Source organism: Umezawaea endophytica, from assembly GCF_025061645.1.
GTDB classification, from domain to species: domain Bacteria; phylum Actinomycetota; class Actinomycetes; order Mycobacteriales; family Pseudonocardiaceae; genus Umezawaea; species Umezawaea endophytica.
The window spans coordinates 492,358-549,582 of sequence record NZ_JANYMP010000002.1 but is presented as its reverse complement, the minus strand read 5'-3'; the positions used below and the strand labels follow the sequence as shown (position 1 = coordinate 549,582).

Sequence of the window (57,225 nt, the reverse complement as noted above, 5' to 3'; positions counted from 1 at the left end):
CACGCGTGGCTGGGCGACCACGTCGTCTCCGGCAACGCCGTCGTGCCCGGCACCGCCCTGGTGGAACTCGCGATCCGCGCCGGTGACGAACTCGGCTGCGGCCACCTCGAAGAGCTGCTGCTCCAAGCACCGCTCGTGCTGCCCCAGCAGGGCGCGGTGACGCTGTGCGTCTCGGTCGCGGAACCGGACGCCTCCGAGCGGCGCGCGATCACCGTGTACTCCCGCCAGGACACCGACGAGTGGACGACGCACGCGATCGGCGTGCTGACCGACGAGCGCGTGCCCGCCGGGTTCGACCTCGCCACCTGGCCACCGCCGGGCGCCGAGACCGTCGAGCTGGGTTCGGTCTACGAGGACCTCGCCGAGTCGGGTCTGGTCTACGGCCCGGTGTTCCGGGGCCTCAAGGCCGCGTGGCGCGACGGCGACGACCTCTACGCCGAGGTCGGCCTCCCCGACGCCGAACACCGCCCCGCGTCCCAGTTCGGCGTGCACCCGGCGCTGCTGGACTCGGTGCTGCACGCGCTCGGGCTCGGCGCGGAGAAGCAGGAGACCGGCTCGCTCCCGTTCTCCTGGAACGGCGTCAGCCTCTACGCCGCGGGCGCGACCACGTTGCGCGCCAGGATCTCCCCCGCCGGGCAGGGCGTGTCGATCAGCGTCGCCGACGGCGGCGGCGCACCCGTGGCGCGCGTCGACTCGCTGGTGCTGCGGCAGATCGGCGGCATCAAGTCCGGCGGCGCCAAGTCCGACTCGCTGTTCCGCGTCGACTGGACCGCGTTGTCGTTGGAGGGCCAGGAGAACGCCGCCCGGCCCGTGGTGCTGCACGCCCCCGACGGCGACCCCCGCGAGGTCACGGCCCGCGTGCTGGCCGACCTCCAGGAACACCTGGCGGGCGACGACGTGCTCGTCGTGGTCACCAGCGGCGCCGTCGCGGTGCTGCCCGGCGAGGACGTGCCGAACCTCGCGCACGCCGCCGCGTCCGGGCTCGTGCGGGCGGCCCAGTCCGAGCACCTGGACCGGATCTTCCTGGTGGACACCGACTCCCCCGACCAGCTCGACGCGGCCGCCCTGGTCGCCGCCGGTGAGGGCGAGGTCGCGATCCGCGGCGGCAAGGCGTTCGCGCCGCGCCTGGTGCGGGCGTTCGCGGGCACCGTGCCCGCGTTCGAGGGCGACGGCCCGTGGCGGATGGACTTCACCGAGCAGGGCACGGTCGACAACCTCGTCACGATCCCCTGGCCCGAGGTCACGCGCGACCTGGAGCCGCACGAGGTGCGGATCGGTGTGCGCGCGGCGGGCGTGAACTTCCGCGACGTGATGAACGCGCTGGGCATGTACCCCGGCGACGCGGGCCTGATGGGCCTGGAAGCCGCCGGTGTCGTGCTGGCCGTCGGGTCCGGTGTGGACGGTCTCGCGCCGGGCGACCGGGTGATGGGCATGATGGACGCGGCCTTCGGGCCGGTCGCCGTCGCCGACCACCGGATGGTGTGCCCGATGCCCGCGGGGTGGACGTTCACCGAGGCGGCCGGTGTGCCGCTGGTGTTCCTGACCGCGTTGTACGGCCTCGGCGACCTGGCCGGTCTCGGCGCGGGCGAGTCGGTGCTGATCCACGCCGCCGCCGGTGGTGTCGGCATGGCCGCCACGCAGGTGGCCCGCCAGTTGGGCGCGGAGGTCTACGGCACCGCGTCCACCGGCAAGTGGCACGTGCTGCGCGCCGCCGGGATCCCCGACGACCACATCGCCTCTTCCCGCACCACGGAGTTCGAGCGGCAGTTCACCACCGCCACCGGCGGTCGTGGTGTCGACGTCGTCCTGGACGCGCTCTCGGGCGAGTTCGTGGACGCCTCGCTGCGCCTGGTCGGGCTGGACGGCGGCGGCCGGTTCGTGGAGATGGGCAAGACCGACGTCCGCGAGGTCGACGAGGTCGCCGCCCAGTACCCCGGCGTCCGCTACCGCGCGTTCGACCTGATCGAGGCCGGACCGGACCGCATCAAGGAGATGCTCCACCAGCTCTACGACTGGTTCTCCGCGGGCAGCCTGCGCCCGCTGCCGGTCACCGCCTGGGACCTGCACCGCGCGCCCGAGGCGTTCCGCTACCTGGGGCAGGCCAAGCACATCGGCAAGGTCGTGCTGACCATCCCGGCGAAGCTCGACGGCACCGTGCTGATCACCGGCGGCACCGGCGGGCTCGGCGCGGAACTGGCCAGGCACCTGGTCGGCCAAGGCGTTCGGCACCTGGTCCTCACCTCCCGCCGCGGCCCGGACGCCCCTGGCGCGGCCGAACTCGTGGCCGAACTGGACGCCCAGGTCGACGTCGTCGCCTGCGACGTGTCCGACCGCGCCTCGCTGGAAGCGCTGCTGGCGGGCATCCCGACCCTGTCCGGCGTCGTGCACACGGCCGGTGTCCTGGCCGACGGCATCGTGGAATCCCTGACGCCGGACCGGATCGACACCGTGTTCGCGCCGAAGGTCGACGCCGCGTGGCACCTGCACGAGCTGACCCGCGACCGCGACCTGGCGATGTTCGTCCTGTTCTCCTCCTCCGCGGGCCTGCTTGGCTCACCGGGGCAGGCCAACTACGCCGCCGCGAACACCTACCTCAACGGCCTCGCCGCCCACCGCCGCTCGCTGGGCCTGCCGGGCATCGCGCTGACGTGGGGGCTCTGGGACCAGAGCGCGGGCATGGGCGCGGGCCTGTCGAAGGTCGACCTCGCCCGCATGGCCCGCGCCGGGATGCCCGCGCTGGCGATGGCGGAGGGCATGGCGCTGTTCGACTCCGCGCTGGTGCTGGACGAGCCGGTCACCGTGCCGATCAAGCTCGACCTCGGTTCCCTGCGGTCCGCCAAGAACGACCTGCACCCGTTGCTGCGCGGCCTGGTCCGCGTGCCGGTGCGCCGGGCCGCTGCGGGCAGTGGCGCGGAATCCTCGCAGTGGAGCCAGAAGCTCGGTTCGCTGAGCCCCGCCGAGCAGGACGAACTGCTGCTGGACATGGTCCGCGGCCAGGTCGCCGTCGTGCTCGGCTTCTCCTCCGCGCAGCAGGTCCAGCCGGGCCGGGGTCTGGTCGACATGGGCCTGGACTCCCTGTCCGCCGTGGAACTCCGCAACACCCTGAGCAGCGCCACCGGACTCCGGCTGCCCGCCACCGTCGTCTTCGACTACCCGACGCCGCAGGCGCTCGCGGGCCACCTCCGCACCGAACTCGTCGACGCGGCGGGCAGCGGTCCGGCTCAGGCCGTGGCGGCGACCGTCGGCTCCGACGAGCCCATCGCGATCGTGTCGATGGCGTGCCGCCTGCCCGGCGGCGTCCGGTCGCCGGAAGACCTGTGGGACCTCGTGTCCACGGGTCGCGACGCCATCGCGCCGCTGCCGGTGGACCGCGGCTGGGCCGTGGAGGACTTCGACTTCGACGTCGCGGGCGGCGGTTTCGTCGACCACGCCACGGACTTCGACCCGGCGTTCTTCGGCATCTCCCCCCGTGAAGCCCTCGCGATGGACCCGCAGCAGCGGCTGCTGCTGGAAACCACGTGGGAGACCTTCGAACGCGCCGGGCTCGACCCGGCCGCGCTGCGCGGCAGCCAGGCCGGTGTCTTCATCGGCGGCAGCGCCACGGACTACGGCAGCGGCGGCGTCACCGTCCCCGACGAGCTGGCGGGCCTGCTGCTCACCGGCAGCACGCCCAGCGTCATGTCCGGCCGCATCGCCTACACGTTCGGCCTCGAAGGCCCGGCGATGACCGTCGACACGGCGTGCTCGTCGTCGTTGGTGGCGCTGCACCTGGCCGCTCAGGCGCTGCGGCGCGGTGAGTGCGACCTCGCCCTCGCGGGCGGCGTGATGGTCCTGTCCACCCCCGCCCTCTTCGAGGAGTTCGCCAAGCAGAGCGGTCTGTCGGCCGACGGCCGCTGCAAGGCGTTCGCCGCGGGCGCCGACGGCACCGGCTGGGCCGAGGGCGTCGGGATGCTCCTGGTCGAACGCCTGTCGGACGCGCGGCGCAACGGGCACGACGTGCTCGCCGTGGTGCGGGGTTCGGCGGTCAACCAGGACGGCGCGTCCAGCACGCTGACCGCCCCCAACGGCCCGTCCCAGCAGCGCGTCATCCGCCAGGCCCTCGCCAACTCCGGCCTCTCGCCCGCCGACGTCGACGTGATCGAGGCGCACGGCACCGGCACGAAGCTCGGCGACCCGATCGAGGCGCAGGCCGTGCTCGCGACCTACGGCCAGGACCGCGAGAACCCCGTCCTGCTCGGCTCGCTCAAGTCCAACATCGGCCACGCCCAGTCCGCCGCGGGTGTCGCGGGCGTGATCAAGATGGTCCAGGCGATCCGGCACGGCATCGCGCCCAAGACCCTGCACGTGGACGAGCCCTCCCCGCACGTCGACTGGGCTTCCGGCGCGGTCGAGCTGCTCACCGACGCGCGGGCGTGGCCCGAAACCGGCAACCCGCGTCGTGCGGGTGTGTCCGCGTTCGGCATCGGCGGCACCAACGCGCACCTGATCCTGGAGCAGGCGCCCGAAGCCGCGACCAGCGGCTTCGGCAGCTCTGGTCCTTCCCGGCCCGTCGGTGGGGCTGCGCAGCGCAAGCCGTTGCCGCTGGTGCCGGTCGTGCTGTCCGCCAGGTCGCCGGAATCGTTGCGGGCACAGGCGGACCGCGTCGCGGCGCTGCCGCCGACCGACCTGACCGACCTGGGCTTCTCGTTGGCCACCACCCGGTCGCTGTTCGAGCACCGGGCCGTGGTCGTCGCCGAGACCCACGAAGACCTCGTCCGCGAACTCGCCACGATCGACGCGGGCTCGGCGTCCGGCGGCAGGCTGGCGGTGCTGTTCACCGGCCAGGGCAGCCAGCGGATCGGGATGGGCCAGGAACTCCACGCCGCCTACCCGGTGTTCGCGCAGGCGTTCGACGCGGTGTGCGACCAGTTCGATCCCCGCGTCCGCGAGGCCTTCACCAACGCCGACCTGCTCAACCAGACCGAGTTCACCCAGCCCGCCCTGTTCGCGCTCGAGGTCGCGCTCTACCGACTCGTCGAATCCTGGGGCGTCACACCGGAGTTCCTCGCTGGCCACTCGATCGGCGAACTCGCCGCCGCCCACGTCGCCGGGGTCCTGTCCCTGGAAGACGCCGCGACCCTGGTCGCCGCGCGCGGCAAGCTCATGCAGGCCCTCCCGACCGGCGGCGCGATGATCGCCTTGCAGGCCACAGAGGACGAGGTACTGCCCCACCTGACCGACCGCGTGTCCATCGCCGCCGTCAACGGCCCCACGTCCGTCGTCGTCTCCGGCGACGAGGACGCGGTCACCGCCGTGATCAGCCGGTTCGGCGACCGCAAGTCCAAGCGCCTCACCGTCTCCCACGCGTTCCACTCACCGCGCATGGACGACATGCTCGACGAGTTCCAGGTGGTGGCGAAGGGCCTCGACTACGCGGCCCCGCGCGTCCCGATCGTCTCGACGCTGACCGGGAAGCTCGTCACCGCCGAGGAGATCACCTCGCCCGAGTACTGGGTCCGCCACGTCCGCGAGGCCGTCCGCTTCGCCGACGCGGTCACCACCCTCGAAGCCGAGGGCGTCGGCACGTTCCTCGAACTGGGCCCGGACGGTGTGCTCACCGCGATGGGCGCGGACAGCGTCCAGCAGGCCGTGCTGGTCACGGCCCTGCGCGCGGACCGGTCGGAACCGCGCACGCTGCTCAAGGCCTTGGGCAAGGTCCACGCCCGCGGCGTGGACGTGGACTGGGCCGGGATGTTCGCGGACACCGGCGCCCAGCGCGTCGCCCTGCCGACGTACGCGTTCCAGCACGACCGCTTCTGGCTCGACGCCGCACCGAGGTCGAGCGCGAGCGCCGCGGCGGACGCCGAGTTCTGGGCCGCCGTCGAGCAGGAGGACCTGGCCTCGCTGGCGGGTCTCGACCTGTCCGGCGACCTGCCGCTGCGGGACGTCCTGCCCGCGCTGTCCACGTGGCGGCGCGGCAGCCGCGAGCGCTCGGCGGTGGACGGCTGGCGCTACCGCGCCCGCTGGCAGCCCGTCGACCCCGGCTCCACCACCGCGTCCGGCCGCTGGCTGGTCGTCGCGGACCTGCACGAGGCCGCCCTCCTCGCGGGTCTGGCCGCCCACGGCCTCGACGTCGTCCCGGTCGACGCCTACTCCGACCGCGGCGCGCTGGCGAAGTCCATCGCCGACGCCGGTCCGGCCGACGGCGTCCTGGCGCTGGCCCGCGACCCCGAGGCGACCCTCGTGCTCGTCCAAGCCCTCGGCGACGCGGGCCTCGACGCACCGCTGTGGTGCCTGACCCGCGGCGCGGTGTCGACCGGCAACGACCACGTCGACCCCCTCAAGGCCGCCGTGTGGGGCCTGGGCCGGGTCGTCGCACTGGAACACCCCGAGCGCTGGGGTGGGCTGGTCGACCTGCCGTCCACGATGGACGGTGAAGGCCTGCACCGGCTCCTCACCGTGCTGGCGGGCCGCGAGGACCAGGTGGCCATCCGCGCGGGCGGGGTCTTCGGCCGCAGGCTGGCCCACGCCCCGGCCCGTGCGAACGCCCGGCCGTGGACGCCCGGTGGCACCGCGCTCATCACCGGCGGCACCGGCGCGCTCGGCGGTCACGTCGCCCGCTGGCTCGCCGCGGCGGGCGTCGACCACCTGGTCCTCACCTCCCGCAGGGGCCCCGAGGCGCCCGGCGCGGCCGGGTTGACCGCCGAACTGGAAGCGCTCGGCGCCCGCGTCACGGTCGCCGCGTGCGACACGACCAACCGCGCCGCCGTGGCCGCGCTGGTCGCCGAACACCCGCCGACCTCCGTGTTCCACGCGGCGGGCACCGAACTGGTCCGCCCCATCCACGAGCACGACACCGACGAGTTCGACGCCGTGCTGGCCGCCAAGGTCACCGGTGCCCGCCACCTCGACGAGCTGGTGGGCGACGTGGACGCGTTCGTCCTGTTCTCCTCCATCTCGGCCACCTGGGGCAGCGGAGCCCAGGCCGCCTACTCCGCGGCGAACGCCGCGCTGGACGGCCTGGCGGAAGCCCGGTCGGCCCGCGGCGCGGCAGCCCTGTCGGTCGCCTGGGGCCCGTGGGCCGGTGGCGGCATGGCCGACGCCGAGGCCACGGAAGCCCTGCGCCTGCGCGGTGTCGTGGCCCTGCCGTCCGCGCAGGCGCTGACGGCGCTGGGAGAAGCGCTGGCCCAGCACGACACCACCGTCACGGTCGCCGACGTCGACTGGCAGAGGTTCGCGGCCGTGTTCACCGCCGCCCGGCCCAGTCCGCTGATCGCCGACCTGCCGGAGGTCGCGCAGGCCCCGCGGGCCGCCACCCCGGACCGCTCGACCCTGGTGGGCGAACTGGCGGCGCTGACCCCGATGGAGCAGGACCGCCACCTGATGGACCTGGTCCGCTCGCGGGTGGCCGCCGTGCTCGGCCACAGCGGGATCGAGGCGGTGCAACCGGATCGCGCGTTCGGCGACCTGGGCTTCGACTCGCTGAGCGCCGTGGAGCTGCGCGACACCCTCGGCTCCTCCACGGGTCTGGCCCTGCCCGCGACGCTCATCTTCGACTACCCCACGTCGACCGCGCTGGTCGAGTTCCTGCGCACCGCGCTGGAACTGGACGACCAGGTCCACGTCCCGGTGCTGGACGAACTGGCCCAGTTGGAGAACGCGGTGGCCAGGACCGACCTCGACGGCGACACCCGCGCCGCCGTGGTCGGGCGCCTCCAGTCCCTGCTGACCCGCTGCGCGCCGTCGGGCGGCGGGACCAGCATCGTCGACCAGATCGACGCGGCCGACGACGACGAGATGTTCGCCCTCATCGACCAGGAGTTCGGGGCCTAGGAGCGGGGTTCCCAGCGGAAGTAGCGGATGGCGAGGCCGGACCCGATCGCGACCCACGCGACGAGTGCGGCCAGCGCCATGCCCACGTTGTCCGTCGGCCCGCCCCAGGCGGCCTTGATCAGCTCGGCGACCTGGCCGCCGGGCACCAGCAGCACGCGGTAGTCGACGGTGTCGGTCACCAGCGCCCAGATCGCGCCGCCGAACAGGGCGAAGAAGAACGGGGCGGTGGTGATCTGGGCGAGTTCGGGGGTCGAAGTGATGCCGCTGGTGGCGACACCGACCGCGCAGCACATCGCGGTGCCGCCGACGACCGCGAGCGCCAGCAGCAGCGGGCGTTCCGGCAGCGGCGCGCCCGCGATCTTACTCATCCCCATCAGCACCACGGCCTGCACGAGGCCGAGCACGACCGTCGGCACGAGCAGGCCCGCGACCACCACCTGGTCGGAGGCCTCGCCGGTGCGCAAGCGCTTGAGGTAGAGGTCCTGGCGGCGGCTGACGAGCGACGTCGTGACGGTCATGTAGACGGTGAACCCGAGCATCATCACCAGTTGCAGGACGATGATGAACGTCCAGCCGGACGGGCCGTTCACCATCAGCAGCGCGCCGATCAGCAGCGGCATCGCCAACGCCAGCGAGGCGGCGGTCTTGTTGCGCAGCAACAGGGTCAGCTCGGTGCGGCTCAGTGCGAGGATCATCGGGACATCACTTTCTCGTCGGCCCGGACGGCGTGGAACACGTCTTCGAGCGAGGCGTGGTTGGCCCGCAGGCCGGTCAGGACCCGGCCGTCGCCGCGTGCCCAGTCGAGCAGTTCGCCGAGGTCGCGCTGGAGTTCGCCGGTGCGCACCTCGACGCGGCCGGACGGCTCGTGCACGACGTCACCGCGCAGCATCGGGAGCACCCCGACGTCGAACCCGGCGGGCACGTCGAAGCCGATGCGCGCGGGCTGCCGCGCCAGCACGTCCGACACCCGGCCCGACACGGCGATCCGGCCCGCGTGCATGATCGCGATCCGCTCGGCGAGCGACTCGGCCTCCTCCAGGTAGTGCGTGGTCAGCACGACCGTCGTCCCCTCGGCCAGCAGGCCGCGCACGACCTCCCAGACGCGCAGCCGGGACTCCGGGTCGAGCCCGGTCGTCGGCTCGTCGAGGAACAGCACCTCGGGCTTGCCGAGCGTGGCGAGCAGCAGGTCGAGCCTGCGCCGTTCACCGCCGGAGAGCTGCTTGATCCGCACGTCCCGGCGGTGCGCGAGGTCCAGCGCCTCGATGGCCGAGGCGGCGTCGGACGCGCGGCTGCTGGTGGCCTGCCAGAACGCGACCATCTCCGCGACCGTCAGGTCACCGGGGAAACCGCTGTCCTGCAACATGATCCCGATCCGCGGCCGGACCACCCCGCGGTCGGTCAGCGGGTCGGAACCGAGCACCCGCACGGTCCCCTGTGTCGCCTTCCGCAGCCCCTCGACGGCTTCCATCGTGGTCGTCTTGCCCGCGCCGTTCGTGCCCAGCAGCCCGAACAGCTCTCCCTGGGCGACTTCGAAGTCGACCCCTCGCACGGCTTCGAAGTCGCCGTAGGAGCACCGCAGCCCCTCGACCTGGATCACCGGATTCGTCATGTCCACAATGGTGGTCGCGCGCCCGGCGCGGGCGTAGTGCCGGAGAACACCGGTTCCGGTGACAAATGTCAGCAGACGCGGGCGGCCCGGTGTCCGTAGGTTCGTGCTGTGAGCAACCCGATGGGTCGACTGCGCCAGTACACCTGGTTCTCGTTGGCCATGGGTCCGGCGCTGCTGACGTTGGGCGGGACGCTGGACCTGGCCACCAGCGGCTACGGCGCCGTCAGGACGACCGGGTTGGCGTTGGCGCTGGCCGTGGTCGTCGTGCAGCACTCCAGGTACCTGTCGCTGGCCATGCGCGGCGGTTCGGGGAGCGTCCGGTGGCCGGAGCACGCCGCGACGTTCGCGGTCGCGCTCGGCTCGTGGGCCGTCGTGTCGACCCAGCACCCGGTGAGCGGCCTGTGGGCGTTCGTGCCCGGCGCCGTGATCGCGCACGTCGCCCTGCTGACGCCGATGGCCGCGCGCGTCGCCATCGGGGTCGGCGGCACCGCCGCGATCGTCACGGTCGGCGCCTGGGGCAACGCGGAGACCGGCGCGGACGACGTGATCGGGGTGGTCGCCCTCGTCGCCACGCTCGCGTTCGTCGAGCTGACGACGATGTGGTTCTGGCGGCTGGTCCAGGAACTCGACCGGGCCCGCGACACCGCGCGGGCGCTGGCCGTGGCCGAGGAGCGGCTGCGGTTCGCCGCCGACCTGCACGACATCCAGGGCCACAACCTCCAGGCCATCGCGCTCAAGGGGGAGCTGACCGAGCGGCTGGTCGGCCGGGACGACGAGACCGCGCGCAAGCTGGCGGCCGAGATCGCGGACCTGGCGCGGACGGCGTTGGCGGAGACCCGCGAGGTCGTGCAGGGCTACCGGCGGGCGGACCTGGGCACGGAGATCACCAACGCCGTCGGCATCCTGGAGGCGGTCGGCATCACGACGACGGTCGTCGGCGACGCGGGCGAGGTGCCGGAGCAGCTCCAGCAGTTGTTCGGCGCGCTCGTCCGGGAGGGCACGACGAACGTGTTGCGGCACAGCAAGGCCGAGCGGTGCACGGTGCTGATCTCCGTGCGAGGGGAGGAAGTGCGGGTGCGCCTCCAGAACGACGGCGTGGCGGGCGTCCCGGAGGAGCAGGCGGGATCGGGACTGGCCGGTCTGCGCGAGCGGTTCGCGGCGGCGGGTGGCCGGGTCGACGCGGGCCCTACCGCGGAGGACGGGTACGAGCTCTCCGGTAGTGCCGGGGTGCGCGCGTGATCCGCGTGGTGCTGGCCGACGACGAGGACCTGATCCGCGGCGCGCTGGCGGCGTTGCTGGAACTGGAGGACGACATCACGGTCGTCGCGGAGGTCAGCGACGGCGACGCGGCGGTGCGGGCCGTGCGCGAGCACCGACCGGACATCGCGGTGTTCGACCTGGAGATGCCGGGCCGTGACGGGGTGCGTGCGGCGGAGGCCGTTCGGGACGTGCCGGACCTCGTGGTCGTCCTCGTCACCCGGCACGCCCGGCCGGGCGTGTTGAAGCGCGCGCTGGCCGCGGGGGTGCGTGGATTCGTGCCGAAGACCACACCGGCGTCCCGACTGGCGTCGATCCTGCGGGACGTGCGGGCGGGCAGCCGGTACGTGGACTCGGACATCGCGGCGGCCGCGTTGACCGAGGGTGCTTGCCCGCTCACGGCGCGCGAACTCGAAGTGCTGCGCCACGCGCTGCGCGGCGGCCCGGTGGCGGGCATCGCACGCGAGTCGAACCTGGCCGCCGGAACGGTGCGGAACTACCTGTCCTCGGCCATGACCAAGCTCAACGTGAGCACCAGGCACGAAGCGGCACGCCTGGCGTGGGAGGAAGGCTGGATCTGACGGGGCCCGTTTCGAGGATCAGGCCCCGTCAGGTCTCTCACCAGCTAAGAACGCTTGCCTTCCATGGCTTCCAACCCGAGCATCTCCAGCAGGCGCTGGCAGTCGTCGGCGTTGTCGGCGTGATCGGCCACCGTGCGGGCGGCCTTGCCGTTCTGGATCACCGTCTGGATCTTCTCGTCGGCGCGTGCCTCGGCCAACCGGTCGCGCTCACGCACAGGTCCGATTCGTCGTTCCGTGATCAAAGGTGCTCCTCATCCGGTTCCGGAATCGCCGCGGGGGATGACGCGATTCCGGTTTGGCGCCCGCCCCGCACCGGTAAAGGCGCAGGTCGGTACCCACCGAGACTACGCCGTCCAGGTTGCGTTGGGGATACATCTGGTCGGATCGATACCTGAAGAAGACCCGAACGCCCGTCACTGAGCGTCGAGGTCGAGGTTCCGCAACTGGCCGCGGGAGGTCACGCCGAGCTTCGGGAACACGCGGTAGAGGTGCGAGCCGACGGTGCGCGGGCTCAGGTGCAGGCGCTCCCCGATCTCGCGGTTGCTGTAGCCGACGGCGGCGAGCTGGGCGACCTGCAACTCCTGAGGGGTAAGCGTTCCGGCGTCGCGCTGGAACGATCCACCCGCCGCGCGCAGTTCACCCTCCGCCCGCCGGGTCCACGCGGTGGCGCCGAGGCCGCCGTACAGCTCGGCCGCGGCCCGCAGGTGGACCCGCGCGTCGACCCCGCGCCGCTCGCGCCGCAGCCATTCCCCGTACAGCAGGTGTGTTCTGGCGCGGACGAACGGCCGGTCGCGGCCATCCTCTGTGGACAGTGCCCCCAGGTGGTGCGGTTCCGGGTCGTCGGAGAGCAGCGCGTGGCACTGGTGCAGCCGTTCCCGCGTCCACACCCGGTCACCGGCCCACTTCTCGAACCACTCCACGTGCCGCAGCGCCAGGTCGCGCTCGCCGACGCGCACCGCGGCCTCGACGACGTCGGTCAGCGCGCCGACCGTCATCAGCGGCTGGACGTCCAGTTCGGCCAGCAGGGCGAACGCCCCGGCGTCGTCGCCGTCCCCCAGCGCGAGCAGGCCGAGCGCCGCCCGCACCATCCCCGCCGCAGCGTGCTGCCGCAGCGGCACCGCGATGGCGAGCGCGCGTTCGGCGTACTCCTTGCACGCCACGGCGTCACCGCGCGCGGCGGCGAACCGGGCCAGCACGGCGAGCAGGTTCGCGGTCCACCCGCGCTGCCCTGCCTCGTGGGAGAACCGGACGCCCTCCTCGGCGTGCGCGACCCCTTCGGGCCACAACCCGAGCCGGTAGGCGATGTCGGCCTGGTAGTACAGCAGTTCCGAGATCGCGCCGGTCGCGGCCACGGCCCGCAGCCTGGCCCCCGCGGCCTCGGCGAGCTTGCGGGCCTCACGCTGGTCGGAGCCGAGCCAGGCGATGACCGTGGCCCACATCCACGTGCGCTCACCACCGTCCGGCTGGTGCTCGGCCAGGTCACCCGGCAGCTCCCACAGCTCCTGCGACGTGATCACGCCGTCCAGGAGCGCCCGTGCCGCCCGGAGCGTGGCGGGTGAGCAGTCGAGGTCGAGGATCCGCTCGGTGGCCGTCCGCGCGCCGATCATGTCGCTCGCGAGGAAGGCGCCGGACGAGGCCAGCGTGAACGTCCACGCCGCTTCCTCCGGGTCGTCGTCGGCCAGCAGCTCGCCGCACCTCATCAGGTGCCCGAAGGCCACCGCCGGGTCGCCGCTGTACAGCTCGACGGTGCCGTTGAGCTGCGCCAGCGTGACCGCGGGAACGCGGTCCACCATCACCTCGCCGACCAGCGCCCTCGCGACGTCCGGCTGACCCGAGTCCAGCGCGACGAACGCCGCCGTCACCAGCCTGCGCCGCCGCCCGTCCACCGTCTCGCTCAACCGCGCCGCCCGGCGCAGCACCGCCACCGCGGCGGCTTCCCCGCCCCGGCGGCGAGCCTCGTCCGCACCGCGTTCCACCGCCTCGGCCAGCCGCTCGTCCGGCCCGGTCGCGGCGACGGCCCGGTGCCAGGTGGCCCGGTCCGTGCTCGACCCGAGCTGGTCCGCGATGGCCAGGTGCGCGGCCCGACGGCGGTGGAACGTCGCGTCGGCGTACACGGCCGACCGCACCAGCGGGTGGCGGAACCGCAACTCCGTCCCCACCACGGTGAGCAACCCGGACTCCTCCGCGGCGCCGAGCGCGTCGTCGGCCACGCCGAGGCGCCGCGCGGCGCCCAGCACCGTGTCCAACCGCCCGGTGTCCTCGGCCGCCGCGACCAGCAGCAGCGACCGCGCCGACGGCGGCAGCGCCAGCACCCGCCGCAGGAACGCCTTGCGCACCCGCGTTCCCACCGGGACGGTCCCCGTCAGCGCGAAGTCCGCGACCACCGGGCCCAGGTCGTCGTGCTCCGCGAGTTCCACCAGCGCCAACGGGTTCCCGCCGGTCGCGGAGAGCACGGCGTCACCCGGCCACTCCTGCCCGCGGTCCTCCAGCAGCCGGGCCGCGTCGGGCTTCGCCAGCCCCTCCAACACCACCTGGGGCAGGTCCGATGTGTCCACAGTGGAATCGCGGACCGCGAGCAGCACCGCGACGGGCTCGTCGACGAGGCGTCGGCACGCGAACAGCAGCGCACCGGCGGACGCCCGGTCGAGCCACTGGAGGTCGTCCACGACCAGCAGCAGCGGCCCCTCGGCGGCCACGGCGGCGATCAGGGCCACCAGCGCGGCCGACACGACGAACTCGGACGCGCCCCCGTCCGCGATCCCCAACGCCCCGCGCAGCGCGTCGGCCTGCGCCGGGGGCAGCCCGTCGACGTGCCGCAGGACCGGCCGCACCAACTGGTGCAGCCCGCTGAACGCCTGTGCGACCTCCGACTCCACGCCCGCGCAGCTCAGCACCAGCGCGCCGGGCGCGCCCGCGACCGCGTGGCGCAGCAGCGTGCTCTTCCCGATCCCCGCCTCACCGCGCAGCACCAGCACCCCGCCGCGCCCCTCCGCCGCGCCCGCCAGCAGCGCGGCGACGACGTCCTGCTCGGCCTGACGCCCGTGGATCACCCGACGACTCTAGTACCGACCTCAGTCGGTTTGACCGAAGCGCCGGGGCCGCTCGGCCGGGGAGGCTGACCGCACACCGAGGGGGAATCGAAATGAGCACCACCGTGGCCTTCTGGCGCCGTCCGTGGATCGCGCCACTGCTGTTCGTGACCGTGGCCTTCCTGGCCTTCTCCGTCCCGCGCTACCTGACCCTTGACCCGACGCGGTCCCTGCTGCCCATCCGGGAGAACGCGCCGCTGCACTACCCGGCACTGGTGCTGCACATCTTCCTGGGCTCGGTCGCCCTGCTGGCGAGCTGCTTCCAGGTCTGGCCCTGGTTCCGCTCCAGGTACCCGTCGATCCACCGCCTGCTCGGCCGCGCCTACGTCTCCACGGCCCTGCCCGCCGCCGTCCTGGCCATCCCGGTCTCCATCTACGGCCACACCGGTTTCGTCGGCTCCGCGGGCAACCTGCTGCTGTCGACGGTCTGGTTCGCGACGACCGTCGCGGGTTTCCGGATGGCCAGGCAGCGGCGCTTCCAGGAGCACCGCAGGTGGATGATCCGCAGTTTCGCGCTGGGCATGTCGATCGTGGTCAACCGCCTGTGGGGCGTGCTGATGATCGCCGTGGTCGTCCCGCTGATCACCTCGACGGACGCCGAGGCGGAAGCGCTGATGATGCCCGCGTTCACCGCGACCGTGTGGCTGAGCTGGGTGGTCAACCTGCTCCTGGCCGAGTGGTGGATCGAACGCACGAGCAGGCGCCGCCCGACCGCCGCCCCGAGGCGCGACGACCGGACCAGCGGGACGCCTAGCCTCCAGCCACCCGAGCCCGCTCAGCGATCCAGTTAGCGATCTGCGTGCGGGAGCTGAACCCCAACTTCTGGAGGATCCGCTCGACGTGGCCCTCCGCGGTCCGTCGAGCGATCACCAGCCGCACCGCGATGTCCTTGTTCGACAGCCCGCCCGCCACCAGGTCGGCGACCTCCTGCTCGCGCCGCGTCAACGGCGTCGGCGCTTCCTCCACCACCGCGAGGACGGGCTCCTCCAACGCGAACCGCACCGCCTCCGCGAGCCCGAACGCCATCCCCCGCCGCAGCGCCCGCCCGAACGCCCGGTCGCCCAGCACGTCGATGGCCGCCCGCTCGCAGTCCCCGTGCGGCGCGCCGAAGTGCCGCGACCCGAACATCGGGTACCCCACGGACTGCCAGATCCGGTGCGCGGCCCCGAGCAGGGTCGCCGCCCGCTCGGCCGCACCGCGCCCGGCGGCGCTCCAGGCCAGCACCTCGATCGCCAGCACCATCCCGAGCAGGTCGTCGAACGTCCGCTTCACCCGCAGGCACTCGCGCGCCAACGCCTCCGACCGGTCCCAGTCGCCCCGGACGAACGCGCACATGGCCAGCACCCACGTCGCGTACGCGGTGGCCCACTGCTCGCCGTACCGCTCCCCCAGGTCCCGCGCCTCCTCGCACAGCGAGGCCGCCAGCTCGAAGTCGGCGCGGAACACCGCCACGATGCCGAGTTCGACCCGCGCCAGCAGCACGTTGCTGTCGAACAGCCCCAGCCTCCGGTAGCTGGCCAACGCCTCCTCGAACAGCCCGGCCGCGCGGTCGAGGTCGTCGCCGACCAACATCGTGCACGCCAACCGGTGGGTCGAGTACGCGAGCGCGGACTCGTCACCGGCCTCCTCCGCGTACTCCCGGCACTCCTCCAGCATCGACACCGCCGCGTCGAGGTCGCCCTGCAAGGTCGCGAGGTACCCGCCCACCCACAGCACCTTCGCGCGGCGGCGGCCGGGTCCGGTGTCGAGCGCCAGCACCCGGTCGACCCACCTCCGGCCCTCGCCGAGCGCGCCGCACCCCGCCCAGTAGAACCACAGCGTGCCGACGAGGTGCAGCCCGGCCAGGTGCTCCTCCGGCGAGCCGAGGCAGTGGTCCAGCGCGACGCGCAGGTTGGCGTGGTCCAGGCGGGTGCGGTCCTGCACGTCGGGCTGGTCGGGGCCGAACCACTCGCGCTCACCGCGTTCGGCGAGCGCGACGAAGTGGTCGCGGTGCTTGCGCCGCAACGACTCCTCCTCGTCGACGGCCCGCAGCCGGTCGCGGCCGAACTGGCGGAGCGGCTCCAGCAGCCGGAACCGCACCCCGTCGACGCCCTGCTCGACGATCAGCACGGACTTGTCGGCGAGCGCGCCGAGCACCTCGAGGTCGCCGTCGCACACGTCCTCGGCGGCTTCGAGGCCGAAGCTCCCGGAGAACACCGACACCCGCCGCCACAGGCTCTGCTCCTGCTCGGTGCACAGGGCGTAGCTCCACTCAACGGCGGCGCTCAGCGTCTGGTGCCGCGGCAGCCCGCCGCGCCTGCCCGCGGCGAGCACGCGGTAGGTGTCGTGCAGCCCGTCGCGCAGGTGCTCCAGCGGCAGCAGCCGCAGCAGGACGGCGGCCAGTTCGATGGCCAGCGGGATGCCGCCGAGCAGGTGGCAGATCTCCGCGACCAGCAGCTCGTTGTCGGGGGTCAGCGCGAAGTCGGGGACCACGGCGGCGGCGCGGTCGGCGAACAGGTCGAGCGCCGCGTACCGCGTCCCCCGCTCGGGGCGCTGGGGGTCGGGCAGCGCCAGCGGCGCCACCCGCCACAGGTGCTCGCCCTCGACGTCGAGCCGCTCCCGGCTCGTCACGAGCAGGCGGAGGCCGGGAGCCGCGCGCAGCAGCGTGCCCGCGAGGTCGGCGACGGCGTCCAGGAGGTGTTCGCACCCGTCGAGGACGAGCAGCGCCTGCCGGTCCCGCAGGTGCGCGACGAGCACGGCGGTTTGGTCCCGGCCGGTGCCGTCGCGGGCTCCCAGCGCCTCGACGACCGTGTGCGCGAGCAGGTCCGCGTCGACGATGTGGGCGAGCTCGACGAACCACACGCCGTCGGCGAAGGCCCGGCGCAGGTCCGCGGCGACGCGCAGGGAGAGCCTCGTCTTGCCCACCCCGGCGACGCCGGTCAGGGTGACCAGCCTCGCCTTCGCCAGCAGCCGCTTGACCTCGGCCGAGTCCTGCTTTCGACCGGTGAGACCCGTGGTGCTGGCGGGGAGGGTGCCGACGTGGCCGGACGAGACGGAAGCTCCCACGCCGGCACCATATGGTCGGGCCGACAACCGGTCAATCCGGTGTTCCGGTGGGGCTGGACAACACGGGTAATTACCCCCTGGACGGGGGACACGGGCACGTCGGACCCTGGTCTGATGGCAGTGGAAGACGAGTTGCGCATCACCACCCGGCACCGCGACGGGGTGCTGGTGGTGACGGTGGCGGGCAGGCTCGACTGGTCGACCTACCTGCGCGTCCAGGACGAGTTGCTCGACCACGCGGGCCGGGAGCCGCTCGGCGTCGTCGTGGAACTGGACGACCTCGTGGTCCGCTGTCCCGTGCTGCTGGTGGCGTTCGACATCGTGTGGACGTCCGCGGCCCGCTGGCCCGGCACCCCGCTGATGATGGTCGTCGACAACCCCGAGGTCGCGGCGCTGCTCGACGCCAAGGGGCTGCCCCGCCACATGCCGAGGTTCCGCACGACCGACGCCGCGCTGGCGGCCGTGGCGGCGCTGCGGCACGGCGACCAGGTCACCGAGCCGCTGCCCGGCTGCCGGTGCAGGCCGCACGTCGCCGAGGAGATCACCGAACGGGCGTGTCGCCGCTGGGGCGTGTCGTCGCTGCTGGAGATCGCGCCGCAGGTCGCGGGCGAGATGGTCACGCACACGGACGACGACGCCTCCGTCTCGCTGGTGCTGCGCCGCCGGGACCGGGAGCTGTCGATCGGCGTCCGCACCTCCGCCCGCCTCGCGACCAGCGAACGGCTGACGCTGCGGCACAACATCGCGTCCATCGCGATCTGCGACTTCCGCATGGGCGAGACCAGGGTCAGCTCCGACCGGATGGTCCTCTGGACCGTGCTGGACATCCCCACGGATCAGCCCGCCGTGGCCAACTGACGGCGCGGTGCCCGGACAGCAGAACGGGGTGCGGCCCCGGAAGGCCGCACCCCGTTCACGCGTTGCCCTGACTAGCAGTACAGGTTGTTGCCCGCACTGGTGCCGAGGATCCCGACGAACCGGTTGTACGCGTCCACGCGGCTCTGGACCTGGGCGGGGTTGCGCCCGCCGCACTCCAGGCTGCCGTTGATGCTGCGGATCGTCTCGCCGAACCCGGCGCCGTTGACCATCGCGTTGTGCGGGGTCATGGTGCCGGGGCCGGACTGCGTGTTCCAGTACCAGAGGCCGGTCTTCCAGGCGACCGACGCGTTCCGCTCGACCTGCCACGGGTCACCGAGCAGGTTGATGCCGAGGGCGTCGCCCGCGGCCTTGTAGTTGAAGTTCCAGCTCAACTGGATCGGCCCGCGACCGTAGTACGCGGCCTGACCAGCGGGGCAGCCGTAGGACTGGCTGGTGTCGCAGTAGTGAGGGTAGTTCGCCTGGTTCTGCTCCACGATGTGGACCAGACCGCCGGTCTCGTGGTTCACGTTCGCCAGGAACGCGGCCGCTTCCTGCTTCTTGACCGTGTCGCTGCCGCTGTTCGCGAACGCCGGGTAGGCGCTGAGCGCCGCCGTCAGACCGCTGTAGGTGTAGAAGGAGTTCCGACCGGGGAACATCTGGTTGAACTGCGCTTCCGAGACCACGAAGCCACCGGGGATCGGCGGAGGCGTCGTGCCACCACCGCAGGTGAACGGGTCCCAGAACCAGGTGCTGATGATCGGGTCGTAGCCGGGGTTGTCGTGCTCGGCGATGTAGTACTTGCCGTCGGTGTACTTCACGATGTTGCCCGTGACGTAGTTCCGACCGGCCACCCAGTTCGGGTAGTCGCAGGTGGGCGTGTTCCCGCCGCCGTCGCAGGCGAACGGGTCCCAGAACCACGTGCTGATGATCGGGTCGTAGCCGGGGTTGTCGTGCTCGGCGATGTAGAACTTGCCGTCGGTGTACTTCACGATGTTGCCCGTGACGTAGTTCCGACCGGCCACCCAGCTCGGGTAGTCGCAGGCGGCCGCGCTGACGCTGCTGGTGGCCGTCGCCGAGGTCGGCAGGACGACCGCCAGCGCGGTCGCGCAGGCCACCGCGGCGAACGCGGCGATGATGCGAAGCCTCGACACTTGATCACTCCCTCGTGCGGTTGCAGGGCCGCACATCTTTGACGACAAGGCCGGTTTCCAGGCACGCCGAACAGACCGGACGAGCCGACTCGTCCGACGAATTCCTGTGACCGGTGACACAGTGAACCGCAGGTGGTATAGACCAGTCAAGGGTTCAGACCATTTTCGGAACCCCGAAGGACCTGATCTTCAGGAGTGTGAACCCGCTGGCCGGGGACTCGGCGCAGTGAACAAACGGTTTCAGGAACGAACAAAGGTCAACAGTGGCGTCGAACACACCTGATCAACAACGCCCCTGAACGACCAAAGGGGTGAACCGCTCCCAGCCGTGCCGCAAAGCCCACCGACTTCGGCAGCATGGGGCTGTGAGCGGTCAACCGGTCGACAGGGGTCGCGACGCGTTGCGGGCCGCGGGCCGCTCGACGCCGTTCCGGAGGGGCGACCGCCTGATCGCGGTGGGCGCCGCCAGCGACAAGGTGCTGCTGGTCGAGGCCGGGCTGGTGAAGGTCGTCCTCTCGGGCGTCGACGGCGTCGAGACCGTGGCGAACGTCCTCGGCCCCGGAGCGCTGATCGGCGAGAACGGCGTCCTCAGCGGCCAACCGCGCAGCGCGGAGGTGCTGGCCGTGCTGGACGGGTGGGCCGTGCGGGTGGCTGCGGGCACGTTCCTCCGGCTGGTGGACGAGAACGTCGCGGTGCGCCGCTTCCTCACCCGGACCTGGACGGACCGGCAGCGGGACGCGGACAACCACCAGCTCGACCAGGCCCACGACGTGCCGACCAGGGTCGGCATGACGCTGCTGAGGTGGGCGCGGTCTGTCGGCACCCCGACGTCCTCGGGGCTGCTCGTGCGGGGCCTGCGCCAGCGGGACATCGCGCAGGCCGTCGCCGCCTCCGAGAAGCACGTCGAGGTCGCGCTCGCACTGCTGCGCGCGTCGGGCCTGCTCACCACGCACCGGCTCGCCTACCTGATCACCGAGCCGGACGAGCTGGAGGCGCTGCTCGCCCGACCACGCCGCGGGCCCGATCGCCCGTAGTCCCGGATTTCCGGGAGAAGGGCGACCGGAACGCCCCGAGAATCTGCCCCGACATCATCGGAGGGGGAGGTACTCGGTGGAACTCGTTCCACAACACCGGGCGTTGCTGGGCGTGGACGTCGTCGGATCGGCGGCGAATCCCGGCTACCACTTGGCGGCGGTGCACCGCACCGTGGACGACGTGCTGGACCGGGCGCTGGCGAGCAGCGACATCGAGCCGTCGGAAGTGCTGGACAGGGAGATGACCGGCGACGGCGCCCTCCTGACCCTGCCGAGCGAACGGCTGGGCGTCCTGCTGGACCTGGCGCACGACATGGAGGACACGCTGGCCGAGCGGAACCGTTGGCAGAAACCGGAAGTGCGGCTGCGGATCGCGGTCGAGGTCGGCCCGGTGGGTGACGAGCCCGGCCTGTACGCCGCGAAGGTCACGCTCAGCAGGCTGCTGGACTCGTCGGCGTTCAAGGGCATTTTCGTGCGCTGCCTGGAAGAGCAGGGCGCCGACGGCGCCAACACGGCGCTGATCATCTCGGACCACGCCCTGCGGACCGCGTTCAGCGGGAACCACACCCGGACGGTCCGGCAGCGCGAGTTCACCCCGTTGTCGGTGCAGGACAAGGAGTACGCGAGCACGGCCTGGATCCGGATCCCCGGTTTCGACGCCGGTGCCGCGACCAGCTCCCCGCCCACGCCCGAGCACCGGGAACGCGGTCGGGTGGTCAACCTGGTCAACGGCACCATGAAAGGGATCCAGGCGGAAACGGTGTACGGCGGCATCACGTTCGGCACGGCACCGCGATGACCGAACCGCAGGACGCCCCGGTCGCGGGCGAGGACAAGGCCGCCCTGTCACCGGGCGAGCAGCGGCTGATCCCCGACCTCGACCGGTCGAACACGACCAACGGCAACATGTACGGGCTCCAGGCGGGCACGGTCAAGGGCAACGTGACCATCCTCGATGCGACGGGGTCGGCGCCGGACCTCATGCTGCGGCGCGCGACCGCGGAGGAGATCGACGAGGTCCGAAAGCACTTCGTGGCACCACAGCAGATGGACAAGGCGCGCAGGCTGCTGCGCGAACACCACGTGGTCGTGCTGTGGGGCCGGGGAAGCGGCCGGATGTTCACCGCGCGACGGCTGCTGGTCGACGCCGGCTGCGGGGCGGTCATCGAGATGAACCGCGACCGCACCCCGCGCTCGGTCAAGGAATCCGACCTCGTCCGCGGGGAGGGCTACATCTGGGACCTGAGCGACTCGGGCGGCACCCCCTTCGCCGACTGGGAGTTCGACAACCTCGCCGCGCTGGTCAGGGGGAAGGCCTGCGAGCTGGTGATCGTCCTCGACCGGCGGAACCAGGTGGTGGGCACCGCGCACGACGTCGCGGTGGGGTTGACACCACCGTCCGCGGTGGAGGTCGCGCAGGCCACGATCAGGAAGCTCGAGCCGGACGCGCCGGAACAGCCGTCGACGCTGCTGAAGTCCGAGTTCGCCGAGGCGTTGACCGACGAGGACCGGCCGGAGAAGGCGGTCAGGGCGGCCCGGCTGGCGATCCGGGTGGCTCGCGGCGAGCTCGACGCGCCGTCGGCGCTCGCCGAACTGGAGGAGGACGTCCGCGACGCGGTGGCGCAGTGGTTCGGGGAGCAGAACGGGATCGAGATCCCGAAGGCGCTCGCCGTGGCGCTGCTGGAGAACCAGCCCTTCGAGGAGGTGATGCGGCACGGGATGAACCTGGACCAGCGCATCCGGAGCGCGGAACTCCCCGAGGACAAGAAACTCCGCCCGCGTCGGGTCTTCGCGAAGTCGAAGGAGGCCCTGCTCCGGGACATCCGCGCGGTGCCCACGGTCCGCGACCACCCCCGGCACGCGGGGCTGCGCGAGGAAACGGTCCGCTTCGAACGCCAGGACTGGGCGAAGACCGTGTTCTGGCACGTGTGGGGCGAGTTCCCGTCGGCGCGGGACGTGCTGACCGACTGGATGTGCGACCCGGCGATGCTGGGACGCTTCCCGGACGCGACCAGGCGAACGCTGTGCGCGATCATCGCGGAGGTGCCCGCGCACGACCCGCTCAGGCTGGTCGACCAGCTCGCCACGCGGTCCAGCGTGGCGCAGCGCAGGCTGGCCGCGGCGATGCTGGAGCACCTCGCCGACGACCACGACCTGCTCCCCCTCGTTCGCCAGACGCTGGAGGACTGGGCGGACCGCGGTTCGGCGTACCGGCAGTGGACGGCGGCCACCGTCTACGGCTCCCCCTTCGGCCTGCGCGACCTGCCGACGGCGTTGCTGCAACTGGCCAAGATCGGCCGCACCGACCGGCCGTCCCCGCAGAACGCCGTGGTCGCGGGAGTGCTGGCCATGCTGGGCGACCAGGAGCACCGCGAGCACGTGCTGAACACGGTGGTGTCGTGGACGAACGGCCAGAACCGGCGCAACGGCCTGCGCACCGTGTCGCTGAGCCTCGGCATGTGGATCACCGGGATCGTGCCGTCCGACCTCGACTCGCGCGAGTTCGCCGAGGACTACCCGGACCAGGTCAGAACCCTGGTCAACCGGGTGCTGGCCGATCCGGAGTTCGGCGACGTGGCCCTGTCCCAGTTGGCCGACCTGGCGGCGTACGCCCGGTGGGACGAGCGGGCCGCGGCGGCGCTGGTCGACCTGACGACGCTGGTCGCACCCAACCTGCGCTGGTGGACACGCCGGAGCACCGTCCTCACCCTGGTCCGGACCCACCCGGCCTGGCGGACGTCGATCCACCACGTCTTCCGCACCGCGCGGCGAGCGCAGCGGGCCAAGCGCTAACGCCCCTTGGCCTCGTCGTACCTGGCGTTGGCCGCCCTCACCTCTGGCATCCGCTCCTCGACGAAGTCGATCAGCCGCAGCAGCAGCTCGGCGGCCTGCTCACCGCTGGCCGTCAGGCTGTACTCGACCTTCGGCGGGATCGTCGGCTGCGCCTCCCGCACCACGAACCCGTCCCGCTCCAGTGCTTGCAGCGTCTGCGCGAGCATCTTCTCGCTCACCCCGCTGACCCGACGGCGCAGCGCGTTGAACCGCAGCGTGCCGTCCAGCAGCGCGACCATCGCCAGGGTGCCCCACCGACCGGTCACGTGCTCCAACGTCACCCGCGACGTGCACGCCCTGGCGAACACGTCGGCCACCAGCCGCGCGTGCTCGTCAGTCGGCTGAACGGGCATTTCGCTCATGTTTTCACGGTACCTCGTACACAGCACTCTCCATCGTGACAGCACTCACTCGGGGTTGGCACTTTCTAGAAGTTAGTGCAATCTACGAGTAAGCATACAGTCGGTTCACGAGGGAGCACCCATGATCGTCGTCACCGGAGCCACCGGCCACCTGGGCAACTTGGTGGTGGAGGGCCTCTTGCGGAAGATCCCGGCGAACGAGATCATCGCCGCCGTCCGCAGCCCCGAGAAGGCCACCGACCTGACCGCCCGCGGCGTCCAGGTCAGGAAGGCCGACTACAACGACCCAGCCACCCTGACCGCCGCGTTCCAGGGCGCGGACAAGGTCCTGCTCATCTCCGGCTCCGAGGTAGGCCAACGCGTCGCCCAGCACACCGCCGTGGTCGAAGCCGCGAAGCAGGCAGGCGTCAGCCACCTCCTCTACACCAGCATCCTGTTCGCAGACACCACTACGATGCTCCTGGCCGCCGAACACAAGGCCACCGAGCAGGCCATCCGCGACTCCGGCATCCCCTTCACGTTCCTCAGGAACGGCTGGTACACCGAGAACTACGCCGCCACGGTCGCCCAGGCACAGGCAACCGGCTCCTTCGCAGGCAGCGCAGGCACGGGCAAGTTGGGCGCCGCCCCCCGCTCCGACTACGCCGACGCCGCGGTAACCGCCCTCACCACGGACGGCCACGAGGGCAAGGCGTACGAGCTGGCAGCCGACGAACCGTGGAGCTACACGGACTTCGCCGCAGAACTCTCAGCAGCCACCGGCAAAACCATCACGTACCAGAACGTCCCCGCGAGCGAACACCAGCAAATCCTGGAATCCGCAGGCATCCCCCAGGGCTTCGCCACCATCCTCGTCGACTCCGACCGCGGCATCACCGACGGCGAACTAACCGCAACCACCAACGACCTAAGCACCCTCGCAGGCCACCCCACCACGCCCTTGCGCGAGTCGGTAGCCCTGCTCCTCAAGAACTGACCACCCACCGTCCCGATGGCCGCCCTCATCCGGGGGCGGCCATCGGCATGTCCGGCCAAACCCCAAGCACTCCAGCGGTCTTCGACACGGCGGTTGAACACACACTCACTTCGACAGACGCGCTGACAGGAGGTTTGTGCGTTACCGATGACAATCCCGCGCTACACCCACACCAGCACGGTCGACCACCCAACGCCCCATAGCCACAACCCAACCAACGGTGGGGCAGGTGGGGTTCGAACCCACGACCTGACGGATTCTAGGTCCGCTTTCCCGTTGTCTACCAACGACTTCCGGCACCTACCGCCAACAGCGGCGACCGCTCACCCGACCGTCCATCACAGACCGTCGTCCGGGGTCCTCTGCCGTCATTTTGTGGGGCAAAAGTGGGGCATTGATCTTGCCTCAACAAGAGAGGGGCCTCTGTGCCATCCCGTCGACCTGGCGCAGCCCGATCACGTCGTCGCCAGGGGGCAACATCCCCTGCCAACATCCACGCTACCGCTCAAGCTTGCCCCCTGGCGACGACGTGATAGCCCTTGTGGAGGTCGACGGGATGGCACCAGGCTCCGAACGGACCGCAGCATCCCGCCCTCCCCACCATCCCGGAGACCCTGCCCGTCCGGCGAGGACAGAAATTCACTCAAAGTTTTTCACTTCACCGAAACCGATCAAGACCTTTTTGATTTCGAATTTGCCAGGCGCAAAATAAGCGCCCCAACCACGTGGACCGTTAGCCATGCATCCTCCACAGAAACTTTGGTGGCGGAGTGCGCATCACCTGATTCGCTTCGATCAGCGGACACCCAATGCATGATTGACGCAATACCGTCTACCATTCGGGCATCATGCGCGGCGATCAATCCATTCGCTTTGGCCGATTTAATCAGAGGACCAAGTGCATTTCCGGCACAACCAAGCAAGGTCAAAAGCTCTTGCAAGGCCGTTCCAGCATCAGTTATCGCATCCGCACCTGCACCGTTAGAAATCTCCTTAAGCGCATCTTGATACGCAACTTCGACTCGCCTCAACTTCGAGTCACCCGCTAGAAGCTCAAGCACAGGAGCAACCACAGATACATGCATTTCCCTGGACGTGAACTCCACCATCTGATTATTGATCATTTCGTAGCTTACGCGAGCTTCTCGCAAAATATCCTTCAAAACTTCGGTGAACGCCCAAGGATCAACCGAACTTGAACGACCTCCGCGCATGCCTTGGTACATGGCCTCAATAACCATTGGCATTTCTTCATCGTCGCATGCCATCATGTACTCAAAGAAGTCTTCCGCCTCATTCAACATATTATTGTGAAGAAAAAATTTACCCTCATCACGCAAAATGAGATCTCGCGCAAGAGACGCGCACGCAAAAGTATAGGCCCCGGTAGCGTCCCCAAATGCGTGAAATATTCTAATTCTGACATTTTCAGTGAACTTATTTGACCAAAAAGACTCCCCTTGCCGCTCTTTTTCGGCAATTCGTTCCAAACGCTTGCGTCGACTGAAAAGCATTCAACTTCCTTGACCTTGTGACATCAGCATGATCCGAGGAGCTTACGCCAACACGTCCTCTACAATCCGATCCGAAAAGATCAGACTCCGATGGATTCCGCTGAAAACTATCTGGCGATTTGATCATATTACCTTGCGGCGGCTGTCGGGGCCGGTCGCGCCTCCGGCCGTCGGCGGGCCAGGGTGGCGGAGCCGGGCCCCTGGGCCTGCCGAGCGGCCATGAGCAGAGCGGCGCGAGCGGCCCCGGCAGGGGCCGCCTTGATGAAGAAAAGAAACTCTGGACACAGGTGTCGAGGCGAGGGCGCTACTCCGGTGGAGACCAGGTCACCACGACTTTGTCATCGTGGCGCTTGGGACGCGGTAGGTCAGCACCGTTTGGATCTTCCTCGGCTTCCCAGCGGTGGAGCATGGCGAGCAAGTCAGCCAGTGCCGGTTCGTCCATGCCTGCGACGTCACCCCACTGGATGCCAAGGTGGTCGATCGTTCGCTGAGCCCCATCAGTCGCCAACACACACCAGTCCACATCGGACAGCGCGAAGGACTGAACGATCGCGTTGGAAGCCGCTCGTTCGTCCGCTTCCGCAATCCAGTAGCCGCCTGGAGTGTTCCGCTCCCCCAACTCCTGAGCTTGCAACTGCCTCAAGATCGCACGATGGTCGCCGTCGTACCCCGCACCCGTCTTGAGCCGCTGCCTGTATTGCTCACGTAGATCAGTGGCTATGTCGGACAAACGTGGGTCGGTCGTCCGAATCTCCCCGCCGGTCCTCGTGTGCACGATGGCAGTGCTGTCGCCTAGTACCAAAACCTCGAACCGTTCGCCCAACACACGCGTGAGCAGCACCGTGGATGACGGCGCCTGTCCCGCCTTCAACTGGAGGCTTGACGCCACCGAACGGATTGCCTCACGGAGCACGTCCACCAGGCTGCGATCGTCGCTCTGCAACAGGCGGGCGAGCTGTCGACTGAGCGGATCAACGTACTCGTCGGCCTGGACGATGGCGGGCCCGAAGCTCGATGCTCCGTCGAGCACCGCGGCTGCGTGCCCAACCTGTACCCATCGGTCTTGGCCACTCCCCCGGCTTCCGGGTAGGCCCGCTCCGCGGTACACGTCACGACCACTTTCGAGGCGGCACCAGGATCTTTGGCTGCTTCGGAATCAGCCCGTCGAATTCAGTGGTCACCGCCATGCTGAACTCCTCATCGCCGTACTCGGCGAACAACTCGGGAACCGACTCCATCACGTAACGGGCAGCTCCTACCGACCCGAGCGCGTGCAGTCCGGCGATGTGCACGATGACGTGACTCCCCCGCTTACGCCGGGCTATGTAGGCATGGTCCGCGCGCTTCGGGTCGGGCTCGTCCAGGGGCGACAAGAACCGGTCACCCGTGACCTCGTCGACGAGGTACCACTGGGCGTTGTCCCCGATGGCCATCCGCAACACGGGATCGCGGGACATAAGGGTGTGGCCGATGTGAGCGGATGCCGGACCGCAAACGATCACCGCGTCGCCTGTTGGCTCCCATTCCTCGCGGGGATCGATGATGACCCGCTCAGTGATGAACGACAGCTTTTCCAACTCGCTGATCAGGTTCGCGCCGGTCTTGTCGTCCTCGGCGGCGATCACGACGTCGTCGCGGTCACGGATGATCCGGCCGGGCAGGGCGACAGCGAGCGGTCCGACACCGAAGAACGCTCGGTGTGCGGGCGGCGCGGTCGCTCGGATCTGCGTGATCCGCCCCTTGGTCAGCCCGAACGCCTTCGCGACCTCGGTGTAGCTGCCTCCGAGCAAGTCACGGGCTTCCTCGATCGCGGCTCGGCGGATGCGCGCAAGTTCTGTGGATCGCTGCTGGTAGACGGCCAGCAAGTCGGTTGCGCGTCGTCCACGCCTGATCGGGTCCGGGTCGGTGCGGAGCCCATCGAAGTCCTCTTCCACACGCGGAGTTTAGACCCCTTGACGACCTGAGACCAGACGGGTACCTTGCTGTTTAGACCCCTCAACAACGCCAAGTATCCGAAGCGTTTAGGGGGGTAAACCACACTGGAGGCAAGCCATGAGGAACATCCCGGTCAACCTGAGCGGCTACAAGCTGATCGTCACGGAGGCTCCCGTGATGAAGACCCGCAAGACCGACGACGGCCGGACTGAAGAGATCGTGACCGACCGGGAAGGCGTCGCGCTGTTCGTGGTCTCGCTGATGTCCAAGACGCAGGGCGAGAAGGGTGAGGAGATCAAGGTGACCCTCACGACCGACCCCACGGCGCAGGGCGACGACTTCGAGTTCGGTTCGCTGGTCGAGCTGATCGGCGCGACCGTGTCGCCCTACAGCTTCAAGAACGACCGGGGCGAGACCGTCTCCGGCATCGCGTTCAAGGCGCAGGGCCTCAAGCCCGTCGGCTGATCAGCCGTCGCAAGACCGCCTCGTGGACCGCCCATCGCGGTCAGGCCCTTGTGGACAGTGAACCCCTCCGATTCGTCGGGGCAGGCATTGCGCCAATAGCGAGGAAATCCCGTTTGTCCTTTGAGAATTCAATAGTGGGCCGAACTATGCCTTCTTCCGGTGCCATTCGCGCACCGGGAGATTCCTTGATCCCCGGACATCGCCAATCCGTTGCCGGGGGTCTTGGTCTCTCCCGTACCACCGAAGAAAGGGCACACCGTGGCATTAGAAGTGGTGAACAAGGTGGCGCAAGAGCGCTACGCCACGTTCAAGACCGCGATCACGCTGCTGCAAGGGGTCATCGACGACTCAGTGCGCGGCACGATCGCCAAGGTCGACGACTCCAAGCTCCCGACCGACGCGTGGAGCCTGCCGACGTCGGACGACCTGAAGTCGTTGGCGGACAAGGCCGTTGTGGTGATCGAGGACCTGACCGCGACCGCCAAGAAGTACGAGGCGGACCTGATCGCTCGCGGCTGGAGGGTCTGACATGGCTGCTCGTTTCGCCACCAACCAGGTCACCTCGGACATCGACGCCGCGATGACGCAGCTCAAGGAAGCGATGGATCAGATGCCGTTCGCTCGGCACCGGTTCATCGGGAAGTTCAACAAGGTCACCACCGCGATGGGGCATCTGTCCGTCGCGCTGGAGGACGTCAAGCCCTACCTCGACTAACCCCCACCGTTCGTGCCGGGGGCTCGATCACGCCAATTCGCTGATTGGGTCCCCGGTTTTCATCTGCCGATAAGGAGGCAGCAATGCCGAAGCCAACCCGAACGCAGGGAATCGAATTCCACGCTCTCAAGTGGGGTTTCCGTCACCCCGGCATGGTGACGGTTCCGCCCGCGCTGGCCGCTGCTGCCACCACGTCGGCGCTCGAACTCGGCCTGACCACCACGGGCGGCATGGTCGGAGGTGCCGCTGTGGGGATGCTCGGCTGGTACCGAGGACACCCGGCCTCGTTCGACCACCTGATCGGTCCGCGGCTGCGGGCGTTCCGCCGTCGGTGGTTGTCCTACGTGGGTCGGCGCTGGTCGGACATCCTGTTGGACTGCGACCTGGTCAGTATCAACCGCCGCACCGATGGCATGGTCGTGCCCCGGATCATCAAGGTCCGCTCGGCGTCGCCGTCGATCGACACGCTGTTCGTGCGGATCAACCGTGGTCAGACGCCGACGATGTTCGAGGAGAAAGCGGAGGCGCTGGCGCACGCGTTGGTGGCTCAGCGGGTCGCGGTGATGAAGGTGAAGCCTCAGGTGATCGCGCTGGTCATCGAGCGCACCAACCCCTTCGACGCCGACCCGATCCCCGCGATCGATCTGCCGCACGACTCGTCCGAGGTCGACCTGTCCGCGATCGAGCTGGGCGACGACGAGTACGGCAACGCCTGGACTCAGTCGCTGATCGGCCAGCACCTGTTCGTGGCCGGTGCCACCGGGTCAGGCAAGGGCTCGCTGCTGTGGTCGCCGTTGCGCGGAATGGCTCCGCTGCTGCGGGACGGGATCGTCCAGGCGGACGTGATCGACCTCAAAGAGGGGATGGAGACCGAGGTCGGCGCTCCGATCTTCCACCGCCGGGCCATCATCTGGGACGACGCCGTGGAGACCGTGGAGGCCTTCCGCGATGAGCTGAAGGAGCGTCAGGCGGAGCTGCGTGCGCAGGCTGTCCGGAAGTTCACGCCGTCGGTGGCGACGCCGTTGCGGCTGTTGCAGATCGACGAACTCGGGATGATGACCGCCTACGGCCCGTCCTCCGAGGTCCGAGCGGTGCTCAAGCTGCTCGCGGAGATCATGACGCAGGGCCGGGCTGCCGGGTTCGGGGTCTGCGGGTACGTGCAGGAGCCGACCAAGGACACCGTGCCGGTCCGGGAGCTGTTCACCTCCCGCGTGTGCCTGTCGGTGACCTCGCAATCCCAGGTGGACATGGTCCTGGGCGACGGGATGCGTCTGCGCGGTGCGCTCGCCGACGAGATCCCGCTGGACCCCGCTCATGCCGGGATCGGCTACGTCGTCCAGCAGGGCTCCCGCACCCCGCTTCGCGTGCGTGCCTCCTACCAGGACGACCAGGACATCCGCGATCTCGTCGCGTTCGTCACCGCCGGTCGTCCGGCGCTGCGCTCGGTCGCCTAGCCAGAAACACAGGAAGTCGTTGCCGCACAACACATTCACTCATCACTGGAGGTTGTCATGTGGAACTTGGGTATCCGGCTGTGGGCCGCCTGGCGGTTCGCGCTGTTCCTCGCGCTCGTCGCGGCGGTGCTGTTCGTGGTCTACCAGGTCGACGGCATGGGCAAGATCTTCGGCTGGACCGTCGCCCTGTCCGGCTTGGGCACGGTGGCGGTGTTCTTCACGCTGCGGGACTTCGTCCGGCGGGAGATCAATCACCGGATCGGCGGACGGTTGTGACCGCGCGGCGCACGAACGTCGGACAATTCGACCTGTTCGCCGACGCGCCCGAGGTGACCCCTGCCCCGGCGGTCGAGCGTGGCACCCCGGCCGGATACGGCGGTCAGCCCGACGTCCTGGTGCTCGTGCTCGATGACATCCACGACGGCAAGTACGGCGAGATCGACCCGACCGGTCGGGTGGTTCGGCTCGATGGTGACGGGCATTGCCGCCACGCCGACGACGACGTGACCACCATCGTGGAACACCTTGTCTCCCAACGGTTCGCCGAACAGGGCGAGTTCACCTCGCAGCTCCAAGGGGTGATCCGGCGCAAGGTCTACAAGTTCAAGCTCACCACCGCCGGTCGCAAGATCCGCACCCGCTGGTTCCACCTGCGAGGTGTCCGATGATCCGCAACGCCTTCGACCTCGCGACCCCCACACCTCGGCGGAGCGGCACGTCGTCCGGCGCTCAGACCGCTGCCCTCTACGGGCCGATTCCGGAGCTGACGGAGCGGTTCAACGACCTGGTGCTGCGGCACGCCGACGACAACGGGGAACTGCCCGACCGCCAGGCCGTGGAAGCCGCCGAGATCGCCCACAAGCTCTACCAACTCCACGACTCCGAAGCCGACCACTACCGGCGGCTCTCACTGGAACACAGGGAAGGACGGCGGTCCCGATGACCGACACCTCAGACGAGTCCTGGCCGCCCGAGGATCTGCGCAACAGGGTGGACTTCGTGATGGTCCAGGCCCGGCACCGCATCTACCTCGCCGACGACGAGACCGGCGAGAGCGGCTGGCGGGTCGACTGGGGCTACCCGACGGAACGTATCAACCCCACGATGACGGCGGTCCTGGCCGTCCTCATGCGGCGGGGCGCGTTCACGTTGGGCCACCGCCACACGATCAGCCTGGACGGTGCCGAGCCCGTCCACGCCTACGAGCTGGAGATCACCCCCTCCGGTCATGTGCTTCACGACCGGGTCACCTACGGAAACGGACTGGAGTAGACCGTTGCAGGACAACGACTCTGACGAGATCGACGTATCGGCCGGGGTCACGAAACGAGTCGTTGACCTGCGGCGCAAGAAAGCCGAATCCAGTCAGCTCCGCGGCTTGGTCGACGACCCGGACATGCTCGCGGTCCGCATCGAGGGCCAGCGCCGGACGATCACGCGGGGCATGTGGTTCTTCCTCACCCTCGGCCTCGGGTTCACCACCGCCGGGGTTCAAGACTTCCTCGCCGGACACCGGCCGATCACCGACCCGCTTTGGTGGGCCGCCTGGCTCGCTGAACCGATGTTGGCCGGAATCCTGATCATGCTCCTGGTCTTCGAATCGGAAGTGCTCTCCCACGGCCTGGCCGTCGACGACGTCTGGGTCCGGCGGCTCAAACGGACCCTGCTGACCTCGACGCTGTTCATGAACGTCTGGCCCGCCCTCGCGCCGATCTGGGGGACGGGCAAGGCGTTCGAGTTCGGCAACCTCGCCATCCACCTGATCGTGCCGCTGGTCGTGTTCATGGTCGCCGAGGTCATGCCGGTCATCCAGCAACGGATGAACGAAGCCATCCTCAAGGCCTACCGGGCCGCCAAGACCACTCCCCCACGACCTGAACTCGCTCCAGCGACACCACCACCCGCTCTGGTCACCGCGACCCGGCTCAAGCTGCCGGAATCGCTCACCAGCGCCATCAAGGCCAAAGCCGCTGAGGTCGCCTCTGAGGGCCGCACGCTCACCGTGGACGACGTCCGCGCGACCGTCCGGGTCTCGGCCGACATGGCGGAGCAGATCGTCCGTGAGGTGCACACCAACAACGGGCACGCCTTCACGCGCTAGTCACCACCTCACACCAGCGGGGCACGGCCACCACCAGGCCGTGCCCCGCTTCGTCTCTCCAACCACCGACAGGAGGTCGTACGTGGTGTTCACCCTGGAAGACCGCATCATCGCGCGCCTTCGAGCCCCTGGCTACCTCGACTGGCGCGACCAGGTCACCGCCATCAACGGCTGTGCTCAACCGATCCGGCTGTTCGGCGCCTGGCAGGTTCACGACCAGGCGGGCTCGGTCCTGGCGCACCACGGCGGCAAGGTGTTCGTGCCGTGTGGCAACCGGCGTGCCTCGGTCTGCGTGGCCTGCTCGGACCGGTACGCGGCGGACGCCTACCACCTGATGCACGCCGGGCTGGCCGGTGGCAGCAAGGACATCCCGACCACGGTCACCGAGAAGCCCCGCGTGTTCGCGACCCTCACGGCTCCCTCGTTCGGCAAGGTCCACAGCGGACGCAAGAGCAGCCGCGGGAAGACCCTCCCCTGTGCCTGCGGTGGCTGGCACCACCCGGATGACCCGCGCATCGGCGGCGCAGTGGACGACCTCACGTACGACTACGTCGGCTCGATCCTGTGGCAGGCCAACGTGGGCGAGTTGTGGAGCCGGTTCATCCGCAACCTCAAGCGCGCCCTAGCGCAAGCCGCTGGCTACCGTGCCGACGACTTCAAGAAGCACGCTCGGCTGTCGTACGCCAAGGTCGCCGAGTACCAGCGGCGCGGGCTGGTCCACTTCCACGCGGTGATCCGCGTTGACGGGCCTGACGGGGCCGCTGACCCCACTCCGAGGTGGGCGACCACTGAACTCCTGGAGCACTGCATCCAGGCCGCCGCACGGGCTGTGCAGCTCGGCGCCACCCGACCGGGCGGCGCCGCACTCCAGCTCGGCTGGGGCGCTCAGGTGGACTGCCGCCACATCCGCCCGTCGTCGGCCGCCGAGGTCGAGGAGAACGGCGAGATCAGTGAATCGCGGCTGGCCGCCTACGTCGCCAAGTACGCCACCAAGGGGACGGGCAAGTCGGAAGCGGTGGACAAGCCGATCCGGTCTCAGCTCCACCTCGACCACCTGCGGATCTCCACCCACCACCGCCGGATGATCCAAACCGCCTGGGACCTCGGTGAGCTGCCCGAGTACGCGGCGCTGAACCTGCGGAAGTGGGCTCACATGCTCGGGTTCCGCGGGCACTTCCTGACGAAGTCCAAGCACTACTCCACGACCTTCGGCGCGATTCGCAGGGAGCGGCGGACGTTCCGCACCCTGCAAGCCCTCGACCGGCTCGGCCTGGACCCGGCGACGGTCACGGTCGTCAACGACTGGAAGTACACGGGCTCGGGTTACGACTCCGACGCCGAACGGGAACTGGCCACGGCGATAGCCGAGGGCACACGTCAGCAACGCCAACGCAAGTACGAAAGGGAGGTAGCAGCATGACCAAGCTCTGGAGCATCGAGGAACTTGCCGCCCATCTCGGCATCCCCAAGCAGACCATCTACCAGTGGCGCACCAAGGGCTACGGGCCTCCCGGACGGCGGGTCGGCAAGTACGTGCGGTTCGTGCCCGAGGACGTGCAGGCGTGGGTCAAGTCGTTGCCGACGGGGCTCGTCTGATGGCGCGACAGCCGCTTCCCCTCGGCACCTACGGCAAGATCCGGACCTACCAGGTGGCGACCGGGTGGCGGGCTCGGACGAAGTTCCGGGACTACGACGGGGTCACACGGGACGTCGAGCGGCTGGGCAAGACCGAAGCCGCTGCGGTCCGAGTGCTCAAAGAGGCGCTGAGGGACCGCACGACGCCCGTCGACTCCGACGGAATCAAGCCGGACACGAAGTTCCGCGAAGCGGCTGAGGTGTGGCTCAAGGACTTCCAGCAGGCGATTGACGCGGGCAAGCGGTCCCCCACGTCCAGGGAGACCTATGAGAGCCGGTTGAACGGCCTGGTGCTGCCCGCGATCGGTGACCTCCGGGTTCGGGAGCTGACCGTTCCGCGGCTGGGCAAGGTCGTGGCGGCGGCGCAGAGGCTCCACAGCTCGTCCACCGCCAAGACGGTGCGGACGATCCTGTCCGGGGTGTGCGGGCTCGCGGTGCGGCATGGCGCGCTGGCGTCCAACCCGGTGCGGGACATCCAGCGGCTCGACGGCGGTAAGAAGGTCCGTTCGCGGGCGCTGTCGTTCGATGAGCTGGCCGATCTGCTGTCCAAGCTGGACTCCGACGAGGTGGCCGTTCACCACGACCTGCCGGACCTGGCTCGCTGGTACGCGGGCACCGGGGAACGGACCGGTGAGGGCTTGGCGGTCCACTGGCACCACCTCGACCTCGACGCGGGCACGGTGGACTGGGCGGGCAGCGTCATCCGCGTCAAAGGCGAGGGGCAGTCCATCAACCTCGGGAAAACCGACGTGTCCGAGCGGGCATTGCCGTTGTCGAGCTGGCTGGTCGTCATGTTGAAGGAACGGCGGGTGCGGTTGGCCGAGAAGTTCGGGGTCCCGCACGACGAATTGGCTGGTCCGGTCTTCCCGAACACGCTCGGCGGGCTCCGGGACAAGCACAACACCCTGGCGAGGTGGCGGGAGTTCAGGCAGAGGGCCGGGTATCCGTGGGTCACGTTCCGGACGTTCCGCCGATCGGTGGCGACGCTGCTCGATGAGGCCGGACTCACGGCGCGGGAGATCGCGGACCAGCTCGGTCACTCGAAGGTGTCGACTACACAGGACGTCTACATGGCGCGTCGTGTGACCAGCCGAAAAGCGGCGGACGCACTGGAATCGGTTAGGTGGTCGCGCCCATAAAGTGGGGCAAAGGTGGGGTGGTGATCTTGAGCCTCCCTACCCGCAGTACGCTGACCAGGCAAAAGAGTGGGGCAGGTGGGGTTCGAACCCACGACCTGACGGATTATGAGTCCGCTGCTCTGACCAGCTGAGCTACTGCCCCTTGCACGTGTCGCAGCCCACCTGGAAGTTGGGTTGCGCTGCTGCGCTGTGGAGAGTACCGATCAGGGTTCGGCGCGTCTCAAGAACCTCTGGTTCTTCGGTGGCCGATGTGGTTGGGGGCTCCTGGTGGTGGGTAATTCGCTCGATCGTGTGTAGTTGCTAAAGGTGCCGCGTGGGGGCGGTGGTTGCGGGGTGGGGATGGTGGGTACCCCGCTGTCATGAACGAGAAAAACCCCAGGTCCGGGGACCTGGGGCCATCTGACTGCTCCCCCTACTGGATTCGAACCAGTAACCCTTCGATTAACAGTCGAATGCTCTGCCATTGAGCTAAGGGGGAATGTTCTGTTGTTCCGCCTGGCCTCTTCGGCCTGACAGGTGAGAACTCTAGCGCATCCGGATCGGGGCTCGCACACACCCCCCTCCGATGCGACAAGATGGGTGCGACCAGGCACGACACGAGAGGAGACCTCGATGAAGGGCATCCTGCTGGGCGCCGCTGTCGGTTACGTGTTGGGTGCGCGGGCCGGACGTGGGCGGTATGACCAGATTGTTCGGACCTACCGGCGGCTCGCGGATCACCCCGCTGTTCAGGGGGCGGCCGGGATCGTTCGGGCCAAGGTCGGGGAGAAGACCGGGTTCGGGCAGCGGGCGCACACGAACGGGCAGGCGCCGCGGCGTGAGTCCGTGATCCCGCGGGCGTAGGCGCGTGGGACCCGCCGGAGGCGTTGAAGGGTCGCCTTCGGCGGGGTAACTGGGGGGATCCGAGGTGGTGGAAGGTCGCCTGCGGCGGGGAGTGGCGGAGGCGACCGTGTGAAGGCAAGGTCGCCTGCGGCGGAGAAGGCGTAGGGCAAAGTCGCCTGCGGCGGGAAGTGGCGGGAGATCTAGGGGCAAGAGCGAAGGTCGCCTGCGGCGGGGAGTGAGTGGGTGGAGAAGCAGTGGCTAGAGGACCCTGGCTACTGCGAAGACGCGGCGGAACGGGAACCAGGTGGTGCCGTCCGGGCGTGGGGGGTAGGCGTTGAGGAGCTTGGGGGCCAGTTCGGCGCGGAAAGCGGTCCAGGCCTGGTCGTCCAGGCGGGCGCGGATGGGGCGGAGGGCGGTGCCGGTGATCCACTCCAGGATGGCGTCAGGGCCCTCCAAGCGGTGCAGGTAGGTGGTTTCCCAGGCGTCCACCTCGCAGGCGCTCAGGAGGTCCGCGTAGCCCGTCGGATCGAGTACCGGGATTTGGTCGCGCAGGACGTCCGTGAGGGACGGCCAGGCGGTCTTGATCTGGTCGCGGACCAAGGCGTGGGACGGGCTTTCGAAGTTGCCCGGTACCTGCATGGCCAGCCAGGCGCCGGTGGGCAGTTCGGCCGTCCAGCGTCGCAGCAGGTCCGGGTGGGTGGGGATCCACTGGAGGACGGCGTTGGTGATCACGACGTCGGTGTCGGGTGCCGGTGACCACGCTGTGGCGTCTGCCACGTGGGCGTCCAGGCCGCGTGATCGGGCCGCCTCGACCATTTCCGGGGACGAGTCGAAGGCCTCCAGGGTGGCGTTCGGCCAGCGGGGGCGCAGGGTTTCGGTGAGGTTGCCGGGGCCGCAGCCCAGGTCGACTACTCGGCGGGGCGTGGGGGTGTTGATCCTGGCCACCAGGTCGTGGAACGGCCTGGACCGGTGGTCGGCGAAAGCCAGGTACTTCGTGGGGTCCCACATGTGCGCCTCCGTAGCAGTACGGTTGTACTGTAACAGTACGCGCGTACTACTCAGAGGGCTTGAGGTCCTTCATCTTGGCCGCCACGCCTGCCGCGATGTCGCGGAGGGCGGTCACGTCGGCGTCCGGGTCCGGGCGGACCTGGAGCACGACGCCGCCGCGGCCGGGGACCTTGCGCTGGAGGTACCAGGCGTCGCCGATGTGCTGCCTGGTCTTGATGGAGCCGGTGACCCTGGTGTGCACGACCTGGGGGATCTTGCCGGGCTCCTCCAGCGTGAACCGCTGCGGTGGCAGGTCGCGCAGGAGCATGGCGTCACCGGCCTCGCCGTCCTCCTCCGCCTCCACGACCGCGAGCGCGCTGCCGCCCCAGGTCGCCTTGCTGATCAGGTGCCAGCCGACGCGCCTGGGACCGGGCAGCCAGAGGCCGAGTGATGTCGCCACGAGGTACCCGCCGCCGCGGACGGCGGCGTGGGCCAGCACGGCCTCCTCGCCGTCGAGGGAACCGGTGAAGTCGGCGGGCAGGCCTTGCTTGAACAGCTTGCGCCACAGGGCGTTCAACATCTAAAGGCCTCCAACAGCCTGTTGGCCCAACGCCTTGTGGTACTCCTCCAGCGCCACGAGGTCGCCGAACAGGGCGCGGTACTCGTCCGGGTCCTGCACCGGCGAGATGCGGTGCAGCCTGGACTTGATCTCGGAGATCTGGCCGAAGACGAGGATCTGCTGCAACCGCGCGAGCACCGCGGAGACGTGTCGGAACTCGTCGTTCGGCTTGCACTCCAACGGTTCCACCGCCAGTTCGGTGAGGACGGACCGGCCGGAGTCCTCCTGGCACGCCTGGCTGACGGCCTCGACGAACGCGGGACCGGACAGGCCGCACGAGGCGCCGCCCGCGTCGCGGATGGCGTGGTGCAGCGCCAAGTACATCGGGTGGCTGAACACCTCGTCCGGCAGCGCGTCGTAGTACGGGCCCGCCAGCTCGGGCACCTGGAGCGCGGACTTCAGCGCCTCGCGCTGGTGCCACAGCCTGGGGTCGCGCTTGTCCGGGCGGCGGGTGACCTGGACGGGCATCGCGGCCTGGTACGGGTCGACCTCGGGGGGCGCGGAACGGCGCTGCTGCTTGGCGGGCGCCGGACCCCCGCCCGCGGTTTCGCGGACGCGGCGGACGATCGCGGCCTCGTCGTTCCAGCCGACCCACCAGGCGAGCTTGGTCGCGTAGCCGTCGCGCTTGGCCCGGTCCTTGATCTGCGCGACCAGCGGAACGGTCTTGCGCAGCGCCTCGACCTGGCCGTCGACCGAGTCGAGGTCGTACTCCTTGAGCTGCGTGCGGACGGCGAACTCGATCAGCGGGGTGCGCCGGGCCACGAGGTCGCGCACGGCCACGTCACCCTTGTCCTGCCTCAGTTCGCACGGGTCCATGCCGTCCGGCGCGATGGCGATGTACGTCTGCGCGGAGAAGTTCTGCTCGCCCTCGAACGCCTTCATGGCGGCCTTCTGGCCCGCCGCGTCGCCGTCGAAGGTGAAGATCACCTCGCCGTTCATGTCGTCGTCGATCAGCAGGCGCCGCAACAGGTTCATGTGGTCGGTGCCGAACGCGGTGCCGCACGACGCCACGGCCGTCGGCACGCCCGCGAGGTGCATGGCCATCACGTCGGTGTAGCCCTCGACCACCACGACCTGGTGCCGCCGCGCGATCTCCTTCTTCGCCAGGTCCAGGCCGAACAGCACGTGGGACTTCTTGTAGATCGGGCTCTCGCTGGTGTTGAGGTACTTCGCCTGGATCGGGTCGTCCTCGAAGATCCGGCGCGCGCCGAAGCCGACGACGTCGCCGCTGATGTCGCGGATCGGCCACAGCAGCCTGCGGTGGAACCGGTCGATCGGCCCCTGGCGGCCCTCCTTGACGAGCTGGGCCTTGAGCAGCTCGTCCAGCTCGAAGCCGCGGCCGAGGAGGTGCTTGGTCAGCTTGTCCCAGCCGCTGGGCGCGAAGCCGCAGCCGAACATCGCGGCGGCGGCCTCGTCGAAGCCGCGCTCGGCCAGGAACTCCCGCGCCTTCAGCGCGTCCGGCGTGCGGAGCTGCTCCAGGTAGTAGTCGGCCGCGGCGCGGTGCGCCTCGATCATCCGGGTGCGGGTGCCGCGGTCGCGCTGGACGGCGGAGCCGCCGCCCTCGTAGACCAGCGTGACGCCCACGCGGTCCGCCAGCCGCTCGACCGCCTCAATGAAGCCGAGGTGGTCGACCTTCATGACGAACTTGATCACGTCGCCGCCCTCGCCACAGCCGAAGCAGTGGTAGGTGCCGTGCGACGGCCGGACGTTGAACGACGGCGACTTCTCGTCGTGGAACGGGCACAGGCCCTTCAGCGAGCCGCCGCCCGCGCTGCGCAGCGAGACGTGGTCGCCGACGACCTCGTCGATTCGGCTGCGGTCACGCACCAGCGCGATGTCGCTTTCACGGATGCGTCCTGCCACGTCGTCGAGTCTAGTGCTGGCACACTGGTGCTCGTGACCGCTGCCGACCAGTTGCTGGCGAGGACGTTCACCGGGCACCGCGCGCACCTGATCGGCGTGGCCTACCGGCTGACCAGCAGCGTGGCCGACGCCGAGGACGCGGTGCAGGAGTCGTGGTTCCGCCTGGCGGGGCTGTCGGAGACCGCCCGCGAGGACATCCGCGACCTGCGCGGGTGGCTGACGACGGTGGTCGGCCGGATCTGCCTGGACCGGCTGCGGTCGGCGGCCGTGCGGCGCGAGTCCTACGTCGGGTCGTGGCTGCCGGAACCCGTCGTGACGTCGCTCACCTCGACCGGTGAGGACCCGCTGGACCACGTGGTGCGCGACGACGGCGTGCGGCTGGCGGCGCTGGTCGTGCTCGACCGGCTCTCCCCCGAGCAGCGGGTCGCGTTCGTGCTGCACGACGCGTTCGCGATGCCGTTCGACGAGATCGCCGAGGCGCTGGGCTGCTCAGTGCCGACCGCGCGGCAGCACGCGTCACGGGGTCGCAGGGCGCTGGCCGACGCGGACCCGCCGCCGCGGGTCGCGCTCGCGGAGCAGCGGGTGGTCCTGGAGCGGTTCCTCGCGGCGCTGGCGACCGGTGACGTGCGGGCCGTGATCGACGTGCTGCACCCGGACGCCGTGGTGGTCGGCGACGGCGGCGGCAAGGTCCGCACGGCGGTCAACCGGATCGTGGGCGCGGACAAGGTGGCGCGCTTCCTGCTCGGCCTGGTCGCCAAGTACCGGGTCGACCCCGCCGAGGTGGGTGTCGTGGCGCTGGTGAACGGCGACCTCGGGCTGGCCATCCCGGACTCCCCCGCGGGCGGCACCGGGCAGGTGCTCCCCCGCCGGGTCGACGCCGTGGTCGTGCGCGACGGGCGGGTCGTGGCGATCTACGACCTGGCGAACCCGGACAAGATCGGCCACGTGCCGTTCGGGTCCTGACGGTCGCCCCAGGAGCCCCGGCACGGCCCTGATCAGCCGGTTCACCGCCGCCGGGGGCCCTGGACACGGGCCGACCCGGACCCCGATCGGGGTCAACACGCCAAACGTGACCCCACCGGGTGACTGATGAGACCGGCGGGAAAGCCCTACGGTCCAGCAATGACCATGTCGAAGGGCTTCACCCTCGATCTCGACCCCGAAGCCGCCGGACTCCTGGCGGGCACCCTGCTGGCGGGCGACTCGTGCGCCGTGCAGGTGCGCCACGGGAAGTCCGGGACGCTGCTGCTATGCGCGCTGCCGGGTGAACGCGGCCAGGGGATGCGGCTGCACCTGAGGATGCCGGACGCGGCTACCGACTGACGCGGCGCAGGAAGGAACGCCACCGCGCGGGCGGGAACAGGAGCACCGGGCCCCGCGCGTTCTTCGAGTCGCGGACGGCGACGTCGCCCGCGAACGAGACCTCGACGCAGTCGCTGTCCGCGATGCCGCCGCTGCGGCTGCTCTTACGCCAGCTCCGGGTCATCGTCGCCCTCCCGAGGCCGGTCGTACTCGGCCATGTACTCCATCATCAGCGTGCGCGACTCCTGCCGGGGGACGGAGAACACCGCGAGGCGTTCGAAGATGAGCTGACTCCGGGCGATGGCCTGCGGCTCCGTGGAGAACGACCTGGTCATCTCGGTCTCGGTGTAGACGAGCGGCACCGTGTCCGGGTACTCGATCAGCTTGCACCCGGCGCTGAGCGCGCCCGCGCCGCCGACGGAGGCGGGCACGATCCGGATGACGCAGCGGGCGCTGGTGGCCTGGAAGATCAGCCGCAGCAACTGGTCCTCCATCACCCGGTCGCCGCCGACCCTCATCCTCAGCGCGTTCTCGTGGATGTAGAACGTGCAGATCGGCCCCGAGTACGGCCGCAGCATCGCCTGGCGGCCGATCCGGGCGCGCACGGCGGGCGTGATCTCGTCCGGGGCCGTGAGCCCGAGCTGGTCGAGCAGCGCCCGCGCGTAGTCCTCGGTCTGGAGCAGGCCGGGGATGGTCGCGAGGTCGAAGCTGGTGATGGCCACGGCACCCGCCTCGGCGAGCGTGAGCGCCCGCAGGTTCTCCGGCAGCCGGTCGCAGCCGGGCCGCGACAGGTACGGCTCGACCGCCGACTGGTGGCGCGCGACGAACCCGTCGATCGCCGTGCGCTCCAGGCCGCAGTGGACGAGCAGGCGCAGCAGGTCCAGTTCACCGATGCGCGCCCGCCCGAGTTCCACCTGCGCGAGCGTGGTCGCGTGCCAGCCGAGCCGGTCGGCCAGCAGGGCGCCGTCCAAGCCGGTCAGGTCGCGCAGCCGCCGCAGCTCCTCACCCAGTTCCCGACTGGACGCCGTGGAGTCCGTGCTCGTCATGCTGTGACGCTAGGCCGTCTGATCAGCCTTTTCGCCCTTTCAGGCCGGAAACCCCACTATCGAAGGACGACTTGATCACCAGTCAGGATGGATCTACGACCTGCGCGAGGAAGTAGACGGCGCCCGTGCCCGCGTGCCGCACGAGGAGGACGTACGGGCGGTCCACGCGCACGGTGTGCGGCTCGACGTAACCCTCGAACGCGACCGACCGGAACACGACGGCGGTCGCGGCGGCGCCTTCGAGGCCTTCCTCGTCGATCTTGAGGACGGCCTCGTGGACGATGTCGTCGACCAGCACGCGCGGGTCGGGGGTCAGGCCGGTCAGGTCGCCGTCGGGCTCGAACAGCCTCGTGACGCCCAATCGGGTGAACACGGACTTGAGGGTCTCGGACGCGGTGAGGGCGAGCTTCGGCAGGAACAGCTCCACCTGGCGGAACTCCAGCGCCCCGACCAGCGCCTCCAGCCGGTCCGGGGTCAGCGCCGCCAGATCGCCGTCCGGGAGCAGGACGACCGCCTCCACCTCGCCGTGCGCGGGCAGCGACACGGCCTGCCAGCCGTCGACGGCGGCGTGCCGCATCTTCGCCTCGCGGCGCATCGTGGGCACCTCGACGGCACCGGCAGGCGCGTGGAACGGCAGCGGCGCGGTGTCGGAGAACGTGCCCAGCCAGGCGGTCTTCAGGTACAGGGCGTTGACCAGGGTGGCGACGGTGTCCGTGCCGACCTGGCCGGACTTGATCAGCTCGGGGATGAGGTCGTTCGTCGTGTCGGCCACGTCCGCGTTGATCAGCTTGCGGGCGCTCTCCGGGTCCGTCTCGAAGGGTGCCTGCCGCGACCGGCCCCCCGGCCACGTCGCCAGGCCCTTGGTGAAGCCGGGCACGATCTCGACGCCCTCGGCGGCCCACAGCGTGTTGGCCACGGCGAACACCGCCTCGTCGTTCGGCACGCTCCCCGCCAGCAGCTCGGCGTTGTCCTCGCCGAGGAGCGCGACGATCTGGTCGCGGGTCTCGCCCTTGGCCGCCAGGGAGGCCAGGCCGAGAGCGCTGGCCACGGAGTACGGCGACCAGCAGGCGTTCGCCGTCCGGTCGGCGGCGAGGACGTCGTGCAGGGCAAGGGTGAACGCGAGGTGCTCGGTCACGGGACTCCTCAAGGCAGGGGACCCGGTCGAGTCTGCCACCGCGGGACCGTCAGCGCCCCGACCCGAGCTTCCCGTGCCACGCCACGGCTTCCGCGTCCGTCAGCAGCGCCACCTGGTCGACCACCACGCGCAGCCGGGCGGCGTCGTCGGCCGCGGCGTCCCACGCGGGCACGAAACCGGGGTCCAGCGCGTCCGGCCCGCGATCGGACAGGGCGGCCACCAGTTCGGTGATCAGCTCGCGCTGCCGGACCTGCATGGTCAGCCGCACGGGGTCCGACATCACGTAGCGGACGGCGACCGCCTTGAGCAGCGCGACCTCCGCGGCGACCAGCCGGGGCACGGCGAGGTCGGCGGTGTAGCGGGTCAGCGGGCCGTCGCCGTGCCGCTCGCGGGTCTCCGTGACGGCCGCGGAGGCGAACCGGCCGACGAGTTCGCTGGTCAGGCGCTTCAACGCCACCTGCGCGCCCAGCGACCCGTCGTACTCGGCGTGGGCGAGGTCGGCGACCACCGGCAGGCGGAGGAGTTCGCGGGCGGCCTCCTCCAGTTGTGACACCGGCTCGGTGGAGAAGTGCTTCGCGGCGAGTTCGGCGACGGCGGCGCGCTCGGACGGGTCGACCAGCGCGGTGAGGCTGATCCGGTGGGCGAGCACGCCGTCCTCGACGTCGTGCACCGAGTAGGCGACGTCGTCGGCCCAGTCCATGACCTGGGTCTCCATCGGGCTGCGGCGGGCCGGGGCGCCCTCGCGCATCCACTCGAACACGGCGAGGTCGTCCGGGTAGACGCCGAACTTGGTCACGCCGGGCGTGTGCGGCCACGGGTACTTGGTGGAGGCGTCCAGGCAGGCGCGGGTCAGGTTGAGGCCGCTCGCCGTCTTGGGTTCCAGACGGGTGAGGATGCGCAGCGTCTGGGCGTTGCCCTCGAAGCCGCCGCACGGGCCCGCGAGGGCGTGCAGGGCGCGTTCACCGTTGTGGCCGAACGGCGGGTGCCCGATGTCGTGGGCGAGACCGGCGGTGTCGACGACGTCCGGGTCGCAGCCCAGCGCCTCGCCGATGCCGCGGCCGATCTGGGCGACCTCCAGCGAGTGCGTCAACCGGGTGCGCGGCACGCCGGAGCCCTCCCCCGGCCCGACGACCTGGGTCTTGCCCGCGAGGCGGCGCAGCGCGGCCGAGTGCAGGACGCGGGCCCGGTCCCTGGCGTACGGGGTGCGGTGCTCGCCGAAGCCACCCGTCAGCGACGCGCCCTTCGGCTCCTCCTCGACCAGCCGAGCGGCGTCGCGGTCCGAGTAACCCTGGCTCATCCGGTCAGAGTAGTCAGAGCGTGATGCCGTCGAAGGCTCCGGCGGGCGCCTTCATCAGGTGGTAGTACAGCAGCGCGGCGGTCTCGCGGCGGATGTAGAACAACTGGGTTTCCCTGGTCTGCACGTTCGGCCCGCTGCGCGTGGGCGACGGCCACGCGTCCAGGCCCTCGTCCTCGGCCATCGTGCGGGCGCGCAGCGAGTGCCACGGGTCGCTGACGATGACGGCGGTCTTGAGGTTGCGCTCGCGGGCGGCGACGCCGAGCGCGCGGATGCTGCCGAGCGTGTCGTTGCCCTCGCCGACCTCGACGATCCGGTCCTCCGGCACCTCGTGGTCGACCAGCCAGATCTTGCCCGCCTGGCCCTCGGTGAAGTTGTCACCGGTCTGGCGGCCCCCGGTGGTGACGATGTAGCTGACGACGCCCTGCTCGTACAGCTTGCGGGCGTGCTCCAACCGGGCTTCGAGCACCTCGGACGGAACGCCGTTGTACTGGGCGGCGCCGAGCACGACGGCCATGTCCGCGTGCGTGCGGTCGTCGTCCCTGGCCACCTGCCACACCCGGAAGGCGGTGCCGCCGACCACGAGCGCGGTGATCACCAGTCCGCCGAGCACCGTGCGCAGCAACAACCGCGTGAGTCTGGCGAGAGGAGTGAGGGGCACGCGTTCATAGTCCCAGAATCAGAGCCACCCGTGTTCTTCGGCCAGCCGCACGGCTTCCGCCCTCGTGCGCGCGCCGGTCTTGCCGATGGCCGACGACAGGTGGTTGCGCACCGTGCCGTCGGACAGGTGCAGGGCCCTGGCCAGGTCCGACACGGTGCCGCCGTCCTGCGCGCGGAGCAGCACGTCGCGTTCCCGCTCGGTCAACGGGCTGGCCCCGCTGGCCAGGGATTCGGCCGCCAGCACCGGGTCCACGACCCGCAGACCGGCGTGCACGCGGCGAACCGCGTCGACGAGCTGCTCCGGCGGGGCGTCCTTCACCACGAAACCGGACGCGCCCGCGGCCATCGCCCTGGCCAGGTAGCCGGGGCGGCCGAACGTGGTGCAGACGATGACGCGGCAGCCCAGCACGGCGGCCCGCAGGTCCGCGGCGGCGGTCAGGCCGTCCTTGCCGGGCATCTGCACGTCGAGCAGCGCCACGTCGGCGCGGTGCAGCCGGGCCGCGTCGACGACCTCGTCGCCGGACCCCACCTGGGCGACGACCTCGATGTCGGTCTCCAGCCCCAGCATCGCGGCCAGCGCTCCGCGCACCAGCGCCTGGTCGTCGGCCACCAGCACCCGGATCACGAGACCTCCGCCCTGAGCAGGTACCCGCCGTCGGGCAGCGGACCGGCGGCCAGCTTCCCACCGACCTGGCCCAGCCGTTCGGCCAGACCGCTGAGCCCACCGCCCGCCGGGGCGTCGCCCGCGCCGCGGCCGTCGTCGCGCATCTCCAGCCACGTGTCGCCCAGCCGCACCTCGCAGCGCGTCGCGCGGGCGTGCCGCAGCACGTTCGTCACGCCTTCCCGCACCACGTACCCGAACACCTCCTGGAGTTCCGGCCGGACGTTGTCGACCGCGTGCGGCAGGTCGGGTTCGACGCCCGCCGCGCGCAGCACGGCCCGCGCGCCCACGACCTCCGCCGACAGTGACACCTGCCGGTAGCCGGACACGGTGGCGCGGACGTCCCCCAGCGCCTGCCGGGCCAGGTCCTCCACCTCGCGGATCTCCTCCCGCGCCCGCCGGACGTCGCCGGAGCTCTCCAGGACGCGCCGGGCGAGACCGGCCTTCACGGTGATCGTGGTGAGGCTGTGGCCGAGGATGTCGTGCAGGTCGCGGCCCAGCCGGTGGCGCTCCTCGGCCACGGCCAGCGCGGCGATCTCGTCGCGGGCCTTCCGCAGTTCGGCGTTGGCGCGCAGCATCCGGCCCATGAACATCATCCCGAACGAGACCGAGAGCAGCGTGCCGAACTGGTCGAAGTCCGACCCGATCTCCCCGAACAGGTAGGACGAGACGACCAGCAGGGCCAGCACGGAGCCGTCGATGACCACGGCGTGGACGAACGGCAGGATCATCGCGGTCGCGGACATCACGTAGACCATGAGCCCGGCCGAGCCCAGTCCGAGCCCGAAGACCACCGCCAGGCCGAGCGCGGTGAGGGCGAGGCTGCCGATCAGCCGGGTCCGGACGTCCTTGTCGACCCAGACCAGGTAGGGCATCGCGAGCCAGCCCGCCGAGTAGACCACCAGTCCGGTGATCAGCAGGACCCGCGACCACAGCGGACGGTCCCCGGTGGCGACCTGGTAGACCACCACCGGGACGTAGAGCCCGAGGAACACCAGACCGACGAGGATCCAGCGGGACGTCCCGCTCCAGAACCGATCGACCACACCGCTCACGGTAGGCCTCAAGCCCGTGCCGCGTCCGTCTGGAACCGCTTGGCCGCGACGAACCCGAGCGCGAGGACCCAGCCGCCAAGGACGAGCACCGCGGTGCCGAGGTCCGCGCCGCCGACGAGCGGTGCCTGGCCGACCAGCTTCACCCAGTACGTGGGCATGACGTGCATGACCGCGGCGAGCCAGCCCGGCGCGACCTCGGCGGGGATCCAGATGCCGCCCAGCAGGCCGAAGGCCATGGACAGCACGCCGGTGATCGCCTGCATGCCGTCGGCGGTCGCGAGCAGGCCGATGACGATGCCGATCAGCACGAACGGCAGCGTGGCCAGCCACAGCCCGCCCGCGACCTCGACCCACTGGAGCGCCGACATGCGGACGTCCTCGACGACCGCCCCGAGCACCAGGACCAGCAGGATGCCGGGCAGCGCGAGGACCATGCCCAGCGCGCCCTTGGTGAGCACGTAACCGGAGCTGCTCAACGGGGTCAGCCGGAGCTGCCGCTGCCAGCCGGTGCTCCGCTCGACGGCGATCCGGGCGCCCGCGGCCAGCGGCGCGGACATCAGGCCGAACACGGCCATGTTGATCATCAGCGAGGTCGTGACCGGCAGCCCGTTGGGGAACACCTGGTCCTTCGCGCCGTAGAGGTTGACGAACAGCAGGAACATCACCGACGGCATGACGATGGTGAACAGCAGGTAGCGGGCGTTGCGGACGGCGCGGCGCACTTCCAGCGCCAGGAACCGGGCGTTCATCGGGCCTCCTCCGGTGCGGTCAGCGCGAGGAAGGCGTCCTCCAGGCCGACAGCGGTGATCTCGACGTCGTGGGCGGCGGGCCAGCGGGCGAGCAGGGCCCGCAGGGCGGCGTCGGAGTCGGCGCACGCCAGCTCGACGCCGTCGCCGCGGACCTCGACGGCCCGGACCCCCGGCAGCGCTTCGAGGTCGGCCACCGGGGCTCCGGGGACGACGGCGCGGAGCGTGCGGCCGGACACGGTGGCCCGTACCTCGGCCACGGAGCCGTCCGCGACGACCCGGCCGGAGCGCATCAGCACGACCCGGTCGGCGAACTCCTGCGCCTCCTCCAGGTAGTGCGTGGCGAACAGGACCGTGCGGCCGGAGTCGGTGTACTCGCGCATCCCGCGCCAGAACTGGCGGCGCGTCTCCACGTCCATCGCGACGGTCGGCTCGTCCAGCACGAGCAGGTCGGGGTCGCAGACCAGCGCCAGCGCGAAGCGGACGCGCTGCTTCTGGCCGCCGGACAGCTTCGTGCACCGGCGGTTGGCGAGGTCGGCGACGTCCGCGCGGGCCAGCGCCTCGGCGACCGGCAGCGGCGCGCGGTGCAGCGCGGCGACCAGCCCGACGGCCTCGGCGACGGTGGCGTCGTCGAGCAGCGAGCCGTTCTGGAGCATCGCGCCGACGGTGCCGCTGACGACGGCCTCGCGCGGCGTGAGGCCGAACACCGACGCCTCGCCCCGGTCGGGCGCGGTGAGGCCGAGCAGCACGTCGACGGTGGTGGACTTGCCCGCGCCGTTGGGGCCGAGCAGTGCGACGACCTCGCCCGGTGCGATGACCAGGTCGACGCCGTCGACCGCGTGGACGTCGCCGTAGGCCTTGTGCAGCCCGGAGAGCGCCACCGCGGCGTGGAGTGCGGTTGTTCGCGTCATACGACGATCGTGGCTCCGCGAGGTCGGCGGGCGAGGGGCCGGGCGTCACGACCTCGGCGTGACAGGTGTCATGGCCGGCAAGATCACCGCCATGCCCGCACCAGAACCCACGATCCTGGCCACGTCAGGTGGTTACCGCTACGGCCGCCGCACCGAACTCGAGTTCGGCAAGCTGCTGCACTTCGCGGTCGAGCTGTCCGGGGTGGACGGACGCCGCCCGTCCGTCTGCCACGTCAACACGGCGGGCGGCGACCAGCGCGCGGACAACGCCCGCGTCTCCGAGGCCGGTGGGCTCGTCGGCTGGGACGTCTCGCACCTCAACCTGTTCCCCATGCCGCCGACCGACGACCTCCGGAGCTTCGTGCTCTCCCACGACGTGGTGTGGGTGGGCGGCGGGTCGGTGGCGAACCTGCTCGCCGTGTGGCGGGTGCACGGGCTCGGGGAGGTGCTGCGCGAGGCGTGGCAGGCAGGGGTCGTGCTCAGCGGCGTGTCCGCCGGGTCCATCTGCTGGCACGTGGGCGGCACCACCGACTCGTTCGGGCCGGAGCTGCGGGTCGTCACGGACGGCCTCGCGCTGCTCCCGTACGGCAACGGCGTGCACTACGACTCCGAGAAGACGCGCCGGCCCGCCGTTCACGCCGCCGTGGCGTCCGGCGAACTCCCGCTCACGTACTGCACCGACGACGGCGCCGGATTGCTCTACCGGGGGACCGAACTAGTCCAAGTGGTGTCCGAAGTGTCCCACGGTGGCGGTTACGTAGTGCAACGAGATGAGTCTTCAGGAACCGCACAGGAGGAAAAGCTCGACATCAGGAGGTTGTGAAGCGTTCAGTTACTAACTGTGGGTGAACGTGCGCGACGGATCGGCCTCTCCGGGGTGATCGCCTTGATGGTGGCGATCACCTCCTCCGCGTTCCTCGCGCAGGACTCCGACTCGCCGGACACCTCGCCGCCACCCGCCGCCGCGGCCGCTCCGGACACCAGGGGCTACGCGGCCCCGCCCGCGGCGGACACCACGCCCGCCCAGCCCGCGCCTCGGGTCGACCTCGGCACCGGCTTGGCGGCGGCGGAGGAGTCGGCGAGCGACTCCGTGGACCTGGGTGTCGCGATCATGGACTTGCAGACCGGCGAACTGGTCGGCCGCGGCGGCGAGAAGCCGTTCTACTCGGCGTCCCTGAGCAAGCTGCTGCTCGTGGTCGACATGCTCGACCGCCGCGCCGCGGGCGAACTGGGGCTGTCCGACGAAGACCTCGACCTGGTCGAGCGCGCGCTGAGCTACAGCGACGACAGCGCGATGGACGTGATGTGGACCAGGTTCGACGGGATGGGCGCGGTGGACCGGGTCGCCCAGCGGGTCGGGATGACCGGCACGCACCCGCCGGACGACCCGTCCCAGTGGGGCGAGGTCGTCGTGACGGCCGACGACATGGTGCGGCTCTACCAGTACGTCCTGGGCGGCAAGATGACCGAGGCTGACCGAGACCTGGTCGTCGACGCGCTGACCGACGCCCGGCAGGAGGCGGCGGACGGGTTCGACCAGTTCTTCGGGCTGCTCGACGGGGCCGCGCGCGGCAGCCGCGCCGCGTACGCCAAGCAGGGCTGGATGTACTACCAGCCGAACGACGTGTACCTGCACAGCTCGGGTGTCGTGGACGGCCGCTACGCGGTCGCCGTGCTGACCGTCCAATCAGGAGTGTCCACGGACGACGCCAAGTCGCGGGTCGCGGCCATCGTCAGCGCCGCCCTCACCCCGCTGCCCGCCACCTAGCGCCCGCGCTCCCCGTCCCAGGACAGGAAAAAAGGCCACCCCGCCGCCGAGGTGGCCTTCTTCCTACCGCGCAGTCGCTACGCGGGAGCATCTACTCCTTGCAGGTCTTGCCCTTGTTGACGCAGTTGACGAGGCGGTTCATGATCTTCTGCGACATCACGTTCGCGAAGTCGTCGTGGTCGCTGACCGGGTTGTGGTCCTCGTTCGGGAACGAGTCGACCTTGTACTGGCCCTTCACCTGGATGTCCCTCGGGATGTCGTAGGTGAGGGTGGTGCGGAGCTGCGGCACGGCCTTGAAGCCCTCGGCGCACTTGCCGGTCGCCGCGTCCGGGAACACGATGTGCGTGCGGTGGTTCGCCGAGTCGGTGTTCTTGCCGTCCCAGCAGCTCGGGAAGTCGTGGATCCGCTTGACCTTCTTGCCCTCGGGGCAGATCACGTACTTGGCGAGCTGCACCTTGTCCTCGAAGCCCTCGCAGGTCCACGAGTCGCGGGCGTTCTTGGTGCCGTTGATGGAGATCTTCGCGTCACCGTAGAGGATCTTGAGGAACTTCGGCATCGCGGTGACCTTGCCGACCGGGCTGCCGCGGAAGGTCAGCTCCGCCTTGAGGGGCTGCTGGATCTCGCCGTCGTTGCCGGGGAGTTCCTGGTTCTCGTCGGGCTCGTTGCCGGGATCGGCCTCCACCGGCGGCTTGTCGCCGTTCTCGGAACCGTCACCGATGGGCGAGGGCTGCCCCGGCGGCTTCACCGAGCAGCGCGAGAGGGCGCCGAAGTCGATCGGCTGACGGCCGGGGCGACCCAGCGCGAGGGTCATCCGGTCGAGGATGGCCTTCCGCTTCTCCAGCAACGGGTTCACGACCTGGGCGTCGACGGCGTTGGCGTCCACCGCTGCCGGGAGCTTCTGCTCAGCCTCCTCGGTGACCTTGTCGACCTCTTCGAGCGCCTTGTCGACGTCGGCCTGCGCCTCGTCGGGCACCTCGTCGAGCTTGCTGGCGATGTCGGGGCACACCAACTGCGGGCGGCCCTTCTTCCTGGCGTTGGCGTCGGCGGCGGCCTGCTGGTCCTGCGCCTGCGCGGCGGCGGCGTCGACCTCGTTCTCCTCCTCGTCCGCGGTGTCGATGCGGATGACGGGCCAGAAGTAGGTCGACTTGTCGCCGTTCTTGCAGGTGGTACCGGCGGCCTGGAGGCTCTCGTTGGTCGAGTTCGCGTTCGTCGACAGGTTGCCGACGTAGTCGTGGAGGTGCTCGGCACCGTTCTCGACACCGGGCGCGGCGATGAAGTTGTCGCCGTTGAAGTGCTCGTTCTCGTTGACGCCGCAGTCGACCGTGAACGTGCCCCTGGACGCGTTCCCCTGCTTCTTCACCTGCTTCACGTTCGGCTGCACCGTCGTGATGTCGACGAAGTTGGAGATGTCCACGCCGTCAGCGGAAGCCTGGTCGTCACTGGTGGCCGTCACCACGACCACGGCCCCAGCCGCGATCGCCACGGCAGCGCCGATCGAGGCGATCTTCGTTCTGCTGGAGATTTGGTGTCGCCCACCGGTCCGGGTCATTCGATGCTCACCTCTGTCGTCGGGTTGCTTCCGAAGCGGCGTTTGAGGCCGACTCACTGGGGCATACGCACGGTCGACGTGAGCACCCTCAAACGTACTCGGCCCGTTATCAATCCGTTACATCAACACCAGTTCCCGAAGAGGTCTGAAATCTCACCCAGCGCATACCCCCACTCGAATCGACCGTCGAACAGGCCCCCACGAGTCAACCCAACGCCACCTGTGAGATATCTTCGCCGCCATGCCCAGTGATCTTCAGGAACCCCAGGAGCAGCTCCGCCGCATCGGCGGGCTCGTCCGCGATTCGCGCAAGCACCGCGGTTGGACCCAGTCGCAGCTCGCCGACGCGCTCGGCACCAGCCAGAGCGCGATCAACCGGATCGAGCAGGGCAACCAGAACCTGACCGTCGAGATGCTCACCAGGATCAGCGAGGCGCTCGACTCGGAGATCGTGTCGCTGGGCCGCTCCGGCCCGGTGCACCTGCGCGTCGAGGGCGGCCACCGGCTGTCCGGCGAGATCAACGTGAAGACGAGCAAGAACGCGGGCGTGGCGCTGCTGTGCGCGTCGCTGCTCAACGAGGGCCGCACGATCCTGCGCAAGGTCGCCCGCATCGAGGAGGTCAACCGGATCCTGGAAGTCCTCGCCAGCATCGGTTTCCGCACCCGCTGGCTCAACGAGGACAACGACCTGGAGGTCGTCCCGCCCGCCCGGCTCGACCTGGCCAACATGGACGTCGAGGCCGCGCGCCGCACGCGCAGCATCATCATGTTCCTCGGTCCGCTGATGCACCACGAGACCACGTTCGAACTCCCCTACGCGGGCGGCTGCGCGCTGGGCGAGCGCACGGTCGAGCCGCACATGACCGCGTTGCGCCCCTTCGGTTTGCAGGTCAAGGCCACCGCGGGCAGCTACCACGCCGAGGTCGGCGACACCACCGGCCCGCACCGCCCGATCGTGCTGACCGAACGCGGCGACACCGTCACCGAGAACGCGCTCATGGCCGCCGCGCGCCGCGACGGCGTCACCCTGATCCGCAACGCCAGCCCCAACTACATGGTCCAGGACCTGTGCTTCTTCCTGGTGGAACTGGGTGTGCGGATCGACGGCATCGGCACGACGACGCTGACCGTCCACGGTGTGCCGAAGCTGCGCAAGGACGTGGACTACTCGCCGTCCGAGGACCCGATCGAGGCCATGAGCCTCGTGACCGCGGCGATCGTGACGTCGTCGGAGATCACCGTCCGCCGCGTGCCGATCGAGTTCATGGAGATCGAGCTGGCGCTGCTGGAGGAGATGGGCCTGGACTACGACCGGAGCGACGAGTACCCGGCGGCCAACGGGCGGACCAGGCTCGTCGACCTCGTGGTGCGGGCGTCCGCGCTGCACGCGCCGGTCGACAAGATCCACCCGATGCCGTTCCCCGGCCTGAACATCGACAACCTGCCGTTCTTCGCGCTCATCGCCGCGGTCGCGCAGGGGTCGACGCTGATCCACGACTGGGTCTACGAGAACCGGGCGCTGTACTTCACCGAGCTGACGAAGCTGGGCGCGAAGGTGACGCTGATGGACCCGCACCGCGTGTACGTGGAGGGCCCGACGCACTGGTCGGGCGCCGAGGTGATCTGCCCGCCCGCGCTGCGGCCCGCCGTGGTGGTGCTGCTGGCGATGCTGGCCGCGAAGGGCTCCTCGGTGCTGCGCAACGTGTACGTGATCAACCGCGGCTACGAGCAGCTCGCCGAGCGGCTGAACCTGCTCGGCGCGCGGATCCACACCTTCCGCGACTGACCGACCGAGGGGGCGGCGCGCCAGCACCGCCCCCTCGGCCCGTCAGCAGCCGACGAGACGAGCCGCGAGGTAGCCCTCCAACTGGTCCATGGCAACGCGTTCCTGCGACATCGTGTCCCGCTCCCGCACCGTGACGGCGTGGTCGGTGAGGGTGTCGAAGTCGACCGTCACGCAGAACGGCGTGCCGATCTCGTCCTGCCGCCGGTAGCGGCGGCCGATCGCGCCCGCGTCGTCGAAGTCCACGTTCCAGTTGCGCCGCAACGCCGACGCGAGGTCGCGCGCCTTCGGCGACAGGTCCGCGTTGCGCGACAGCGGGAGCACCGCGGCCTTGATCGGGGCGAGCCTCCGGTCGAGCTTCAGCACGACCCGGCGGTCCACGCCGCCCTTGGCGTTCGGGGCCTCGTCCTCGTGGTAGGCCTCCAGCAGGAACGCCATCATCGGACGGCCGACGCCCGCCGCGGGCTCGATCACGAACGGCCGGTAGCGCGAGTTCGTGGCCTGGTCGAAGTACGACAGGTCCACGCCCGAGTGGTTGGAGTGGGTGTTGAGGTCGAAGTCGCCGCGGTTCGCGATGCCCTCCAGCTCACCCCACTCCTGGCCGCCGAAGCGGAAGCGGTACTCGATGTCCACCGTCCGCTTGGAGTAGTGCGACAGCTTCTCCTTCGGGTGCTCGTACTGCCGCAGGTTCTCCTTGGCCAGCCCCAGATCGGTGTACCAGCGGGCGCGCTCGTCGATCCAGTACTGGTGCCACTCCTCGTCCGTGCCGGGCTCGACGAAGAACTCCATCTCCATCTGCTCGAACTCGCGGGTGCGGAAGATGAAGTTGCCCGGCGTGATCTCGTTGCGGAACGACTTGCCGATCTGGCCGATGCCGAACGGCGGCTTCTTGCGGGACGTGGTCTGCACGTTCAGGAAGTTCGTGAAGATGCCCTGCGCGGTCTCGGGGCGCAGGTAGTGCAGGCCCTCGTCCGTCTCGATCGGGCCGAGGTGCGTCTTGAGCAGGCCGTTGAACATCTTCGGCTCGGTGTACTCGCCGCGCGTGCCGCAGTTCGGGCACGGGACGTCGGCCAAGCCGCCCTCAGCCTTGCTCGAACGCTCGGCGTACTCCTCCACGAGCGTGTCCGCGCGGTAGCGCTTGTGGCAGGAGTTGCACTCCACCAACGGGTCCACGAACGCCTCGATGTGGCCGGACGCGGCCCACACCTCGCGCGGCAGGATCACCGAGGAGTCCAGGCCCACCACGTCGTCGCGGCCCTGCACCATGAACTTCCACCACTGGCGCTTGATGTTGTCCTTGAGCTCGACGCCCAGCGGCCCGTAGTCCCACGCCGACCTCGTACCACCGTAGATCTCGCCGCACGGGTAGACGAAGCCACGGCGCTTGCACAGGCTGACGACGGTCTCGATGCGATCGGCTGGCACGGGTACTCCCCAGGAGGGCTGGTTGAAGGGAAAGGGCCAAGCCTAACGCGCCCGCGCGCACCTCCAATGGGCGACCGGGGGCCGTCTGTGCTTACCCTGCGGAGATGGCGGACGAGTTGCGCGAGATGTGGGACTTCGCCGATCTGTCGGCGACCGAGGAGAGGTTCCGCGCCAGGCTCGCGGAGCCGATCACCGACGGCGGACGGGCCGAGGTGCTGACCCAGCTCGCCCGCGTCGAGGGCCTGCGCGGCGACTTCGTCGTCGGCCACCAGTTGCTGGCCGACGCCGAGGCGCTGGCCGCACCGGACTCGCCAGGCCGCGTCCGCGTCCTGCTGGAACGCGGCAGGCTGCTGCGCTCCTCCGGCGCCGCACCGGAGTCACTGCCCCTGTTCGCCGCCGCGTTCGTGCTGGCGAGCCACCGCGGCGACGAGTACCTGGCCGTCGACGCCGCCCACATGGCGGCGCTGGTCGACAGCGCCGAGGAGTGGACGCAGCGCGGCGTGGAACTGGCGCTGAAGTCCGCCGACCCGCGCGTGCGGGGGTGGATCGGCCCCCTGCTGAACAACCTGGGCTGGGCCCACTTCGAGGCGGGCCGGTTCGAGGACGCGCTGTCCGCGTTCCAGCGCGCGCTGGTGGCCCGCGAGCAGAGCGTCGGCGACCCGCACGAGGTGGAGGTCGCCCGCTACGCCGTGGCCAGGACGCTGCGCGCGCTCGGCCGACCCGCCGAGGCCGCCGAGCTGATGAACCGGGCCGTGGCGTGGACCCGTGAGTCCGGCGTGCCCGACGGGTGGTTCCACGAGGAGCTGGCCGAGGACTACGCGGCGCTGGGGCGGCCGTCCGAGGCCGCCGAGCAGGCCGCGCTGGCACTGGGGCTGCTCGACGCGAACCAGGCGCCGGACCGGGTGGGCCGCCTGCGGCACCTGGCGTCGTTCCGGCCCGCTCACCCGAGCGACCCCGCGGTCCTCGACCCGTAGTCCGGCAGGCGCAGGGAGTTCGCGGCGCGCGTCGTCCCGTCGCCGAACACCTTCACACCCGCGAGCAGCGGCTGCGCCCGCACCGCCTGGTTGCGGAACCACAGGCCGTGGCGGGTCGTCGGGATGACGGCGTTCGCGCCGAGCGCCAGGGCCTGGTTGCGCTCGACGAAGTCGGCCGCGGTCCGCCGGTACGCCGCGAACGCCTCGGTGTGGTCGGTGGCCGTGGCCAGCTCCCCCGCCAGGACGTACGCGCCGACGACCGCCAGGCTCGTGCCCTGCCCGGACAGGAACGACGGCGCGAAGGCGGCGTCGCCGACCAGCGCGACCCGCCCGCTGCTCCACGCGGGCATCCGGATCTGGCTGACGCCGTCGGCGAACACGTCGTCGGCCGCGCGCAGGTCGGCCAGCAGTTCCCGCGCGGCGGGCCCGTCGTCCTCGAAGGTCCGCTCGGTCAGCCGGATCCACGAGTCCAGGTCCCGCACCTCCTCCTTGGTCGGCCGGGTGCCCGTAAAGCCCATGATGACGCTCACCACCGGTCCGCTCCCGACGGCGTAGACCGTGGTCATCCGGCCCGGCGCGTTGCGCATCACGGCCTGGCTGTCCAGGCCGTGCCGGTTGGGCGCGGTGAACCCGGTGAACCGGTAGCCGAGGTGGCGCACGTGGTCCTCCTCCGGCCCGAACACCAGCCCGCGCACCGCGGAGTGGATGCCGTCGGCCCCGATGACCAGGTCGAACGTCCGGCGCGTCCCGCTGCGGAAGGTCACGTCGACGCCGTCCGCGTGCTCGGCCAGTTCGGCGATCGAGTCGCTGAACAGGTGCTCGACGTCGTCGCGGGTCACGTCGTGGAACGCGGCGGTGATGTCGCCCCTGGGGATCTCCAGGTCCGCGCCCTCCGCACCTCCGGTGAGCACCTCGGGCGTCACGGCCCCGATCCGTCGCCCGTCCGCCGTCAGGAACGCGACCTCGCGCGTCCTCGTCCGGGCGTCCCTCAACCGGTCGAACAGGCCCATGCGCGTGACGACCTCGACGGCCACGCCGCGCAGGTCGACCGGGTACCCGCC

Annotated in this window: 53 protein-coding genes and 2 tRNA genes (2 of these 55 cut by a window edge); 28 read left to right on the top strand and 27 right to left on the bottom strand. The window is 70.3% G+C overall.

Features of this window, described 5'->3' with window-relative positions; genetic code table 11:
- Positions 1–7,812, top strand: the 3' portion of a protein-coding gene (locus NZH93_RS06075) for a type I polyketide synthase (RefSeq protein WP_259621910.1). Its footprint begins 2,781 nt before the window's first position; 7,812 of the gene's 10,593 nt are visible here — the last part of the coding sequence; its start codon lies beyond the left edge, outside the window; the stop codon is at positions 7,810–7,812.
- Here the strand turns inward: NZH93_RS06075 and NZH93_RS06070 are convergent.
- Positions 7,809–8,507 (bottom strand): ABC transporter permease, encoded by a 699-nt coding sequence (locus tag NZH93_RS06070; RefSeq protein WP_259621909.1) that lies wholly within the window; start codon positions 8,505–8,507, stop codon positions 7,809–7,811. The genes NZH93_RS06075 and NZH93_RS06070 overlap by 4 nt on opposite strands.
- Complete coding sequence (locus NZH93_RS06065) at positions 8,504–9,421, bottom strand: ABC transporter ATP-binding protein (protein WP_259621908.1); 918 nt, start codon at positions 9,419–9,421, stop codon at positions 8,504–8,506. Before NZH93_RS06065 ends, NZH93_RS06070 begins: the two co-directional genes overlap by 4 nt.
- A gap of 108 nt (positions 9,422–9,529) precedes the next feature.
- Here NZH93_RS06065 and NZH93_RS06060 point away from each other — a divergent pair, with 108 nt between their 5' ends.
- Positions 9,530–10,660 (top strand): sensor histidine kinase, encoded by a 1,131-nt coding sequence (locus tag NZH93_RS06060; RefSeq protein WP_259621907.1) that lies wholly within the window; start codon positions 9,530–9,532, stop codon positions 10,658–10,660.
- A complete protein-coding gene (locus tag NZH93_RS06055; RefSeq protein WP_259621906.1) occupies positions 10,657–11,259 on the top strand; it encodes a response regulator transcription factor in 603 nt (200 codons plus the stop codon). The genes NZH93_RS06060 and NZH93_RS06055 overlap by 4 nt, the downstream gene beginning before the upstream one ends.
- Before the next feature lie 44 nt (positions 11,260–11,303).
- Here NZH93_RS06055 and NZH93_RS06050 read toward each other — a convergent pair whose 3' ends face one another.
- Together NZH93_RS06050 and NZH93_RS50540 are read right to left on the bottom strand one after the other, a co-directional pair.
- On the bottom strand, positions 11,304–11,501 hold the full coding sequence (locus NZH93_RS06050) for a hypothetical protein (protein WP_259621905.1): 198 nt from the start codon (positions 11,499–11,501) through the stop codon (positions 11,304–11,306).
- A 171-nt stretch (positions 11,502–11,672) separates the two neighbouring features.
- Positions 11,673–14,309, bottom strand: a complete 2,637-nt coding sequence (locus NZH93_RS50540; protein ID WP_308214171.1) for an AAA family ATPase — start codon at positions 14,307–14,309, stop codon at positions 11,673–11,675.
- Positions 14,310–14,401: 92 nt separating this feature from the next.
- On the opposite strand from NZH93_RS50540, the gene NZH93_RS06035 reads away from it, so the two are divergent.
- Positions 14,402–15,139 (top strand): DUF2306 domain-containing protein, encoded by a 738-nt coding sequence (locus NZH93_RS06035; RefSeq protein WP_259621904.1) that lies wholly within the window; start codon positions 14,402–14,404, stop codon positions 15,137–15,139.
- Here NZH93_RS06035 and NZH93_RS50535 read toward each other — a convergent pair.
- A complete protein-coding gene (locus NZH93_RS50535; RefSeq protein WP_259621903.1) occupies positions 15,099–17,393 on the bottom strand; it encodes an ATP-binding protein in 2,295 nt (764 codons plus the stop codon). The two genes, NZH93_RS06035 and NZH93_RS50535, sit on opposite strands and share 41 nt — an antisense overlap.
- 114 nt (positions 17,394–17,507) lie before the next feature.
- Here NZH93_RS50535 and NZH93_RS06025 point away from each other — a divergent pair, with 114 nt between their 5' ends.
- On the top strand, positions 17,508–18,251 hold the full coding sequence (locus NZH93_RS06025) for an STAS domain-containing protein (protein ID WP_259621902.1): 744 nt from the start codon (positions 17,508–17,510) through the stop codon (positions 18,249–18,251).
- A gap of 71 nt (positions 18,252–18,322) precedes the next feature.
- On the opposite strand, the gene NZH93_RS06020 is transcribed toward NZH93_RS06025, so the two are convergent.
- Positions 18,323–19,402: a chitinase gene (locus tag NZH93_RS06020; protein WP_259621901.1), complete on the bottom strand. Its 1,080-nt coding sequence runs from the start codon at positions 19,400–19,402 to the stop codon at positions 18,323–18,325.
- A 365-nt stretch (positions 19,403–19,767) separates the two neighbouring features.
- On the opposite strand from NZH93_RS06020, the gene NZH93_RS06015 reads away from it, so the two are divergent.
- From NZH93_RS06015 to NZH93_RS06005, 3 genes are all read left to right on the top strand, one after another.
- On the top strand, positions 19,768–20,436 hold the full coding sequence (locus NZH93_RS06015; RefSeq protein ID WP_259621900.1) for a Crp/Fnr family transcriptional regulator: 669 nt from the start codon (positions 19,768–19,770) through the stop codon (positions 20,434–20,436).
- A gap of 76 nt (positions 20,437–20,512) precedes the next feature.
- Positions 20,513–21,235 (top strand): nucleotidyl cyclase domain-containing protein, encoded by a 723-nt coding sequence (locus NZH93_RS06010; protein WP_259621899.1) that lies wholly within the window; start codon positions 20,513–20,515, stop codon positions 21,233–21,235.
- Complete coding sequence (locus NZH93_RS06005; protein ID WP_259621898.1) at positions 21,232–23,229, top strand: hypothetical protein; 1,998 nt, start codon at positions 21,232–21,234, stop codon at positions 23,227–23,229. Before NZH93_RS06010 ends, NZH93_RS06005 begins: the two co-directional genes overlap by 4 nt.
- Here the strand turns inward: NZH93_RS06005 and NZH93_RS06000 are convergent.
- Positions 23,226–23,630: a winged helix-turn-helix transcriptional regulator gene (locus NZH93_RS06000; protein ID WP_259621897.1), complete on the bottom strand. Its 405-nt coding sequence runs from the start codon at positions 23,628–23,630 to the stop codon at positions 23,226–23,228. The genes NZH93_RS06005 and NZH93_RS06000 overlap by 4 nt on opposite strands.
- 121 nt (positions 23,631–23,751) lie before the next feature.
- Here NZH93_RS06000 and NZH93_RS05995 point away from each other — a divergent pair, with 121 nt between their 5' ends.
- Positions 23,752–24,606, top strand: coding sequence for an SDR family oxidoreductase (locus tag NZH93_RS05995; RefSeq protein WP_259621896.1), 855 nt, complete (start codon positions 23,752–23,754; stop codon positions 24,604–24,606).
- A 671-nt stretch (positions 24,607–25,277) separates the two neighbouring features.
- On the opposite strand, the gene NZH93_RS05990 is transcribed toward NZH93_RS05995, so the two are convergent.
- From NZH93_RS05990 to NZH93_RS05980, 3 genes are all read right to left on the bottom strand, one after another.
- Positions 25,278–26,120, bottom strand: a complete 843-nt coding sequence (locus NZH93_RS05990; protein ID WP_259621895.1) for a hypothetical protein — start codon at positions 26,118–26,120, stop codon at positions 25,278–25,280.
- A gap of 304 nt (positions 26,121–26,424) precedes the next feature.
- Positions 26,425–27,150 (bottom strand): PP2C family serine/threonine-protein phosphatase, encoded by a 726-nt coding sequence (locus NZH93_RS05985; protein ID WP_372506572.1) that lies wholly within the window; start codon positions 27,148–27,150, stop codon positions 26,425–26,427.
- Positions 27,151–27,229: 79 nt separating this feature from the next.
- Positions 27,230–28,054, bottom strand: a complete 825-nt coding sequence (locus tag NZH93_RS05980) for a hypothetical protein (protein ID WP_259621893.1) — start codon at positions 28,052–28,054, stop codon at positions 27,230–27,232.
- Positions 28,055–28,172: 118 nt separating this feature from the next.
- Between NZH93_RS05980 and NZH93_RS05975 the strand changes: the two genes are divergently transcribed.
- The 12 genes from NZH93_RS05975 (at position 28,173) to NZH93_RS05920 (ending at position 35,564) form a co-directional block, all read left to right on the top strand.
- Complete coding sequence (locus NZH93_RS05975; RefSeq protein ID WP_259621892.1) at positions 28,173–28,520, top strand: hypothetical protein; 348 nt, start codon at positions 28,173–28,175, stop codon at positions 28,518–28,520.
- A gap of 258 nt (positions 28,521–28,778) precedes the next feature.
- Positions 28,779–29,048: a hypothetical protein gene (locus tag NZH93_RS05970; RefSeq protein ID WP_259621891.1), complete on the top strand. Its 270-nt coding sequence runs from the start codon at positions 28,779–28,781 to the stop codon at positions 29,046–29,048.
- Between the two features lies 1 nt (position 29,049).
- On the top strand, positions 29,050–29,235 hold the full coding sequence (locus NZH93_RS05965; protein WP_259621890.1) for a hypothetical protein: 186 nt from the start codon (positions 29,050–29,052) through the stop codon (positions 29,233–29,235).
- Positions 29,236–29,387: 152 nt separating this feature from the next.
- A complete protein-coding gene (locus tag NZH93_RS05960; RefSeq protein WP_259621889.1) occupies positions 29,388–30,689 on the top strand; it encodes a P-loop NTPase family protein in 1,302 nt (433 codons plus the stop codon).
- Between the two features lie 57 nt (positions 30,690–30,746).
- Positions 30,747–30,965 (top strand): hypothetical protein, encoded by a 219-nt coding sequence (locus NZH93_RS05955; RefSeq protein ID WP_259621888.1) that lies wholly within the window; start codon positions 30,747–30,749, stop codon positions 30,963–30,965.
- Positions 30,962–31,357: a hypothetical protein gene (locus NZH93_RS05950; RefSeq protein ID WP_259621887.1), complete on the top strand. Its 396-nt coding sequence runs from the start codon at positions 30,962–30,964 to the stop codon at positions 31,355–31,357. The genes NZH93_RS05955 and NZH93_RS05950 overlap by 4 nt, the downstream gene beginning before the upstream one ends.
- Positions 31,354–31,632, top strand: coding sequence for a hypothetical protein (locus NZH93_RS05945; protein ID WP_259621886.1), 279 nt, complete (start codon positions 31,354–31,356; stop codon positions 31,630–31,632). The genes NZH93_RS05950 and NZH93_RS05945 overlap by 4 nt, the downstream gene beginning before the upstream one ends.
- Positions 31,629–31,961 carry a hypothetical protein gene (locus tag NZH93_RS05940; RefSeq protein WP_259621885.1) on the top strand — a complete coding sequence of 111 codons (333 nt, stop codon included), beginning with the start codon at positions 31,629–31,631 and terminating at the stop codon, positions 31,959–31,961. The genes NZH93_RS05945 and NZH93_RS05940 overlap by 4 nt, the downstream gene beginning before the upstream one ends.
- Positions 31,962–31,965: 4 nt before the next feature.
- The gene (locus NZH93_RS05935) at positions 31,966–32,790 is read left to right on the top strand and encodes a hypothetical protein (protein ID WP_259621884.1); all 825 of its coding nucleotides are present in this window, start codon (positions 31,966–31,968) and stop codon (positions 32,788–32,790) included.
- A gap of 82 nt (positions 32,791–32,872) precedes the next feature.
- Positions 32,873–34,210 carry a replication initiator gene (locus tag NZH93_RS05930; RefSeq protein WP_259621883.1) on the top strand — a complete coding sequence of 446 codons (1,338 nt, stop codon included), beginning with the start codon at positions 32,873–32,875 and terminating at the stop codon, positions 34,208–34,210.
- A complete protein-coding gene (locus tag NZH93_RS05925) occupies positions 34,207–34,386 on the top strand; it encodes a helix-turn-helix transcriptional regulator (protein ID WP_259621882.1) in 180 nt (59 codons plus the stop codon). The genes NZH93_RS05930 and NZH93_RS05925 overlap by 4 nt, the downstream gene beginning before the upstream one ends.
- Positions 34,386–35,564 carry a site-specific integrase gene (locus tag NZH93_RS05920; RefSeq protein WP_259621881.1) on the top strand — a complete coding sequence of 393 codons (1,179 nt, stop codon included), beginning with the start codon at positions 34,386–34,388 and terminating at the stop codon, positions 35,562–35,564. The genes NZH93_RS05925 and NZH93_RS05920 overlap by 1 nt, the downstream gene beginning before the upstream one ends.
- A gap of 67 nt (positions 35,565–35,631) precedes the next feature.
- Here the strand turns inward: NZH93_RS05920 and NZH93_RS05915 are convergent.
- Together NZH93_RS05915 and NZH93_RS05910 are read right to left on the bottom strand one after the other, a co-directional pair.
- Positions 35,632–35,706: transfer RNA gene (locus NZH93_RS05915), tRNA-Ile, on the bottom strand.
- 264 nt (positions 35,707–35,970) lie between these two features.
- Positions 35,971–36,042, bottom strand: a tRNA-Asn gene (locus NZH93_RS05910).
- A 134-nt stretch (positions 36,043–36,176) separates the two neighbouring features.
- Here NZH93_RS05910 and NZH93_RS05905 point away from each other — a divergent pair.
- Entirely contained in the window at positions 36,177–36,407 is a 231-nt protein-coding gene (locus NZH93_RS05905; RefSeq protein ID WP_259621880.1) for a hypothetical protein, read from the top strand.
- Positions 36,408–36,644: 237 nt separating this feature from the next.
- Here NZH93_RS05905 and NZH93_RS05900 read toward each other — a convergent pair whose 3' ends face one another.
- The 3 genes from NZH93_RS05900 to dnaG are packed head-to-tail and all read right to left on the bottom strand — an operon-like array spanning position 36,645 to position 39,855.
- Positions 36,645–37,394, bottom strand: a complete 750-nt coding sequence (locus NZH93_RS05900; protein ID WP_259621879.1) for a trans-aconitate 2-methyltransferase — start codon at positions 37,392–37,394, stop codon at positions 36,645–36,647.
- A gap of 46 nt (positions 37,395–37,440) precedes the next feature.
- Entirely contained in the window at positions 37,441–37,953 is a 513-nt protein-coding gene (locus NZH93_RS05895; protein WP_259621878.1) for a hypothetical protein, read from the bottom strand.
- Entirely contained in the window at positions 37,954–39,855 is a 1,902-nt protein-coding gene (gene dnaG / locus NZH93_RS05890) for a DNA primase (RefSeq protein WP_259621877.1), read from the bottom strand. It lies immediately after the preceding gene.
- A 27-nt stretch (positions 39,856–39,882) separates the two neighbouring features.
- Between dnaG and sigJ the strand changes: the two genes are divergently transcribed.
- Positions 39,883–40,818, top strand: a complete 936-nt coding sequence (sigJ, locus tag NZH93_RS05885; RefSeq protein WP_259621876.1) for an RNA polymerase sigma factor SigJ — start codon at positions 39,883–39,885, stop codon at positions 40,816–40,818.
- A 159-nt stretch (positions 40,819–40,977) separates the two neighbouring features.
- Complete coding sequence (locus NZH93_RS05880; protein ID WP_259621875.1) at positions 40,978–41,178, top strand: hypothetical protein; 201 nt, start codon at positions 40,978–40,980, stop codon at positions 41,176–41,178.
- On the opposite strand, the gene NZH93_RS05875 is transcribed toward NZH93_RS05880, so the two are convergent.
- The 9 genes from NZH93_RS05875 to NZH93_RS05835 form a co-directional block, all read right to left on the bottom strand.
- Positions 41,168–41,341 carry a DUF397 domain-containing protein gene (locus NZH93_RS05875; RefSeq protein WP_259621874.1) on the bottom strand — a complete coding sequence of 58 codons (174 nt, stop codon included), beginning with the start codon at positions 41,339–41,341 and terminating at the stop codon, positions 41,168–41,170. The two genes, NZH93_RS05880 and NZH93_RS05875, sit on opposite strands and share 11 nt — an antisense overlap.
- The gene (locus NZH93_RS05870) at positions 41,322–42,203 is read right to left on the bottom strand and encodes a helix-turn-helix domain-containing protein (protein WP_259621873.1); all 882 of its coding nucleotides are present in this window, start codon (positions 42,201–42,203) and stop codon (positions 41,322–41,324) included. The genes NZH93_RS05875 and NZH93_RS05870 overlap by 20 nt, the downstream gene beginning before the upstream one ends.
- 82 nt (positions 42,204–42,285) lie before the next feature.
- Positions 42,286–43,338, bottom strand: coding sequence for a serpin family protein (locus NZH93_RS05865; protein ID WP_259621872.1), 1,053 nt, complete (start codon positions 43,336–43,338; stop codon positions 42,286–42,288).
- 49 nt (positions 43,339–43,387) lie between these two features.
- Positions 43,388–44,635 (bottom strand): deoxyguanosinetriphosphate triphosphohydrolase, encoded by a 1,248-nt coding sequence (locus NZH93_RS05860; RefSeq protein ID WP_259621871.1) that lies wholly within the window; start codon positions 44,633–44,635, stop codon positions 43,388–43,390.
- Positions 44,636–44,648: 13 nt separating this feature from the next.
- Entirely contained in the window at positions 44,649–45,293 is a 645-nt protein-coding gene (locus tag NZH93_RS05855; protein ID WP_259621870.1) for a YdcF family protein, read from the bottom strand.
- An 18-nt stretch (positions 45,294–45,311) separates the two neighbouring features.
- Positions 45,312–45,917 carry a response regulator transcription factor gene (locus tag NZH93_RS05850; protein WP_259621869.1) on the bottom strand — a complete coding sequence of 202 codons (606 nt, stop codon included), beginning with the start codon at positions 45,915–45,917 and terminating at the stop codon, positions 45,312–45,314.
- The gene (locus NZH93_RS05845; RefSeq protein ID WP_259621868.1) at positions 45,914–46,999 is read right to left on the bottom strand and encodes a sensor histidine kinase; all 1,086 of its coding nucleotides are present in this window, start codon (positions 46,997–46,999) and stop codon (positions 45,914–45,916) included. The genes NZH93_RS05850 and NZH93_RS05845 overlap by 4 nt, the downstream gene beginning before the upstream one ends.
- A 17-nt stretch (positions 47,000–47,016) precedes the next feature.
- Positions 47,017–47,757: an ABC transporter permease gene (locus NZH93_RS05840; protein ID WP_259621867.1), complete on the bottom strand. Its 741-nt coding sequence runs from the start codon at positions 47,755–47,757 to the stop codon at positions 47,017–47,019.
- Positions 47,754–48,665: an ABC transporter ATP-binding protein gene (locus tag NZH93_RS05835; RefSeq protein ID WP_259621866.1), complete on the bottom strand. Its 912-nt coding sequence runs from the start codon at positions 48,663–48,665 to the stop codon at positions 47,754–47,756. The genes NZH93_RS05840 and NZH93_RS05835 overlap by 4 nt, the downstream gene beginning before the upstream one ends.
- 70 nt (positions 48,666–48,735) lie before the next feature.
- Here NZH93_RS05835 and NZH93_RS05830 point away from each other — a divergent pair, with 70 nt between their 5' ends.
- Positions 48,736–49,488 carry a Type 1 glutamine amidotransferase-like domain-containing protein gene (locus NZH93_RS05830; RefSeq protein WP_308214170.1) on the top strand — a complete coding sequence of 251 codons (753 nt, stop codon included), beginning with the start codon at positions 48,736–48,738 and terminating at the stop codon, positions 49,486–49,488.
- 54 nt (positions 49,489–49,542) lie between these two features.
- Positions 49,543–50,433, top strand: a complete 891-nt coding sequence (locus tag NZH93_RS05825) for a serine hydrolase (protein WP_259621865.1) — start codon at positions 49,543–49,545, stop codon at positions 50,431–50,433.
- Positions 50,434–50,524: 91 nt separating this feature from the next.
- Here the strand turns inward: NZH93_RS05825 and NZH93_RS05820 are convergent, their stop codons facing one another.
- The gene (locus NZH93_RS05820) at positions 50,525–51,982 is read right to left on the bottom strand and encodes a DUF1996 domain-containing protein (RefSeq protein ID WP_259621864.1); all 1,458 of its coding nucleotides are present in this window, start codon (positions 51,980–51,982) and stop codon (positions 50,525–50,527) included.
- 241 nt (positions 51,983–52,223) lie between these two features.
- Between NZH93_RS05820 and NZH93_RS05815 the strand changes: the two genes are divergently transcribed.
- A complete protein-coding gene (locus tag NZH93_RS05815; protein ID WP_259621863.1) occupies positions 52,224–53,768 on the top strand; it encodes a helix-turn-helix domain-containing protein in 1,545 nt (514 codons plus the stop codon).
- Positions 53,769–53,810: 42 nt separating this feature from the next.
- On the opposite strand, the gene NZH93_RS05810 is transcribed toward NZH93_RS05815, so the two are convergent.
- Positions 53,811–55,190: a glycine--tRNA ligase gene (locus NZH93_RS05810; protein WP_259621862.1), complete on the bottom strand. Its 1,380-nt coding sequence runs from the start codon at positions 55,188–55,190 to the stop codon at positions 53,811–53,813.
- A 104-nt stretch (positions 55,191–55,294) separates the two neighbouring features.
- On the opposite strand from NZH93_RS05810, the gene NZH93_RS05805 reads away from it, so the two are divergent.
- Entirely contained in the window at positions 55,295–56,164 is an 870-nt protein-coding gene (locus NZH93_RS05805; protein WP_259621861.1) for a tetratricopeptide repeat protein, read from the top strand.
- Here the strand turns inward: NZH93_RS05805 and NZH93_RS05800 are convergent.
- A protein-coding gene (locus tag NZH93_RS05800) for an FAD-dependent monooxygenase (protein ID WP_259621860.1) crosses the window boundary here: on the bottom strand, positions 56,131–57,225 show its 3' portion. Its footprint extends 120 nt past the window's final position; only the last 1,095 of its 1,215 coding nucleotides appear in the window; the start codon falls outside the window, past its right edge — the gene reads right to left on this strand; the stop codon is at positions 56,131–56,133. The genes NZH93_RS05805 and NZH93_RS05800 overlap by 34 nt on opposite strands.

Bases quoted from the DNA above. Each gene is read 5' to 3' on its own strand.
- NZH93_RS06070 (WP_259621909.1), bottom strand. From the start codon at position 8,507: ATGATCCTCGCACTGAGCCGCACCGAGCTGACCCTGTTGCTGCGCAAC.
- NZH93_RS06065 (WP_259621908.1), bottom strand. From the start codon at position 9,421: ATGACGAATCCGGTGATCCAGGTCGAGGGGCTGCGGTGCTCCTACGGC.
- NZH93_RS06035 (WP_259621904.1), top strand. From the start codon at position 14,402: ATGAGCACCACCGTGGCCTTCTGGCGCCGTCCGTGGATCGCGCCACTG.
- NZH93_RS06025 (WP_259621902.1), top strand. From the start codon at position 17,508: ATGGCAGTGGAAGACGAGTTGCGCATCACCACCCGGCACCGCGACGGG.
- NZH93_RS06005 (WP_259621898.1), top strand. From the start codon at position 21,232: ATGACCGAACCGCAGGACGCCCCGGTCGCGGGCGAGGACAAGGCCGCC.
- NZH93_RS06000 (WP_259621897.1), bottom strand. From the start codon at position 23,630: ATGAGCGAAATGCCCGTTCAGCCGACTGACGAGCACGCGCGGCTGGTG.
- NZH93_RS05995 (WP_259621896.1), top strand. From the start codon at position 23,752: ATGATCGTCGTCACCGGAGCCACCGGCCACCTGGGCAACTTGGTGGTG.
- NZH93_RS05990 (WP_259621895.1), bottom strand. From the start codon at position 26,120: ATGCTTTTCAGTCGACGCAAGCGTTTGGAACGAATTGCCGAAAAAGAG.
- NZH93_RS05975 (WP_259621892.1), top strand. From the start codon at position 28,173: ATGAGGAACATCCCGGTCAACCTGAGCGGCTACAAGCTGATCGTCACG.
- NZH93_RS05965 (WP_259621890.1), top strand. From the start codon at position 29,050: ATGGCTGCTCGTTTCGCCACCAACCAGGTCACCTCGGACATCGACGCC.
- NZH93_RS05960 (WP_259621889.1), top strand. From the start codon at position 29,388: ATGGTGACGGTTCCGCCCGCGCTGGCCGCTGCTGCCACCACGTCGGCG.
- NZH93_RS05955 (WP_259621888.1), top strand. From the start codon at position 30,747: ATGTGGAACTTGGGTATCCGGCTGTGGGCCGCCTGGCGGTTCGCGCTG.
- NZH93_RS05945 (WP_259621886.1), top strand. From the start codon at position 31,354: ATGATCCGCAACGCCTTCGACCTCGCGACCCCCACACCTCGGCGGAGC.
- NZH93_RS05940 (WP_259621885.1), top strand. From the start codon at position 31,629: ATGACCGACACCTCAGACGAGTCCTGGCCGCCCGAGGATCTGCGCAAC.
- NZH93_RS05925 (WP_259621882.1), top strand. From the start codon at position 34,207: ATGACCAAGCTCTGGAGCATCGAGGAACTTGCCGCCCATCTCGGCATC.
- NZH93_RS05920 (WP_259621881.1), top strand. From the start codon at position 34,386: ATGGCGCGACAGCCGCTTCCCCTCGGCACCTACGGCAAGATCCGGACC.
- NZH93_RS05905 (WP_259621880.1), top strand. From the start codon at position 36,177: ATGAAGGGCATCCTGCTGGGCGCCGCTGTCGGTTACGTGTTGGGTGCG.
- NZH93_RS05900 (WP_259621879.1), bottom strand. From the start codon at position 37,394: ATGTGGGACCCCACGAAGTACCTGGCTTTCGCCGACCACCGGTCCAGG.
- NZH93_RS05895 (WP_259621878.1), bottom strand. From the start codon at position 37,953: ATGTTGAACGCCCTGTGGCGCAAGCTGTTCAAGCAAGGCCTGCCCGCC.
- NZH93_RS05880 (WP_259621875.1), top strand. From the start codon at position 40,978: ATGACCATGTCGAAGGGCTTCACCCTCGATCTCGACCCCGAAGCCGCC.
- NZH93_RS05875 (WP_259621874.1), bottom strand. From the start codon at position 41,341: ATGACCCGGAGCTGGCGTAAGAGCAGCCGCAGCGGCGGCATCGCGGAC.
- NZH93_RS05870 (WP_259621873.1), bottom strand. From the start codon at position 42,203: ATGACGAGCACGGACTCCACGGCGTCCAGTCGGGAACTGGGTGAGGAG.
- NZH93_RS05860 (WP_259621871.1), bottom strand. From the start codon at position 44,635: ATGAGCCAGGGTTACTCGGACCGCGACGCCGCTCGGCTGGTCGAGGAG.
- NZH93_RS05840 (WP_259621867.1), bottom strand. From the start codon at position 47,757: ATGAACGCCCGGTTCCTGGCGCTGGAAGTGCGCCGCGCCGTCCGCAAC.
- NZH93_RS05835 (WP_259621866.1), bottom strand. From the start codon at position 48,665: ATGACGCGAACAACCGCACTCCACGCCGCGGTGGCGCTCTCCGGGCTG.
- NZH93_RS05830 (WP_308214170.1), top strand. From the start codon at position 48,736: ATGGCCGGCAAGATCACCGCCATGCCCGCACCAGAACCCACGATCCTG.
- NZH93_RS05820 (WP_259621864.1), bottom strand. From the start codon at position 51,982: ATGACCCGGACCGGTGGGCGACACCAAATCTCCAGCAGAACGAAGATC.
- NZH93_RS05815 (WP_259621863.1), top strand. From the start codon at position 52,224: ATGCCCAGTGATCTTCAGGAACCCCAGGAGCAGCTCCGCCGCATCGGC.
- NZH93_RS05805 (WP_259621861.1), top strand. From the start codon at position 55,295: ATGGCGGACGAGTTGCGCGAGATGTGGGACTTCGCCGATCTGTCGGCG.